Annotated in this window: 40 protein-coding genes, 2 tRNA genes and 1 other RNA gene (1 of these 43 running past the window's edge); 34 read left to right on the top strand and 9 right to left on the bottom strand. The window is 72.3% G+C overall.

The genetic code is table 11. The annotated features are described in order from the left end of the window. The 3 genes in view from ASL10_RS08995 to ASL10_RS08985 are tightly spaced (at most 59 nt apart) and all read left to right on the top strand, a layout consistent with a single transcriptional unit that may run on beyond the window. A protein-coding gene (locus ASL10_RS08995) for a PP2C family protein-serine/threonine phosphatase (protein ID WP_056046488.1) crosses the window boundary here: on the top strand, positions 1-1261 show its 3' portion. It extends 53 nt beyond the left edge of the window; 1261 of the gene's 1314 nt are visible here — the last part of the coding sequence; its start codon lies off the left edge, out of view; the stop codon is at positions 1259-1261. Between the two features lie 59 nt (positions 1262-1320). Further along, a complete protein-coding gene (gene nhaA / locus ASL10_RS08990) occupies positions 1321-2616 on the top strand; it encodes a Na+/H+ antiporter NhaA (protein ID WP_056046486.1) in 1296 nt (431 codons plus the stop codon). A 54-nt stretch (positions 2617-2670) separates the two neighbouring features. After that, the gene (locus tag ASL10_RS08985; protein WP_082460307.1) at positions 2671-4530 is read left to right on the top strand and encodes a BCCT family transporter; all 1860 of its coding nucleotides are present in this window, start codon (positions 2671-2673) and stop codon (positions 4528-4530) included. Between the two features lie 89 nt (positions 4531-4619). Here ASL10_RS08985 and ASL10_RS08980 read toward each other — a convergent pair whose 3' ends face one another. Beyond that, entirely contained in the window at positions 4620-5111 is a 492-nt protein-coding gene (locus ASL10_RS08980) for a GNAT family N-acetyltransferase (RefSeq protein WP_056046484.1), read from the bottom strand. Between the two features lie 85 nt (positions 5112-5196). Here ASL10_RS08980 and pta point away from each other — a divergent pair, with 85 nt between their 5' ends. Together pta and ASL10_RS08970 are read left to right on the top strand one after the other, a co-directional pair. Further along, a complete protein-coding gene (gene pta / locus ASL10_RS08975; RefSeq protein ID WP_056046482.1) occupies positions 5197-7344 on the top strand; it encodes a phosphate acetyltransferase in 2148 nt (715 codons plus the stop codon). After that, a complete protein-coding gene (locus ASL10_RS08970; RefSeq protein ID WP_056046480.1) occupies positions 7341-8534 on the top strand; it encodes an acetate/propionate family kinase in 1194 nt (397 codons plus the stop codon). The genes pta and ASL10_RS08970 overlap by 4 nt, the downstream gene beginning before the upstream one ends. Before the next feature lie 120 nt (positions 8535-8654). Here the strand turns inward: ASL10_RS08970 and ASL10_RS08965 are convergent, their stop codons facing one another. Further along, complete coding sequence (locus ASL10_RS08965; RefSeq protein ID WP_056046478.1) at positions 8655-9335, bottom strand: SDR family oxidoreductase; 681 nt, start codon at positions 9333-9335, stop codon at positions 8655-8657. Between the two features lie 54 nt (positions 9336-9389). On the opposite strand from ASL10_RS08965, the gene ffs reads away from it, so the two are divergent. The 4 genes from ffs to recR all read left to right on the top strand — a co-directional run bounded on the left by ffs (position 9390) and on the right by recR (position 22155). After that, an RNA gene (ffs, locus tag ASL10_RS15570) (signal recognition particle sRNA small type) lies at positions 9390-9486 on the top strand. A gap of 401 nt (positions 9487-9887) precedes the next feature. After that, positions 9888-18848, top strand: a complete 8961-nt coding sequence (locus ASL10_RS08960) for a choice-of-anchor G family protein (protein ID WP_056046476.1) — start codon at positions 9888-9890, stop codon at positions 18846-18848. Positions 18849-18984: 136 nt separating this feature from the next. Next, the gene (locus ASL10_RS08955) at positions 18985-21552 is read left to right on the top strand and encodes a DNA polymerase III subunit gamma and tau (RefSeq protein WP_056046474.1); all 2568 of its coding nucleotides are present in this window, start codon (positions 18985-18987) and stop codon (positions 21550-21552) included. 3 nt (positions 21553-21555) lie between these two features. Next, positions 21556-22155, top strand: coding sequence for a recombination mediator RecR (recR, locus tag ASL10_RS08950; RefSeq protein ID WP_043595550.1), 600 nt, complete (start codon positions 21556-21558; stop codon positions 22153-22155). A 41-nt stretch (positions 22156-22196) separates the two neighbouring features. Here recR and ASL10_RS08945 read toward each other — a convergent pair whose 3' ends face one another. Continuing rightward, positions 22197-23006 carry a DUF1206 domain-containing protein gene (locus tag ASL10_RS08945; protein ID WP_056046472.1) on the bottom strand — a complete coding sequence of 270 codons (810 nt, stop codon included), beginning with the start codon at positions 23004-23006 and terminating at the stop codon, positions 22197-22199. 137 nt (positions 23007-23143) lie between these two features. On the opposite strand from ASL10_RS08945, the gene ASL10_RS08940 reads away from it, so the two are divergent. The 8 genes from ASL10_RS08940 (at position 23144) to ASL10_RS08905 (ending at position 32386) form a co-directional block, all read left to right on the top strand. Further along, positions 23144-24409 (top strand): aspartate kinase, encoded by a 1266-nt coding sequence (locus tag ASL10_RS08940; protein ID WP_056046470.1) that lies wholly within the window; start codon positions 23144-23146, stop codon positions 24407-24409. Between the two features lie 118 nt (positions 24410-24527). Further along, positions 24528-25580, top strand: coding sequence for an aspartate-semialdehyde dehydrogenase (locus tag ASL10_RS08935; protein ID WP_056046469.1), 1053 nt, complete (start codon positions 24528-24530; stop codon positions 25578-25580). A 180-nt stretch (positions 25581-25760) separates the two neighbouring features. After that, the gene (locus ASL10_RS08930; RefSeq protein WP_056047726.1) at positions 25761-27191 is read left to right on the top strand and encodes a malate:quinone oxidoreductase; all 1431 of its coding nucleotides are present in this window, start codon (positions 25761-25763) and stop codon (positions 27189-27191) included. A 78-nt stretch (positions 27192-27269) separates the two neighbouring features. Then, positions 27270-28457 (top strand): Rv2578c family radical SAM protein, encoded by a 1188-nt coding sequence (locus ASL10_RS08925; protein WP_082460305.1) that lies wholly within the window; start codon positions 27270-27272, stop codon positions 28455-28457. Positions 28458-28634: 177 nt separating this feature from the next. Further along, a complete protein-coding gene (locus tag ASL10_RS08920; protein ID WP_056046468.1) occupies positions 28635-29876 on the top strand; it encodes a sensor histidine kinase in 1242 nt (413 codons plus the stop codon). Then, positions 29873-31045, top strand: a complete 1173-nt coding sequence (locus ASL10_RS08915; RefSeq protein WP_056046467.1) for a hypothetical protein — start codon at positions 29873-29875, stop codon at positions 31043-31045. The genes ASL10_RS08920 and ASL10_RS08915 overlap by 4 nt, the downstream gene beginning before the upstream one ends. After that, positions 31032-31781 carry a response regulator gene (locus tag ASL10_RS08910; RefSeq protein ID WP_082460304.1) on the top strand — a complete coding sequence of 250 codons (750 nt, stop codon included), beginning with the start codon at positions 31032-31034 and terminating at the stop codon, positions 31779-31781. The genes ASL10_RS08915 and ASL10_RS08910 overlap by 14 nt, the downstream gene beginning before the upstream one ends. Further along, positions 31781-32386: a thymidine kinase gene (locus ASL10_RS08905; RefSeq protein WP_056046465.1), complete on the top strand. Its 606-nt coding sequence runs from the start codon at positions 31781-31783 to the stop codon at positions 32384-32386. Before ASL10_RS08910 ends, ASL10_RS08905 begins: the two co-directional genes overlap by 1 nt. A gap of 163 nt (positions 32387-32549) precedes the next feature. On the opposite strand, the gene ASL10_RS08900 is transcribed toward ASL10_RS08905, so the two are convergent. From ASL10_RS08900 to ASL10_RS08890, 3 genes are all read right to left on the bottom strand, one after another. Further along, positions 32550-32626 (bottom strand) — tRNA-Pro (locus ASL10_RS08900). Positions 32627-32704: 78 nt separating this feature from the next. Beyond that, positions 32705-33625 (bottom strand): metallophosphoesterase, encoded by a 921-nt coding sequence (locus ASL10_RS08895; RefSeq protein ID WP_157485350.1) that lies wholly within the window; start codon positions 33623-33625, stop codon positions 32705-32707. Between the two features lie 44 nt (positions 33626-33669). Then, a complete protein-coding gene (locus ASL10_RS08890) occupies positions 33670-36228 on the bottom strand; it encodes a transglycosylase domain-containing protein (protein ID WP_082460303.1) in 2559 nt (852 codons plus the stop codon). A 50-nt stretch (positions 36229-36278) separates the two neighbouring features. Between ASL10_RS08890 and ASL10_RS16345 the strand changes: the two genes are divergently transcribed. Both ASL10_RS16345 and ASL10_RS08885 read left to right on the top strand, forming a co-directional pair. Beyond that, positions 36279-36437 (top strand): hypothetical protein, encoded by a 159-nt coding sequence (locus ASL10_RS16345; RefSeq protein WP_167599048.1) that lies wholly within the window; start codon positions 36279-36281, stop codon positions 36435-36437. Further along, the gene (locus ASL10_RS08885; RefSeq protein WP_056046459.1) at positions 36437-36907 is read left to right on the top strand and encodes a RidA family protein; all 471 of its coding nucleotides are present in this window, start codon (positions 36437-36439) and stop codon (positions 36905-36907) included. Before ASL10_RS16345 ends, ASL10_RS08885 begins: the two co-directional genes overlap by 1 nt. A gap of 69 nt (positions 36908-36976) precedes the next feature. Here ASL10_RS08885 and acs read toward each other — a convergent pair whose 3' ends face one another. Beyond that, positions 36977-38929, bottom strand: a complete 1953-nt coding sequence (gene acs, locus ASL10_RS08880; protein ID WP_056046458.1) for an acetate--CoA ligase — start codon at positions 38927-38929, stop codon at positions 36977-36979. A 369-nt stretch (positions 38930-39298) separates the two neighbouring features. On the opposite strand from acs, the gene ASL10_RS08875 reads away from it, so the two are divergent. The 15 genes from ASL10_RS08875 to ASL10_RS08805 all read left to right on the top strand — a co-directional run bounded on the left by ASL10_RS08875 (position 39299) and on the right by ASL10_RS08805 (position 54478). Next, a complete protein-coding gene (locus ASL10_RS08875) occupies positions 39299-40381 on the top strand; it encodes a TadA family conjugal transfer-associated ATPase (protein ID WP_082460302.1) in 1083 nt (360 codons plus the stop codon). Then, the gene (locus tag ASL10_RS08870; RefSeq protein WP_056046455.1) at positions 40378-41430 is read left to right on the top strand and encodes a type II secretion system F family protein; all 1053 of its coding nucleotides are present in this window, start codon (positions 40378-40380) and stop codon (positions 41428-41430) included. The genes ASL10_RS08875 and ASL10_RS08870 overlap by 4 nt, the downstream gene beginning before the upstream one ends. Positions 41431-41532: 102 nt before the next feature. After that, the gene (locus ASL10_RS08865; RefSeq protein WP_056046454.1) at positions 41533-41811 is read left to right on the top strand and encodes a DUF4244 domain-containing protein; all 279 of its coding nucleotides are present in this window, start codon (positions 41533-41535) and stop codon (positions 41809-41811) included. A gap of 5 nt (positions 41812-41816) precedes the next feature. Then, positions 41817-42191: a TadE family type IV pilus minor pilin gene (locus tag ASL10_RS08860; RefSeq protein WP_200922581.1), complete on the top strand. Its 375-nt coding sequence runs from the start codon at positions 41817-41819 to the stop codon at positions 42189-42191. Beyond that, positions 42188-42568 (top strand): Rv3654c family TadE-like protein, encoded by a 381-nt coding sequence (locus ASL10_RS08855; RefSeq protein WP_082460301.1) that lies wholly within the window; start codon positions 42188-42190, stop codon positions 42566-42568. Before ASL10_RS08860 ends, ASL10_RS08855 begins: the two co-directional genes overlap by 4 nt. A 159-nt stretch (positions 42569-42727) precedes the next feature. Continuing rightward, positions 42728-45655 carry a type I DNA topoisomerase gene (gene topA, locus ASL10_RS08850; RefSeq protein ID WP_056046450.1) on the top strand — a complete coding sequence of 976 codons (2928 nt, stop codon included), beginning with the start codon at positions 42728-42730 and terminating at the stop codon, positions 45653-45655. Between the two features lie 40 nt (positions 45656-45695). After that, positions 45696-46844, top strand: a complete 1149-nt coding sequence (locus ASL10_RS08845) for a DNA polymerase III subunit delta' (protein ID WP_056046448.1) — start codon at positions 45696-45698, stop codon at positions 46842-46844. Between the two features lie 114 nt (positions 46845-46958). After that, complete coding sequence (locus tag ASL10_RS08840) at positions 46959-47621, top strand: TetR/AcrR family transcriptional regulator (RefSeq protein ID WP_055971509.1); 663 nt, start codon at positions 46959-46961, stop codon at positions 47619-47621. Positions 47622-47678: 57 nt separating this feature from the next. Next, a tRNA-Thr gene (locus tag ASL10_RS08835) sits at positions 47679-47754 on the top strand. Between the two features lie 196 nt (positions 47755-47950). Then, positions 47951-48679 (top strand): hypothetical protein, encoded by a 729-nt coding sequence (locus ASL10_RS08830; RefSeq protein WP_157485346.1) that lies wholly within the window; start codon positions 47951-47953, stop codon positions 48677-48679. 68 nt (positions 48680-48747) lie between these two features. Then, entirely contained in the window at positions 48748-49731 is a 984-nt protein-coding gene (locus ASL10_RS08825; protein ID WP_056046444.1) for a Gfo/Idh/MocA family protein, read from the top strand. Positions 49732-49762: 31 nt separating this feature from the next. Beyond that, positions 49763-51292, top strand: coding sequence for a D-alanyl-D-alanine carboxypeptidase/D-alanyl-D-alanine-endopeptidase (dacB, locus tag ASL10_RS08820; protein ID WP_082460420.1), 1530 nt, complete (start codon positions 49763-49765; stop codon positions 51290-51292). A gap of 38 nt (positions 51293-51330) precedes the next feature. Continuing rightward, positions 51331-51939: an isochorismatase family protein gene (locus tag ASL10_RS08815; protein WP_056046441.1), complete on the top strand. Its 609-nt coding sequence runs from the start codon at positions 51331-51333 to the stop codon at positions 51937-51939. Then, positions 51936-53429: an NAD-dependent succinate-semialdehyde dehydrogenase gene (locus tag ASL10_RS08810; protein ID WP_369794387.1), complete on the top strand. Its 1494-nt coding sequence runs from the start codon at positions 51936-51938 to the stop codon at positions 53427-53429. Before ASL10_RS08815 ends, ASL10_RS08810 begins: the two co-directional genes overlap by 4 nt. Further along, positions 53426-54478 (top strand): Gfo/Idh/MocA family oxidoreductase, encoded by a 1053-nt coding sequence (locus ASL10_RS08805; RefSeq protein WP_056046439.1) that lies wholly within the window; start codon positions 53426-53428, stop codon positions 54476-54478. Before ASL10_RS08810 ends, ASL10_RS08805 begins: the two co-directional genes overlap by 4 nt. A 69-nt stretch (positions 54479-54547) precedes the next feature. Here the strand turns inward: ASL10_RS08805 and ASL10_RS08800 are convergent, their stop codons facing one another. Further along, the gene (locus ASL10_RS08800) at positions 54548-55582 is read right to left on the bottom strand and encodes an enoyl-CoA hydratase/isomerase family protein (protein ID WP_056046437.1); all 1035 of its coding nucleotides are present in this window, start codon (positions 55580-55582) and stop codon (positions 54548-54550) included. Between the two features lie 55 nt (positions 55583-55637). Beyond that, the gene (locus ASL10_RS08795; RefSeq protein ID WP_056046435.1) at positions 55638-57587 is read right to left on the bottom strand and encodes an ABC transporter ATP-binding protein; all 1950 of its coding nucleotides are present in this window, start codon (positions 57585-57587) and stop codon (positions 55638-55640) included. Positions 57588-57671 lie beyond the last annotated feature (84 nt).

Here is a 57671-nt window from a genome sequence, read left to right as displayed (position 1 = left end):
CTCCGGCCTCCTCGCGCGGGTCATGTCGGCCGGCTCGCGACGTCACGTCGCCCTGCTCAAGCAGGGCTTCGTCTTCCTCTTCGTGTTGCTCGCCGCGGTCGTGAGCACGCTCATCCCGTGGTTGCCCGTCAGCGATGCACCGAGCATGTGGGCCGGCGTCTTCGCCGCGTTCTGCGGCGTCGTCTTCGCCTCGGTGGTCTCCCGGCGTCCCCGCCTGCTCACCTGGGAGATCGTCATCCCCGCCGCCGACTTCGTCGCGGTGGGCCTGCTCCGCTACGGAACGGGTGACAGCGGGTCCGTCTTCATCCCCATCATCCTGCTGCCGATCGTCTGGATCGCCGTGTGGCCGGGGCGGCTCAGCATCGTGTGGTTGCTGATCGGATCGGCGGTCACCTTCATGCTGCCGTTCGTGATCGAGCCGAGCGGACGCGCGCCCAGCGAGTTCATCCGCATCGCCTTCTCCCTGGCCATCTACGCCACCATCGGCCTCGCCATCAACGAGCTCGCCCGGCAGGCGAGCCGCAAGGTGGAGCTGTCCCGAGCGCAGCAGCACGCGGTCGAACGGGAGCTCGACCGGGCCGCGACCATCCAGCAGTCGCTCCTCCCACCGAAGACGAGCCTCCTTCCCGAGATGTTCGCCGTCCGGGGGAGGTGCATCCCCGCCCGCGCCGTCGGGGGCGACTTCTACGACTGGTATCCCACCCCGGACGGCATCGCCCTGACCGTGGGGGACGTCATGGGCAAAGGCGTCGGAGCGGGGATGATCGCCGCCGCCGTGCGTTCCGTCATCCGCAGTTCGTCGGACGATCTCGACCCCGCCGTGGCCCTGCGTCGTGCGACGACGGGCCTCGCGAGCGGTGACGGCGACGTCCAGTTCACCACGTGCTTCCACGCCCGCATCACGCCGTCGGGCGAGATCCGTTGGGCCGACGGCGGACACGGGCTGGCGCTCATCCGGCGCGCCACCGGTCTCGTGGAGCGGCTGCAGTCGTCCGACCTCCCCATCGGCCTCGGGGACCGCTGGACGTCCTACGCCGACCAATTGCACCCAGGCGACACGATCGTCTGCATCAGCGACGGGGTCCTCGACCTCTTCCCGGACGAACTGCACGCCTTCAGCCAGTTCCAACTGCTGCTCATCTCGTCCGGTGACCCGAGCGACATCGTGCAGAAGGTCGCCGAGCTGGTCGGCGAAGACGAGCAGGCCGACGACGTCACCGTCGTCGCGGCGACGTTCGCCCCGGCTCTGACACGGGCGTGACGGGCGCCGTCGCCTCGTCCCGTGCCCGCCCCGGCGTCGTCTGGTAAGACAGGACGACGATGCCACACGACGACCTGCCCTCTTCCCCGCCTCCCGCCGTCGCTCCCGGACTCTTCGCCGAAGAGACGACCTCGGAGTCCACCCGCCTCGGCGAGATCCTCCGGAAGGAGACCGTGGGTGGGGTCGTCCTCGTCGTCGCCGCCGTCCTGGCGGTCGTGTGGGCGAACTCACCGCTCTCGGGGGCGTACTTCGCACTCCGGGACTTCGAGTTCGGCCCGGAGGGTCTCGGGCTGCACCTGAGCGTGGGGGAGTGGGCCGCGGACGGGCTCCTGGCGATCTTCTTCTTCCTCGTCGGGCTGGAGCTCAAACGGGAGTTCGTCGCCGGAGAGCTGCGGAAGGTCAGCAAGGCGATCGTGCCGGTGGCCGCCGCGTTCGGCGGAGTCCTCGTCCCCGCCCTGATCTTCACCGCCGTCAACGCCTCCGACCCGGAGGCGGTGCGGGGGTGGGCCATCCCCACCGCGACCGACATCGCCTTCGCCGTCGCGGTCCTCGCCATCGTGGGCTCGAGGTTGCCCAGCGCGCTGCGCATCTTCCTGCTGACCCTCGCCGTCGTGGACGACCTCATCGCCATCGGCATCATCGCGTTCGTCTACACCAGCGCGATCGAGGTCGTCCCGTTGGCACTCGCCATCGTGCCGCTCGCGGCGTACGTGTTCCTCACCCAGAGGTTCCGACGGTTCTTCGGCCTGCACCCCGCCGCGAACTGGTTCATCCTCCTGCCGGTCGCCGTCCTGGTGTGGGGCCTCATCCACGCCTCCGGGGTCCACGCCACCGTCGCCGGCGTCCTCCTCGGTTTCGCCGTCCCCGTCATCCGGAGCCAGGCCAGTGGCGGCCCGGATGCGGGACCGGGGCTCTCCGAGGTCTTCGAGCACCGCTTCCGGCCCATCTCCACCGGTTTCGCCGTCCCCGTGTTCGCGTTCTTCTCCGCAGGCGTCGCCTTCGGTGGCCTCGACGGCCTCAGGACGGCTCTCTCCAGTCCGGTCACGATCGGCATCATCGCCGCCCTCGTCCTCGGAAAACCCGTCGGCATCCTCGCGACGACGTGGATCACGACCAGGATCACCCGGGCAGAACTCGACCGGAGCATCAAGTGGGTGGACCTCACCGGCGTCGCCCTCCTCGGGGGCATCGGCTTCACCGTGTCCCTGCTCGTCGCCGAACTGAGCTACGGGCTCGGCAGCGCTCACGACGACGACGCCAAGGTGGCCATCCTCGTCGCGTCGGTGCTCGCCGCCGTCCTCGCGACGGCCGTCCTGCGACCCCGCAACCGGTACTACCGTCACCAGGATCGGTGACCCGGACGGCGTCGTGATTGGGACGGCGGGCCCCTCAACCGTCACCATGGAGGCATGGCCACGACAACTCCGCCCCCTTCCGGGCCCCCCGCCGACCATCCCGCTTCCCTGACGGAGACCGTCTCGACCACCCCTCAACTGCGCCGCTGGGTCTTCTGGCCAGCCGCCGTCGTCGTCCTCGGCTTCGTCGCCTACACCCTGATCGCGCCCGCCTCGGCCGAGGCGCTGTTCCTTGGCCTGCAGAGCGGCATCGTCCGCAACTTCAGCTGGTACTACGTCCTGATCGCCGCCTTCTTCGTCGGCTTCAGCCTGTTCCTCGGGTTCAGCAGGTTCGGTGGCATCAAGCTGGGCAAGGACAAGGACGAGCCCGAGTTCTCGACCGGCTCGTGGTTCGCGCTCCTCTTCGCCGCGGGCATGGGCATCGGCCTCGTCTTCTACGGCGTCTCCGAGCCCCTCAGCCACTTCGCCTCGCCACGACCGGGCGTCACCGGCACCGAGGACCAGCTCGCGCAGCAGGCCCTGACCCAGACCTTCCTCCACTGGGGGCTGCACGCCTGGGCCATCTACGTCGTCCTCGGACTCGCCCTCGCCTACGCGATCCACCGGAGGGGTCGTCCCGTCTCCATCCGCTGGGCCCTCGAGCCCCTCCTCGGCAACCGCGTCCGCGGGGGCTGGGGCAACCTGATCGACGTCATCGCCCTCGTCGGCACGCTGTTCGGCGTCGCGACCTCGCTCGGGCTCGGCGTCATCCAGATCGGCGCCGGCCTCGAGGCCGCGGGCATCGCCGACAGCAGCATCGTGAGCCAGATCGCGATCATCGCCGTCATCACGGCGGTCACCATCGTGTCGCTCGTCACCGGTGTGACCAAGGGCATGAAGATCCTCTCGAACTTCAACCTCATCCTCGCGGCCGCCCTGCTGCTGTTCATCCTGATCGTCGGACCCACGCAGTTCCTGTTGCGCGACTTCGTGCAGTCCATCGGCGCCTACCTGCAGAACGTCGTCGGCCTGTCCTTCAACGTGACCGCCCAGCAGGGCGCGGCCGGCGAGGAGTGGCAGGGCGCCTGGACCACGTTCTACTGGGGGTGGTGGATGTCGTGGGCGCCCTTCGTCGGCATCTTCATCGCCCGCATCTCGAAGGGCCGCACGGTCCGCCAGTTCGTCTTCGGCGTGCTGCTCGTCCCGACCGCCCTCACCTTCCTGTGGTTCGCCGTCCTCGGTGGTGCGGCCATCCACCAGCAGACCGACGGCTCGGGCGGCCTCGTCGGAGCCGACGGCTCGGTCGACGTCGAGGGGTCGCTCTTCGCCCTGCTCGGCGGCCTGCCCGCCGGGACGGTCCTGACGTTCGGCGCGATCCTGCTCATCGGCGTGTTCTTCGTCACCTCGTCGGACTCCGGATCGCTCGTCATGGCGATGATCGCGTCGGGCGGCGACATCGAGCCGAAGAACTGGCTCCGGGTGTTCTTCGCCCTGGTGGCCGCCCTGCTCGCCGTCGCGCTCCTCCTGACCGGCGGTCTGGACGCCCTGAAGACCGCGGCGATCACGACGGCGCTGCCGTTCAGCATCGTGCTGCTGTTGACCTGTTGGTCGACGATCATCGCCTTCACCCGCGAACGTCGTGCGTACGACAAGGCCGAGCGCGACGTCCTCCTGGAGCACGTCGGCGCGTACTACGGTCTCGAGGTCGACGCCCCGACCCAGGCCGGTGGCACACGACTCGCCCGCCCCTGGGAGGCGGTCAGACGCCGGGTCCGGGGTGGCCGTGACGGTTCCCCGGCGAGCCGGGCGACGTCCGCCTCGGCCGTCGTCGCCGAGCCTCCGCTCCAGGTCGACGTCGTGTCGCCCGACCCGGCCATCGACGGTCGGCTCGACACGCCCGGCGACACCGGACAGGACGGCTCGACCGGACGCTGACCCCGCCGCTCCACCCACGACGGGCGTCGTCTCCTCGGAGGCGCCGCCCGTCGTCGTCCCGGCGCCTCGTCGGTCCCGTCGCGCCCGGGTCAGGCCAGTCGGCGGATCATGTACCGGAGGTCGAGCCACTCGCCGAACTTCGTGCCGACCTCGCGCAGCACGCCGGCGTCCTCGAAGCCGAGCGACGCGTGCAGCCGCACCGACGCCTCGTTGCCCGCCTCGATCAGCGCCACCATGACGTGCAGCTCGTCCCGCGAGGCCCGCTCGACGAGTTCGGCCATCAGCGCTCGTCCGAGTCCCTTGCCCTGTTGCCCCGGACGCACGTAGACCGAGTTCTCGCAGGTGTGCCGGTAGCCGTCCTTGGCATGGAACGGCCCGTAGCTGCCGTAGCCGAGCACCTCGTCGCCGTCCACCGCGACGATCGCGCTGCGCCGCGCCTCCTGATGGCTGGTCAGCCACTCGCGCCGACCCTCGAGGGTCGGCGTGACGTCGGTCCAGATGGCCCGGGAGTGCGCCACGGCGTCGGCGTGGATCTCGAGGACGCCGGGCAGGTCGGTCTCGGTCGCGGTGCGGATCTGCATGCCGACGAGCCTAGGAGGTGTCTCGCGGCCTCCGCCAGCACGCTTCCCCGGCGGCTCGAAGGCTGCCGCCCGTAGGCTGGCGACCGTGTCGACACGCATCTACATCACCTCTGCCGAAGGCCACACGGGCAAGTCCACGATCGCCCTGGGCGTGCTCGACACGCTCAGTCACGAGGTGGGCCGGGTGGGGGTGTTCCGACCCGTCGCCCGCTCGACCGACGAGCGCGACTACGTGCTCGAACTCCTGCTGTCGCACGACAGCGTCGACCTGGCCTACGACGAGTGCGTCGGCGTCAGCTACGACGCGGTGCACGCCGATCCCGATGCCGCCCTCGCCACCATCGTGAGCCGCTTCGCCGCCGTCGAGCGGCAGTGCGACGCGGTCGTGGTGATCGGTTCCGACTACACCGACGTCGGCAGCCCCACCGAGCTGTCGTACAACGCCCGCATCGCGGCCAACCTCGGCGCGCCCGTGCTGCTGGTGCTCGGCGGCCGCAGCGCCGACGGCCAGACGCGGCGCTCGGGCGCCGACATGCGCCAGGTCGCCGAACTGACCACCGCCGAGCTGCGTTCCGAGCACGCGAGCCTGCTGGCGGTCGTCGCCAACCGGGTCGACCCCGACCACCTCGACGAGGTCGTCGACGGCATCGGCCACGCCCTCGAGGCGTCACCCACCGGGCGGGTCCCGATCTGGACGCTGCCGGAAGATCGCGTCCTCGTCGCTCCGACGATGCGCGCCGTGCTGCAGGCCACCGGTGCGACCCTGCTGCGCGGCGACGACGCCCTGCTCGACCGCGAGGCGCTCGGCGTCGTCGTGGCAGCCATGTCGATGGAGAACGTGCTGCCGCGACTCACCGAGGGTGCCGTCGTCGTGGTGCCGGGCGACCGCTCGGACGTGCTCGTCGCGACGGTGCTCGCCCACGCCTCCGAGACCTTCCCGTCGCTCGCCGGCATCGTGCTCAACGGCGGGTTCGCCCTCGCCCCGCAGGTCGAGCGCCTGCTCGAAGGGCTCGACAGCCCGCTGCCGATCGCGACCACGAGCACCGGCACCTACGACACGGCCCTCGCCATCACCCAGACCCGCGGGCGCCTCGCCGCCGACTCGCCGCGCAAGTACGACCTCGCCCTGGCCCTCTTCGAGACGCACGTCGACGGGGCCGAGCTGTTGCGCCTCCTGCAGGTCAGCCCGTCCGGGGTGGTGACGCCCCTGATGTTCGAGTACCAGCTGCTCGAGCGGGCGCGGGGCGCGCAGAAGCACATCGTCATGCCCGAGGGCGACGACGACCGGGTGCTGCGGGCCGCGTCCACCCTGTTGCAGCGCGGCGTCGCCGCCATCACGTTGCTCGGCGACGAGACGGCCATCCGCGCCCGGGGCGCCGAGCTCGGTCTCGACCTCGCCACCGCCCGCGTGCTCGACCCGTTCGACCCCAGCCTGCAAGTGCTCTTCGCGACCGAGTACGCCAAGCTGCGGGCCCACAAGGGCATCGCGGTCTCCCAGGCGATGGACACCGTGACCGACGTCTCGTACTTCGGCACGATGATGGTGAAGCTCGGCCTCGCCGACGGCATGGTGTCGGGCGCCAAGCACACCACGGCGCACACCATCCGGCCCGCCTTCGAGGTCATCAAGACGCTGCCCGACGTCGGCGTCGTGTCGAGCGTGTTCCTCATGGCGCTCGCCGACCGGGTGCTGGTCTACGGCGACTGCGCCGTCATCCCCGACCCGACCGCCGAGCAACTCGCCGACATCGCGATCTCGTCGGCGCAGACCGCACAGCAGTTCGGCATCGAGCCCCGCGTCGCCATGTTGAGCTACAGCACGGGCGACAGCGGCTCGGGTGCGGACGTCGAGAAGGTCCGCGCCGCCACGGTACTCGTCCGCGAACGCCGACCCGACCTGCTCGTCGAGGGGCCGATCCAGTACGACGCCGCGGCCGACCCGACGGTGGCCGCCGCCAAGATGCCGGAGTCCGAGGTCGCCGGTCGGGCGACGGTGTTCATCTTCCCCGACCTCAACACGGGCAACAACACCTACAAGGCCGTGCAGCGCAGTGCGGGTGCGGTCGCGATCGGCCCCATCCTGCAGGGCCTCCGCAAGCCGATCAACGACCTGTCCCGCGGGGCTCTCGTCGGCGACATCGTCAACACCGTCGCCATCACGGCCATCCAGGCCGGCACGCAGGCCGCAGCCGCCGCCGGCACCGTCACCAGCACCGAAGGAGCCTCCTCGTGAGCACCGTCCTCGTCGTCAACTCCGGCTCGTCGTCGTTCAAGTACCAGCTGATCGAGCTCGAGGGCGAGCGCACGCTCGCGAGCGGTCTCGTCGAGCGCATCGGCGAGGACGTCGGGTCGACCCGTCACCGCAACGAGGTCACGGGCGACGAGACCCGCAACGACACCCAGCCGATCGCCGACCACGCCGCCGGCTTCGCCGCGATGCTGACCGCCTTCGAGGCGCACGGCCCGTCCTTCGCCGAGTACCCGCCGGTCGCGGTGGGCCACCGCGTCGTCCACGGCGGAGAGGAGTTCGACCGCGCGACGGTCGTCACGCCCGACGTCGAGAAGGCGATCGACCGCCTGTCGGCCCTCGCCCCGCTGCACAACCCGGCCAACCTGCAGGGCATCCGCGCGGCCCGGGAGGCCTTCCCCGACGTCCCCCACGTCGCGGTCTTCGACACGGCGTTCCACCAGACGCTCGCCCCCGCCGCCTACACCTACGCGATCGACGCCGAGCTGGCGAAGAAGCACCACGTTCGTCGCTTCGGCTTCCACGGCACGTCGCACAAGTACGTGAGCGAGAAGACCGCCGAGTTCCTCGGTCGCCCCCTGGCCGAGCTGAAGACCATCGTGCTGCACCTCGGCAACGGCGCGTCGGCCGCCGCGATCGACGGCGGACGGTCCATCGACACGAGCATGGGCATGACGCCCCTCGAGGGGCTCGTCATGGGCACGCGCTCGGGCGACATCGATCCCGCCGCCGTGTTCCACCTCCACCGTGAGGCGGGACTCGACTTCGCCGAGCTCGAGACGTTGCTCAACAAGGGCAGCGGGCTGCTCGGCCTCACCGGCAGCGGCGACATGCGCGACGTGCAGGACAGCGCGTCCCGGGGCGACGCCGTGTCCGAGGCGGCGCTGGCCGTCTACCGGCACCGCCTGCGGCACTACATCGGTGCCTACGTCGCCCAGCTCGGGGGACTCGACGCCGTCGTCTTCACGGCAGGGGTCGGCGAGAACAACGCCCTGCTGCGTCGTCGGACGCTCCTGGGCCTGGAGTTCTTCGGCATCCACGTCGACGACGACCGCAACGAACTCGCGTCCCGCGAGGCGCGGTACATCTCGCCCGAGGGGTCGAGGGTGTCCGTCCTCGTCGTCCCCACGAACGAAGAACTCGAGATCGCGCGACAGGCCGCCGCCCTCAGCTGAGGCGTCTGCGGGTGCACGACCCGACCGACCCTCAGACGTGGGAGAGCCCCGGTGCGCTGGTCGCGCCTCCGGGGCTCTCGTCCGTCACTCCGTGGTCGGGGGACGACCAGGAGGCGCGGGTCAGTACTTGATGGTCGCCAGCGCGTCCGAGACGGTGACGTCGCCCGAGACGGCCTCGAACTGCGTCTTGACGGCGGTGCCCTCGATCAGCGCGGTGGCGATGATCTCGGCCACGTCCGCGCGGGGGATGCTGCCGCGCTCGACGGTCGTGCCGACCGTGACCTGGCCGGTGCCGGCGTCGTCGGTCAGGCCACCGGGACGGACGATCGTCCAGTCCAGACCCTCGCGACGGCGGAGGTCGGCGTCGGCCTCGCTCTTCGCACGCATGTACACCTGGTACACGTCGTCGTCGTTCGCGGCGGGCAGCTCGGCCCGCGCCGGGTCGAAGTCGTCCGTGCCGATGGCCGAGACCATGACGTAGCGCGTGACGCCCGCCTTCTCGGCGGCGTCGGCCAGGAGGACGGCCCCGTCGCGGTCGATGGTCAGCTTGCGCTCGGCGCCGCTGCTGCCGCCGCCGCCCGCGGCGAACACGACGGCGTCGGCCCCGTCGAGGTGGCCGGCGAGCGTGTCGACGTCGGTCCGTTCGAGGTCGAGGACGAGGGCACGGGCCCCCGCGGCCTCGAGGTCGGCGGTGTGGTCGGGGTTGCGGACGATGCCGACGGGGTCGTGCCCGGCGTCGGCGAGTCGGCGTTCGAGGAGCTGGGCGATCTTGCCGTGTCCTCCGGCGATGACGATTCTCATGCCCCCAGGCAACACCCCGGGTCGCGGCGACCACTCAGTTGCCGCTAAACTCGTCGAGGCTCCTCACGTGGCGTCATCCAGGCCAATTCCCCCAGGGCAGAAATGCAGCAAGGGTAACCGGGCTCTGACGGGTGCGTGAGGGGTCATTTCTCTTTTGGGGGCCGAAGGCCCCGTGGCCCCCCTTCGTGGGGTGCGCGATCCGCGCGATGCCCCCTATGCTCGGCATCACGACGAGACCGAACCAGCTCGTCGGGAGCGATCAACCACCGCTCCGGCCGCACCCCTCACCACGGTGCGACCACGCGCGACGGCGCCGTCGCACCCGCACCACACGATCAGGATCAGGACCGATGAGCCCCTCACCACGGCACGTCAGCAGCACCCGCACCAGGCGAACGAGCCCGCGCACCGCGCGGTAGTCCCGTTCGCCTCGCCGTCGTCCCCGGGCGGCGACGCGGCGACGACACAACAGAACAGCAGCACCTCCCGCCTCACCAGCGGGAGTTCTTCGGATCAGGCGGCGGGCTCGTCCCGTCAGGAAGAGGCACACCCATGCGAAGCCAGACGATCGAGCGTCCCCGGCGCTCCCACGCGTCCCGCGCACTGAAGGCGACGGCGGCCGCCGTCGTCGCGGCGGTCGTCGGCGCGCTCGTCGTCGTCGTCCCCGCGCAGGCGGCCACGACCGACCGCAGCGAGGCCGAGGCGTCGCTCGTCGGCGGAACGGGCATCGTCGCGCTCGACCAGGTCGCCGCACTCGGCGGGGCCTACTCGGCCTTCGGCACCACGCAGAACCCGCCGACGTCGCGCAACCCGCTGAACCTCACCGCCGTCAACGCGCTCACGGTCGGTCTGGGCAACGGCATCCGCCTCCTCGGGGGCAACGGGCTGCTCACCCTCGGCGTCGACGGTCAGTACGCGAACGCCACCGCGACCGGCGCCACCGCCTCGGCCGGTCTCATCGCCCAGGACGGCTCGATCGCCGTCGGCGACGGCAGCCCGGCCCAGCAGACCACCCTCCGTCTCCAGCCGCTGCTCGCCCAGGTGCCCGCCACGCAGGGCGTCCTCAGCGACGTGACCCTGCAGCTCGGCGCGCTCTCGTCGCAGATCACCCAGCAGCGGGGCGCCACCGCCACCACGCCCACGACGGCCTACCAGGTCGCCGGTGCCCGCTACACCCTCACGAGCCCCGCGGTCGCGGGCGTCACCTCCTCGCTCCGCACCACGGTGACCGGTCTCGGGTCGACGGTCGACGCGGTCGGCGGTTCCGCCGCGCTGACGAACGCCGTGGCCCCCGTCACCGCACCGCTCGTCGGCCTCGTCAACGCACTCCCCCTCGCCAGTGCCGGCCAGCCCACCGTCGTCGTCCGCGGCGGGGTCGACCTGACGTCGACCCTCGACACCGAGTTGGCGCGTCCGCTCACCTCGGGCATCGTGACCCTCACCCCGTCGACCGGGGAGATCGTCATCGACCTGCAGGCACTGAACGGGCTGCCGGCGAACAGCGACCTGCTCAGCCCGGCCACGCTCACGGCCGTGACGGCCGGCCTGACCGACATCCTGCAGAACCAGCTCCCGACGAACCTCGTCGCCGCGGCGAACGCCGCCATCCGGTCGACCGCGCTGACCGTCGACCTGCAGGTCCCCGTGCGTCTCGCGGGGGCGAACCTGACGCTCGGGGCCACCACGACGACGACGGTCGGTCAGCTCATCGACGGCACGACCCCGGCCGCCGCCACGGTCGTCACCGCACCCCTCGGCCTGGGCGTGCTGACGGGAGCGGTCACGACCCTCGTCACCACGTCCCTCCTGCCGACCGTGGGCGGCCTCTACTCGCCCCTGGTGAACGGCACGGCGCTCGCCGCCACGACGACCAGCCTGCGCACCACGACCGCCGCGGTCGTCACGACCCTCGCGCCTCTCACGACGCTGCTCAACCAGCTCGTCCGCGTCACGATCAACGCCCAGGACGGCGCGGGCTTCCGCGACGGCCGAGGCACCGACGCCGGCTCGAGCTCCGTCCACGCGGTCAGCCTCTCGGTCCTCCCGCTGGTGAACGCGTCCCGGGTCGACCTCGCGACCTCCACCGTCCGCGCCGCGGCCCTCGCCCCCCTCAGCATCGCCACGCCCACCGCCGGGCAGGTGTTCGTCGTCCCGGCCTCCCCGGGCGCCACGCGCAGCGTCGTGCTGACCGGTGCCGGCGAGCCCGGCGCCACCGTCACGGTCGACCTCGGTGCCGGTCTCACGGGCACCGGCACGGTCGCCGCGGACGGCAGCTGGAGCGTGACCGTCGCGAACGTGCCCGCAGGGGCCTACAGCGCCTCCGTGACCCAGGCCCTCGGCACCGCGACCACCGGCCCGGTCACGCGGGACTTCACCGTCGTCGCGCAGCAGCCGCTCGTCGTCACCACGCCCACCGCCGGACGCGTCTTCACGGTCCTCGACGCCGACTCCACGACGCCCGTGATCGTCTCGGGCACCGCGACCCCCACGGCCACCGTCGCCGTCGACCTGGGCGGCGGCCGCACGGCCACGGCCCTCGTCGCCGCGGACGGCACCTGGTCGACGACCGTCCCGGGCGTGCCCGTCGGCGGCTACACCGCGTCGGTGACCCAAGCCCTCGGTGGAGACGTCTCCGCCGCCGTGACGCGCGCCTTCAGCGTCGTCGCCGGCACGGGCCTGACCATCACGAGCCCGACCTCCGGCACGCAGTACCGTCTGCCCGGAGCCGACTCCACGCGTGACGTCACCGTCTCGGGTGCCGGGCAGGCCGGGGCCCCGGTCGCCGTCACCCTCGGCGGCGGCCGCGACCTCACCACGACGGTCGCCCCCAACGGCACCTGGTCCGTGACCTTCCCGGCCCTGCCGGTCGCCACCTACACGGCCACCGCGACGCAGACGGTGGGAGGCGCGGTGTCCGCCCCGCAGACCACCGACTTCACCCTCCTGGCCGCGACCGGCGTGACGATCTCGACGCCGGCGCCCGGTGCGACCCTCACGGTCGCCGACGCCACCTCGACCACCCCGGTCACGGTGACGGGAGCCGCCGAGCCGAACGCCCCCGTCCGCGTGGACCTGGGCGACGGCTACGTGGCCACGACCACGGCCGACGCCACGGGCGCCTGGTCGGCCACCGTGTCGTCCGTGCCCGTCGGGCCCCGGACGATCAGCGTCACGCAGACGGTCGCGGGCGTGGTCTCGGTGCCGGTCACGCAGCCGCTGACGGTCGCCGCCGGTGCGCCGCTCGACATCCTCGCCCCGGCCGAGGGCACCACGGTGCGCGTCGCCGACAGCGCCTCCTTGTCCACGCTGACCGTCTCGGGCACCGCCCAGGTCGGCGCCGACGTCCGCGTCGACCTCGGTGACGGCCTCACCGGCCGGGTCACGGCGGACGCCACGACCGGCGCCTGGTCGGTGGACGTCGCCGGCGTGCCCGTCGGTCAGCGCACGATCTCGGCGACGCAGACCGTCGGCGGCACCGTGTCGCCTGCGCAGACGCGCGTCGTGACGATCGTCGCCGGGACCCCGGTCGCCATCTCGACGCCGGCCCCCGGGGCCACGATCCCGATCGTCGGCGGCACCACGGCCGACGTGACCGTCACCGGCACGGCCGACCCGGGGGCGACCGTCACGGTCGGCCTCGGTGCCGGCTTCGAGGTGCCTGCCACGGTCGACCCCGCCACGGGCGCCTGGACCGCCGTCATCCCCGACGTCCCCGCCGGTGTCCGCACGCTCGGTGCGACTCAGACCCTCGGCGGGACCACCTCGGCACCGGTGACCCAGCCGCTGACGATCGCGCAGGGCACGCCCCTGGCCGTCACGGCACCGCTCGACGGCGCCGAGTACTTCGTCCCGGGACCGCAGGACACGACGCCCGTCGTCGTCTCGGGCACGGGCCAGGTCGGGGCGACCGTCGAGGTCGACCTCGGCGACGGCCTCGTCGGCCAGGTGGTCGTCCCGGTCTCGGGCCAGTGGTCCGTCACGGTCGACGGCGTCCCGGTCGGTCCGCACACGGTCTCGGTGACCCAGAGCATCAACGGCTCCACCTCGGACGCCGACACGCGGGACGTCCTGGTCAGCGTCGGCGGCGACGTCGTCATCACGGCGCCCGTCCCCGGCACCCGTCTGGTCGTCGCCGACGACCAGGGGACCGCACCGGTCACCATCGCGGGCACCGGCGTGGCGGGTCTGCCCGTCACCGTCACGGTGGACGGCGTCGGCCGGGCCCCGGTCGCCACGAACGCGCAGGGTGCCTGGTCCCTCGTCCTGACCGGGGTCGCCGTCGGCGACCACGTCGTGGGCGCGAGCCAGCAGCAGGGCCCCGACCTCCTCGAGGCCGAGCCGACGGACTTCTCGGTGGTCTCGGCCGAGGCCGACCTCTCCATCACCGCACCCGGTGACGGCGACGTCGTCACGGTCGCCGGCGCCGACAGCACCACCGCCGTCGTCGTGACCGGGACGGCCTACCCCGGTGCGTCCGTCGAGGTCACCCTGGCCGGCGTGGTGGTCCCGACGACCGCCGGGCCCGACGGGCTCTGGTCCGTCACGGTCCCGGGCGTCCCCGTGGGTGACCAGGTCGCCTCCGCGACCCAGACGGTCGGTGGCACGACGACCACCGAGCCCGTCACCCGGGCCTTCGAGATCGTCTCCGGGGCCGACGTGGTCATCACGACGCCCGCCGCCGACATCCGCTACGTCGTCGCCTCGCCCGCGGCCACGCAGGACGTCCCGGTCGCCGGCACCGCCCAGCCGGGCGCACGGATCACCGTGACCCTCGACGGCGCCGAGGTCGGCAGCACCCTCGCCGACCCCGTCACCGGGGCCTGGGCGGTCACGCTCGTCGGCGTCGGCGTCGGAGAGCGCGTCCTCGGGGCCTCACAGGCGGTGCGGGACACCGTCCAGCAGGCCGACACGCGCGTCGTGACGATCGACCCGGCCGCCCCGCTGACCATCGTCGCCCCGGCCGACGGCGTCCCGATCGTCCTCGCCGACCCGTCCTCGACCACGACGCTCGTCGTGTCGGGCCAGGCCGAGCCGGGCGCGGTCGTCCGCGTCGACCTCGGCGACGGCTTCACCGACACGGTCACTTCCGGCACCACGACGGGTGCCTGGACGGTGTCCTTCGCCGGGGTGCCCGTGGGCACGCGGACCGTCACCGCCACCCAGACCGTGGGCACCTCGGTCTCGGCTCCCGAGACCCGAGTGGTCCGCATCCTCGCCGGCGACCCGCTCGTCGTCCTGACCCCCGCCGACGGTTCCGTCGTCGACGTGGCCGGGCCCGAGGTCGTGACCACGGTGACCGTCTCCGGCACCGCCGCGGCGGGAGCCACGGTCGACGTGGTCCTCGATCCCGCGACGGGCGCCGACCTCGCCGCCACGACGACGGCCGACGCGGCCACGGGCCGGTGGTCCGTGGACGTCCCGGGCGTGCCCGTGGGCGCGGCCGACCTGTCGGTGACGCAGAGCATCGGCGGCACCACCTCCCCGGCGCAGGAGAGCTCGTTCGAGATCCGCGCGGCCGCCCCGGTCGTCATCGTCGACCCGGACGACACCGTGTTCACGGTGCTCGACCCGGCCGGCACCGTGGACGTCCCCGTCTCGGGCACGGCGTCCCCGGGCGCCCCGGTCTCGGTCCGACTGAACGGGGGAGCGGCCGTCACCACGACCGCCGACCCGACGTCCGGCGACTGGTCCGTCCTCTTCGCCGACCTGCCGACCGCCGTCTACCAGGTGACGGCGTCGCAGACCGTGGCCGGCACGACCTCGACCCCCGTCGCGGCCGGGTTCCGGATCGTGGTCGGTCCCGGGTTGGAGGTCCTGCAGCCCGAGCCCGGTGACGTCGTGACCGTCGCCGACGCGACCGCCTCGACGGCCGTCACGGTCAGCGGCACGGCCGCACCCGGGGCGACCGTCCGCGTCGACCTCGGCGACGACCTCGTGGCCTCGACGATCGCCGACCCGACCACCGGCGCCTGGAGCGTCGTCGTGGCCGGCGTCACGGTCGGCGAGCGCACGCTCACCGCCACCCAGGCGCTCGGCACCTCGGTGTCGCCCGCCGTCACCCAACCCCTCTCGGTGGTCTCCGCCGCCGCGGTCGTCATCGAGGCCCCGGCCGTCGGGACCGTCGTGGCGGTGGCGACGCCGGACGCGACGACCGACCTGGTCGTGTCGGGCACGGCCGAGCCGGGCGCCTCGATCGCCGTCGACCTCGGCGACGACCTGACCGGCACGGTCACGGCCGACGGCACGACCGGCGCGTGGAGCGTCACCGTGCCGGGCGTCCCGGTCGGCGACCGCACCATCGCGGTCACGCAGACCGTCGACGGCTCGACCTCGACCCCGGTCACGCGGGACGTGTCGATCGTCGTGGCCCCCGCCGCGCCCGCGATCGTCACCCCCACCCCCGGTGCGACGGTCTCCCTGCTCGACCCGGCCGGCACCACGTCGGTCGTCGTCTCGGGCACCGGTGAGCCCGGCGCCACCATCGCCGTCTCGCTCGGCACGGGCCTCACGGCCGGCGCCACCGTCGGGCCCGAGGGTGACTGGCAGACGACCGTCGACGGAGTCCCCGTCGGCGACTACACCCTGACCGCCACGCAGACGATCCGAGGCGCGACCTCGGCCGCGGCGACGCAACCGTTCACGGTCGCGGCGGCAGCGGGTCTCGTCGTCGACCGGCCCACCGACGGCACGACGGTCGTCGTGCTCGCCGCGGGCGACACCGCCCCGGTGGTCGCGTCCGGCACGGCCCAGCCCGGAGCGACCGTCACGGTCGACCTCGGTGACGGCCTGGTCGGGACCGTCGTGGCCGACCCGACGACCGGCGCCTGGAGCGTCACGGTCGACGGCGTCCCGGTCGGCGGCCGCACCGCCTCGGTCACCCAGACCGTCGACGGCGTCGTGTCGACCCCGATCACGCGGGACGTGTCGGTCGTCGTGGCCGCCCCGGTGACGATCACCTCGCCGCCCGCCGGGTCGTCGATCGTCGTCCGTGACGCCGACGACGCCACCGACGTCACGGTCACCGGCACGGGTCAGCCCGGCGCCACGGTCGTGGTCGCGGTGGGCGACGACCTCTCCGAGACGACGACGGTGACCCCCGAGGGCACCTGGACCGTCACGGTGGGCGACGTGCCCGTCGGCTCGTACCCGGTCGTCGTGACGCAGACGGTGCCGGCCGGTTCGACGACTCCCGCCACCCAACAGCTCGACGTGGTGGTCGGCACCCCGGTCACCATCACCGAGCCCGCCCCGGGTGCCACGGTCGTCGTCCTCGACGGCCGGACGACGCCGGTCACGGTGTCGGGCACCGCCCAGCCCGGCGCGACCGTCACGGTCTCGCTCGGTGGCGACCTGACCCAGGCCGTCACGGCCGACCCGACGACGGGGGCGTGGACCACGACCTTCGACGCGGTGCCGGTGGGTGCCGGACCGATCTCGGTGGTGCAGCAGTACGGCACCGTCACGACGGTCCCCGTGACCCAGCCGTTCGCGGTGGTCGCGGCAGACCCGATCCGGATCACCGACCCGGCGACGGGCACGCGCCTCCTCGTGCCGTCCGCCGCCTCGACGGTGGACCTGCCGGTGTCCGGTTCGGCCCAGGCCGGCGCGACCGTCGCGGTGACGCTCGACGACGGCACGGCCGTCACGGTCGACGTGGACGACGACGGCGACTGGTCGACCACCTTCGCGGGGGTCGGCGTGGGCGAGCACGTGGTGTCCGCGACGCAGACCGTCGGCGGGGTCGAGTCGGCTCCGGTCACGACCACGGTCGTGGTCGAGGCCGCCGCGACGCTCACGATCACGGCACCGACCGACGGCCAGCAGTACCAGGCGGGCGACGCCGGCACCGCGCCGGTCGTCGTCCGTGGCCAGGGGCAGCCGGGCGCACCCGTCGCCGTCACGGTCGACGGGGGAGACCCCGTCACCACGACGGTCGACGCCTCGGGCTCGTGGCAGGTGCCGGTCGTGCTCGGCACCGGGACGCACACGGTCTCGGCCGTGCAGACCATCGGAGGCGCCACGAGCGCTCCCGTCGAGGTCTCGGTGGTCGTCGTGCCCGTCCCGGCCGACCCCGCCGCCGCGCCCACCATCACCTCGCCGGCCGACGGACAGCTCGTCGTCGACACCGACGGTGACGGCTTCGTCGACCTGCCGGTCACCGGAACGGGCGAGCCCGGAGCGACCGTCACCGTCTCCGTCGGCGGCATCACGCAGACGGCCACCGTCACCGACGGGGGCACCTGGTCGGTGACCCTGCCGGCGGTCCCGGTCGGCACCCGCACCGTGATCGTCGAACAGACGGTCGGCGGCGTCGTCACCGGCAGCGCGTCGGTCGACGTCACCCTCGCCCCCGCGGCCGAGGTCGCGCCGCTCGTGGTCACCTCGCCCGAACAGGGCTCGATCCTGCCGGCGGGCACGGCGGGGACGGCGGACGTCCTGGTCGGCGGTTCGGCCCAGCCGAACGCCTCGGTGGCCGTCAGCATCGACGGCGGCCTCCCGGTCGTGGTCGACGTGGACGCCGACGGCGCCTGGTCCACCACCCTGGTGGGGGTCGAACAGGGGCAGCACACCCTGTCCGTGACCCAGACCGTGGGAGGCGCGGTGTCGGCCCCCGAGACCGTCGTGTTCACGGTCTCGCCGGCCGCGAGCACCGACGCCGTCGTCATCACCTCGCCGGCACCCGGCGCGTTGATCGCCGACGTCGACGGGAACGGCCTCGAGGACGTCACGGTGACGGGCACCGGCACACCCGGTGCGCTCGTCACGGTGGATCTCGGCGGCGGGCCGACGCAGTCGGCGACGGTCGGGGCCGACGGCACCTGGGCGGTCGACTTCACGGACGTCCCGGTCGGCGCCTACGTCGTCACGGCGACGCAGACCGCGGACGCGGGCACGACCACGGTGAGCCAGGACCTCCTGATCGCCTCGGTCGACCCCGTGGTGATCACCAGCCCGGTGGCCGGCTCGGTCCTGCAGGCCGGAACCGGCGGCACGACGCCCGTGACGGTCGTCGGGACGGCGGAACCCGGTGCCACGGTGACGGTGCAGCTCGACGACGGCACCGCGCAGGTCGTCCAGGCCGACCCCGGGACGGGGAGCTGGACGGTCGTCCTCGCGGGCGTCGCCGTCGGACCCCACGTGGTCGCCGCGACCGAGACGATCGCGGGCGCCACGTCGGCCCCGGTCACCACCGGGTTCACCGTCGCGGCGGCCAGCGGGACCCCGGGCACGCCGGGCGACCCGGGAACTCCCGGGACGCCCGGGACCCCGGGGACCCCTGGCACCCCCGGCTTCCCGGGTCTGCCCGGATCGGGTGGCGGCACCGGCACCGGCACCGGTAACGGCACCGGCACCGGTGGGGGAGCGGTCCCGACCGGCTCCGTCTCGGGCCTGGCGTACACGGGGTCGGACGCCCTCGGCTGGTTCTCGCTCGCGGCCTTCGCCTTGCTGATCGGCCTCGGCCTCGTGTCGGCGACCAGGGTCCGCCGTCGCGCGAGGGGGTCCGCCGAGTAGTCCACCCCGGCCGGGAGCCGCACCCGAGGGCCCGTCGACACGACGGGCCCTCTCGTGCGCCCGGGGCGCCGCGAGGGGCCCTCGACGGCGACTCCCGCCGTCGACCGTTGTCGGTAGCCCCGACTACTCTTGCTCTGTGGTCACCGCCCTGTATCGCCGTTACCGGCCAGAGAACTTCGCCGAGCTCATCGGGCAGACGCAGGTGACCGATCCGCTCCGCACGGCACTCCGCACCAACCGCGTCAACCACGCCTACCTCTTCAGCGGGCCGCGCGGTTGCGGCAAGACGACGTCCGCGCGCATCCTGGCCCGCTGCCTCAACTGTGCCCAGGGCCCGACCGACACCCCGTGCGGCGTCTGTGCGTCGTGCGTCGAGCTCTCACGCGACGGCGGCGGCTCGCTCGACGTCATCGAGATCGACGCGGCCAGCCACAACGGCGTCGACGACGCCCGCGACATCCGTGACCGGGCCGTGTTCGCCCCGGCTCGCGACCGCTTCAAGATCTTCATCCTCGACGAGGCCCACATGGTCACCCCGCAGGGCTTCAACGCCCTGCTGAAGGTCGTCGAAGAACCGCCCGAGCACGTCAAGTTCATCTTCGCGACCACCGAGCCCGACAAGGTGATCGGCACCATCCGGTCGCGCACCCACCACTATCCGTTCCGCCTCGTGCCCCCGGCCCAGATGCTCGAGTACGTCCACGAACTCTGCGAGAGCGAGTCGGTCGAGGCCGCCCCGGGCGTGCTCCCGCTCGTGGTCCGTGCCGGCGGCGGGTCGGTGCGCGACACCCTTTCGCTCCTCGACCAGCTGATGGCCGGCAGTGAGGACGGCGCCATCCAGTACGAGCGCGCCGTCGCGCTGCTCGGGTACACCCATGCATCGCTGCTCGACGACGTCGTCGAGGCGCTGGGCGCCCGTGACGGCGCCGCGGCGTTCGCTGCGGTCGACCGCGTCGTCCAGACCGGGCAAGACCCTCGGCGGTTCGTCGAAGACCTGCTCGAACGCCTGCGCGACCTCATCGTCGTCGGAGCGACCGTCGAGGGTGCCTCGGCCGTGTTGCGGGGCGTCACGGCTGACGAGCTCGACCGTCTCGTGCACCAGTCGCACGCCTTCGGCGCCGCGGAGCTGTCGCGCTCGGCCGACGTCGTGAACCGCGCTCTCACCGACATGACCGGGGCCACCTCGCCGCGGCTGCACCTCGAACTGATGATCGCGCGCGTCCTCGTCCCCGAGAGCGACCAGACCGGCCGGGGCGCCCTCGCCCGGGTCGAGCGCCTCGAACGACGCGTCGGGGTCGAGGGCTCAGGCTCCGGTCCGTCCGCCGTGCCCGGTCCGTCCGCTGCCCCGTCGACGCAGGCGGCTGCCCGGCCGGCCGAGGTCCGGACGGCGGGTCGATCGACGCCTCCCGTCGCCGCGTCGGCCCCGTCCGCGTCGGCCCCGTCCGCGTCGGCCCCGTCCGCGTCGGCCCCGCCCGCCTCGCCCGTCGAGGCCACGCCGTCGACCGAGGCGGCCGGTGGCCCGTCGGCCGTCGAGAGTGCGACGGCGTCCTGGGCGACGGCCGCTCCGTCGACCTCTGCCACCCGGGCCGACCAGGCCGACTCCGCGACGCCGACCGAACCCGCGCCTCCGTCCGCACCGCACTCGGCCGCGTGGGCACAGACCCCCGACACCGGCCAGGCGTCCGGGAGCGGCGCGGCTCCCGTCACGCTCCAGCAGTTGCGTGACAGCTGGCCCGAGATCGTCGAGGTCGTCCAGAAGGCGCGGCGCACGGCCTGGATGGTCGTCGTCACGGCCACCGTCGTCGACTTCGTCGACGACGTGCTGACGCTGGCCTTCCCCAGCGCCAACGACGTCGAGAGCTTCAAGCGGCCGCAGGGCGCGGCCGAGGGCGTCAGCGAGTACCTGCGACGCGCGATCGTCGACGTCCTCGGCGTCAAGGTGAAGTACATCGCCCGCGTCGAGGGCGACGGGCCCGCGGGCCCGACCCCCACGGGTGCACCCGTCGACGCCGTCGCCCCTCCCGCCACGTCGGGTGCGCCGCGAGAGACCGGCCGGTCGACCACACCGGCGCCCGAGGCCGGACGCCAGCCGTCCGGGCCCGCGTCTCCGGGGTCGGCGCCGTCCGAGACGGGCCGGGCCACGGCCCCCGCCGCGACGTCGTCGACGCCCGAGGCCTCCGCGTCGCCGGCGCCGAGCCCGTCCCTGGCTCCCGCGCCGGCTGCGGCGCCCGAGGCCGCCGCGCGGTCCGGCGCCCCGGCGCCCGCGTCGGCGGGGCGGTCCGGCGCTCCGGCGTCCGCGTCCGCCGGGCGGTCCGGCGGCTCGACCCCCGTCACCGGGTGGGACGTCGCCCCCATCCCGCAGACCCCGCCCCCCGAGCCCGACGAACCCGAGCACATCACCGAAGAACCGCCCGGCGGCGTCCCGACGGTCGACGCCGCGCCTCCTCCGCCCGAGGTCGACGTGCCCCCGGCTCGCCCCGCCGCCGCCGCCCCGTCGCCCTCCACAGCGGCCACCAGCACACCGACCGCCTCCGCCGGTGCGGGTCCGTCGGTGGCCGAGCGTCGCGCGGCGACCGGTGACCCGCGCCGGGGCATCCCCACCGGGTCGCGCTACGGCGAGGCCGTCGTGCGCGAGATCCTCGGGGCCCAGTTCATCGAAGAAGAGACGATCGCCCCCCGGGTCACGCCTCAGAGAAGCGAGTAGCGCGTGTACGAAGGCATCGTCCAAGAGCTGATCGACGAATTCGGTCGCCTCCCCGGCATCGGGCCCAAGTCGGCGCAGCGCATCGCGTTCCACATCGTGCAGAACGAGTCCTTCGACACGTCACGCCTCGCCGAGCTGCTCGTCGACGTCAAGACCAAGGTGCGTTTCTGCGAGATCTGCGGCAACGTCAGCGAACAAGAGACGTGCAACATCTGCCGTGACCCGCGTCGCTCGCCCGCCACGATCTGCGTCGTCGAAGAGGCCAAGGACGTCCAGGCCATCGAGCGCACCCGCGAGTTCCGCGGTCTGTACCACGTGCTCGGCGGGGCGATCAGTCCCATCGACGGCATCGGTCCCGACGATCTGCGCATCCGCCAGTTGGTGCAGCGTCTCGCCGACGACACCGTGCAAGAGGTCATCATCGCCACCGATCCCAACCTCGAGGGCGAGGCGACCGCGACGTACCTCTCCCGGATGCTCGCGCCCTTCGGTCTCCGGGTGACGCGACTGGCCTCGGGGTTGCCCGTGGGCGGCGACCTCGAGTACGCCGACGAGGTCACGCTCGGCCGCGCCTTCGAGGGCCGCCGGCTCGTCTCCGAATGACGACCCGCGCCTCCTGAACCCGTCCGGCGCGCGCCTGCCCGTCAGAGGCGGGCGCGCCGTGCCCGCACGGCGCAGTACGCACCGTAGGCCATGAGCCCCAGGGCGACGGCCGTGAGCACCACCACGCCGAACGGGAGGGCCGCGAGGGCCTTCAGCGCGCCGTCGAGCCCCGTGGCCTCGCTCGGGTCGGAGGTGACGGCCGCGACCGCGAACAGCACCCCCACCACGCCCAGGGCGATCCCCTTGGCCACGTAACCCGTGACGCCGAGGGCGACCGTGCCCCGTCCCGCCGCACCGCCCGGCAGCGTGAGGTCCTCGCGGAACTTCTGCTTCACGCCCTTCACGACGAAGTAGCCCCCGATCGCCACGATGGCGAGCGCGACGACGACGAGCAGCACGACGCCCCCGGGTGCGGAGAGCAGCCGGGCGCTGAGCGTCTGGGTCTGCCCCGAGCTGTCCGACGACGAGCCCCGGGCGAAGGTGAAGGCCGTGAACCCGACGGCGAGGTAGGCGATGCCCTTGCCGCCCTCCTTCGCGCGCTCGGCCCAGGCGTCCTTGTCCGTCCCGCGGACGAGAGCGGCCTCGAGCAGCTGGAAGAGGCCGAGGCCCCAGAGCCCGACGACGATCAGCCAGAGGAGGAAGACCCCGCCCGGGCGGGACGCGAATTGCCCGAGGGCACCGCCCTGGTCGGCCTCGCCTCCACCTCCGAACGCGACGCCGAGGGCGATCACGCCGATCACGACGTGGAGCAGGCCGTTCATGGCGAAGCCGACGCGGGCGGCGGTCCGGAGGGCGCGGCTGTCCTGGAGGCGGCTGGCGGCGCCGCGGGCCTGGTCGGTGGTGTCGGGCATCGGTCCACCGTAGGGGAGAGGCGCCGATGACGCCCCGCGACCGACGTACGTCACACGCTCTCGACACCGAATAGAATCGCCGGACGCAGGCGTGAGCCGTCCTCCGGCGCGCCCAGTCCCCCTTCTCAGGAGTCACCGTGAGCTTGATCGTGCAGAAATTCGGCGGGTCGTCCGTCGCCGATGCCGAGAGCATCAAGCGCGTCGCCAAGCGCATCGTCGAGACGCGGAAGGCCGGCAACGACGTCGTCGTGGCCGTCAGCGCGATGGGCGACACCACCGACGAACTGCTCGACCTGGCCAACGAGGTCAGCCCGCTGCCCGGCGGTCGCGAGCTCGACATGCTGCTCACCGCGGGCGAGCGCATCAGCATGGCCCTGCTCGCCATGGCGATCCGCAGCCTGGGCGTCGAGGCCCGCTCGTACACCGGCAGCCAGGCCGGCATGATCACCGACGCCCAGCACGGCAAGGCCCGCATCGTCGACGTCACGCCCGGACGGGTGCGCGACGCGCTCGACGCCGGGTACGTGGCGATCGTCGCCGGCTTCCAGGGGTTCAACCGGTCGACGGGCGACATCACGACCCTCGGTCGCGGCGGCTCCGACACGACCGCCGTCGCCCTCGCCGCGGCGCTCGACGCCGACGTGTGCGAGATCTACACCGACGTCGACGGCGTCTTCACGGCCGACCCCCGCGTCGTGCCCAAGGCCCGCAAGCTCGACCGCGTCACGAGCGAAGAGATGCTCGAGCTCGCCGCCGCCGGGTCGAAGGTGCTCTACATCCGTGCCGTCGAGTACGCCCGGCGTCACGGGGTCACCCTGCACGTCCGCTCGTCGTTCAACAACAACGAGGGCACGCTCGTCGTCAACCCGAAAGAGGGAGAGAACGTGGAAGAACCCATCATCAGCGGGGTCGCGGGCGACCTCAGCGAGGGCAAGATCACCGTCGTCGGCGTCCCCGACGTGCCCGGCAAGGCCGCCCAGATCTTCCGCACGGTCGCCAAGACCGGCGCCAACATCGACATGATCGTGCAGAACGTGTCGGCGGCGTCGACCAGCCGCACCGACATCTCGTTCACCCTGCCGAAGTCCGAGGGGGCCGTCGTGCTCCAGGCCCTCGAGTCCGACCGGGCCGAGATCGGCTTCGAGTCCCTGCAGTACGACGACCAGATCGGCAAGCTGGCCCTCGTCGGCGCGGGCATGCGCACCAACGCGGGCGTCTCGGCGCGGCTGTTCACGGCCCTCTTCGAGGCCGGCATCAACATCGAGATGATCTCGACCAGCGAGATCCGCATCTCGGTGGTCACGCGGGCCGACACCCTGAACGACGCCCTACGCGTCGTCCACTCGGCCTTCGGCCTCGACGCCGAGGTCGACGCCGTCGTCCACGGCGGCACCGGCCGCTGACGCGACCCACCACCCGAGGAGGCGCGCGCGGCCACCGCACCGCGCCTCCCGACCCGGCTCCCACCGGGCCAGGACCCGCACCACCGAACCCCGCACCACCGAAACCCAGGAGGCACCCATGGCCGAAGGACTGCGCGTCGGCGTGATCGGCGCGACCGGACAGGTCGGCAAGGTCATGCGCACGCTGCTCGACGAGCGCGACTTCCCGATCGCCGAGATCCGCTTCTTCGCCACCGCCCGGTCGGCGGGCACGACCCTGCCGTTCCGCGGTGTCGACATCGTGGTCGAGGACGTCGAGACGGCCGACCCCGCGGGTCTCGACATCGCGCTCTTCTCGGCGGGCGCGACGGGCTCGCGGGCCCACGCGCCACGGTTCGCCGCGGCCGGCGCGTTGGTCATCGACAACTCGAGCGCCTGGCGCATGGACCCCGAGGTGCCCCTGGTGGTCAGCGAGGTCAACCCCCACGCCCTCCGCGAGGCGGTCAAGGGCATCGTCGCCAACCCCAACTGCACGACCATGGCGGCCATGCCCGTGCTGAAGGTGCTCGACACCGAGGCCACCCTGCAGCGCCTGGTCGTCAGCACCTACCAGGCGGTGTCGGGCAGCGGACTCGCCGGGGCCGACGAGCTGCTGCAGCAGACGCGTGCCGCGATCGAGGGCGACACCATCGGCCTCGTGCACGACGGTCGCGCGGTCGACCTGCCCGAGCCGGTCACGTACGTCCGTCCCATCGCCTTCGACGTCATCCCGCTCGCGGGCAGCATCGTGGACGACGGCACGAACGAGACCGACGAAGAGAAGAAGCTGCGCAACGAGAGCCGCAAGATCCTCGAGCGCCCCGACCTGCTGGTCAGCGGCACGTGCGTCCGGGTGCCGGTCTTCACGGGGCACTCGCTCTCGATCAACGCCGAGTTCGCCTCGGACATCACGGCGGAGCGCGCGGAAGAACTCCTTCGCGACGCCCCCGGGGTGGTCCTCACCGACGTGCCGACCCCGCTCGAGGCGGCGGGAGCCGACCCCAGCTTCGTCGGCCGCATCCGGCACGACGAGGGCGTCCCCGGTCACCGCGGGCTCGCGTTCTTCATCAGCAACGACAACCTCCGCAAGGGTGCGGCGCTCAACGCCGTGCAGATCGCCGAACTCGTCGCCGCCGAACGCGCCGTCGCCTGATCCGTCGACGCCGGTCGCCCGAGGGGCCGGCGACGCGTCGCACCCCGGTCTCTCGACATCGAGACACCGGGGTGTCGTGCTCCGGCGGCCACCCGGGGTCGCCGAGGGGGCCGGGCCTAGACTGACGTCGTGACCGATGCGAAGAAGCCCGTCGACGTAGCCCTCATCGGGGCAGGCATCATGAGTGCCACCCTCGGTGCCATGATCAAGCAGCTCGAGCCGAGTTGGACGATCCAGATCTACGAGGCGCTGGGCGACGTCGCCCTCGAGTCGAGCAACCCCTGGAACAACGCGGGCACGGGCCACTCCGCCCTCTGCGAGCTCAACTACACGCCCGAGCGCTCCGACGGCACCATCGACACGTCGAGCGCCGTCAAGGTCAACGAGCAATTCCAGGTGTCACGGCAGTTCTGGTCGTTCCTCGTGGCCGAGGGGGCTCTTCCGCAGCCGGACGCCTTCATCAACTCGACCCCGCACATGAGCTTCGTCTGGGGCGAGAAGAACGTCGAGTACCTCCGCAAGCGCCACGAGGCCCTGCGTGAGCACCCGCTGTTCCAGGGGCTCGAGTTCAGCACCGACGCGTCCGTCATCCGGTCGTGGGCACCGGTCCTCATCCCGGGACGGGCGAAGGGGCAGCCGATCGCGGCGACGCGCATCGCCGCCGGCACGGACGTCGATTTCGGGTCCCTCACGCGCCTCCTCCTCACCTACCTGCAGGGCGAGGGAGCGATCCTCGAGGTCGACCACCGCGTCACGAACCTCACGAAGCTCGCCGACGGCACGTGGCGGGTGGCCCTCCGCAAGCAGGTCGGTGGCACGCCGACGACCGTCGACGCGCGCTTCGTCTTCGTCGGTGCCGGTGGGGGAGCGCTGCACCTGCTGCAGAAGTCGGGCATCGACGAGATCAAGGGCTTCGGCGGGTTCCCGGTCAGCGGCGAGTTCCTCCGTTGCGACGATCCCGCGATCGTCGGCAAACACCAGGCCAAGGTCTACGGCAAGGCCGCCGTCGGCTCGCCCCCGATGTCGGTGCCGCACCTCGACACGCGCGTCGTCGACGGGCAGGCCAGCCTGATGTTCGGGCCCTACGCCGGTTTCAGCCCGAAGTTCCTCAAACACGGCTCGATGTTCGACCTCTTCGCGTCGATCCGTGCCCACAACCTCTACCCGATGATCCGGGCCGGGCTCGCCAACCTCTCGCTCGTCAAGTACCTCGTGGGGCAACTGGCGGCGAGCAAGCAGACCAAGTTCGAGGCTCTCCGCGAGTTCATGCCCGACGCCGACCCGAAGGACTGGTATCGCATCACGGCCGGTCAGCGCGTGCAGGTCATCAAGAAGGACCGCAAGAAGGGCGGGGTGCTGCAGTTCGGCACCGAGGTCATCACGGCGGGCGACGGCACCATCGCGGGCCTGCTCGGTGCGTCCCCCGGGGCATCCACGGCCGTGCCGATCATGCTCAGCGTGCTCGAGCGGTGCTTCCCCGACCGCATCGCGGCGTGGAAGCCCCGGCTCAACGCCATGATCCCCACGTACGGCGACGACCTCTCGTCCGACGAATGCCGGGCCGCGTCGACCATCGGGGCGACCGCCGAGGTGTTGCACATCCACGCCTGACGCCTCGCCCCGGGCCTCGCGTCCCCGTGCTGCGGGCCTCGGGTTGACCCTGGTTCGAACATGTGTTCGAATGGGGGAATGCGATGGTCCGAGCAAGCGGTCGACACCGAGAACGCCTCGGCGCTGCCCGGTCTGGCGCGATTGAACAACCTGATCACCTCCGTCACGACGCCCGAGTTCGCGGGGGTGACGTTCCACGAGGTGGTCGCGAAGAGTGCCCTCAACCGTGTGCCGGGTGGCGATTCGGCCCTCCCGTTCGGGTGGACGATCAATCCCTACCGGGGCTGCAGCCACGCGTGCGTGTACTGCTTCGCCCGCCCCACCCACGAGTACCTCGACCTCGACGGCGGCGACGACTTCGACCGGCAGATCGTCGTCAAGGTCAACGTCGCCGAGGTGCTCGCGCGTGAGCTGCACCGCCCCACCTGGCAGCACCACCCGGTCGCGCTCGGCACGAACACCGATCCCTACCAGCGCGCCGAGGGGCGGTACCGGCTCATGCCGGGCATCATCGCCGCCCTCGCCGACTCGGGCACGCCCTTCAGCATCCTGACCAAGGGCACGTTGTTGCGGCGCGACCTGCCCCTGCTCGCCGAGGCGGCGCAGCACGTGCCCGTCGACCTGGCCATGTCGATCGCCGTCTACGACGACGACCTGCAGCAGTCGGTCGAGCCGGGCACGCCGACGACGGCGGCCCGCCTGGCCACCGTCTCCGCGGCCCGCGAGCTGGGGCTGTCCTGCTCGGTGTTCATGATGCCCGTGCTGCCCTACCTCACCGACGGCCTCGACCACCTGCACGCCGCGCTCGCCGCCGTCCGCGACTCGGGCGCGTCGAGCGTCATGTACAGCGCCTTGCACCTCAAGCCCGGGGTCAAGGAGTGGTGGTTCGCCTGGCTCGAGCGTGAGCACCCCGAACTCGTGGGCAAGTACCGTGCGCTCTACGCCCAGGGCACCTACGCCCCGACGGGGTACCGCTCCTGGCTGGCCGCACGGCTTCGGCCCCTGCTGCGCGAGTACGGCCTAGAGAAGGGGCGGGCCGACCCGGCCACGGGGTCGATGCGTTCCGCCGCACTCGACGACAGCGCGCGTTCCCTGCGACTGATGGGCCTCAACGGCACCGGCGCGGCCCCTGCCGCTGGGACGGGCGGCCTGGCGGACATCCCCGACCTGGCCGTCGGTGCCGGTGCCGGTGACTCCGCGGTCCCGCGCGCCCTCATCGCCCACGAACTGCCGGGCGGGGCCCGATCACAGCCGCGACTGTTCTGAGCCTCCGAGGACCAGAGGTCATCGGCACGGGGTGTCGTGCCCCGCTCGACCAGAACGGGGCACAAGAAGAAGCGCTCTGCCTGCGCGACACCCGCACTGGCCCCACATGTCGGGGTACAGCCCAGGTCCGGCTTCTGTCATGATCTGTCCTGACCACGAACGAGCCGAGGAGGCCCCATGCTGCTCGGCCTCCCTGCCCACCTGGCGCCGACGGCGCTCGGCGACTCGGTGTCGAGGGCCTGCCACGCGATCGCGGCCACCGTCCTCGCGGCGGCGGCTGCCCTCCTGCTCACGAAACAGGCCGCCACGCCCGATCTGTTGCTCTGGCCCGCTCTGGTCTCGCTCCTCCCGATGGTCGTCCTGCTCGTCGTGGTCGAGCGCACGCGGTCCACGACGGCCCACCTCGCCTACCTGATCGTCGGGACCGCCGCCCTCTACTGGTACGCCGTCACCCTCTTCTCGCAGGTCGCGGCGGTGCAGGCGTCGGACGCGTTCTCGCTCTCGTTGCCCAAGATCGCCCTCATCATGGTCGGCAGCACCGCCGTCGGGCCCCGCCGGGGTCTCCTCTGGGCTGCGGCGGGTTACGCGGCGGGCGAGCTCGCCACGCAGCTGGCGACCTGGCACACGGGGGCCTCCCTGCGGCTCGACGTGACCGCCCTGCTGGCCTTCGTCCTGGTCGCGGTGGTGACCGGTCACGCCGAGGCGTCGCGGGGACGCGCGCGGTCGGCTCAGCCGCGGCTGCACCGGTCCGCACTCGAGCAGCAGGTGCAGGGCATCCGTGTCGACATCGAGCAGCAGGCCGCGGCCCTCGTCCACGACACGATCCTCGGGCATCTCGCGGCCGTGGCCACCGCCCGCCCCGGTCCTCTGTCGCCCGACACCGCGCGGTCGATCGCGGCCGATCTCGAGCTCCTCGTGGGGCGCGACTGGCTCTCACCGGGGTCGGTGCCCTCCGAGGCCGCCGTGACGGCCGCCGACGGCTGGGAGGCCAGCCGACTGCACGCGGCCGTCGAGCAGTCGCGATCGGGCGGCCTCGAGGTGGCCGTGACCGGCGACGTCTCGGCCGTCGGTCGCCTCGACCCCGTCACCGGGGACGCCCTCGGCCTGGCGGTCGCACAGTGCCTCGTGAACGTGAGCCGCCACAGCGGGGTCGACCGGGCCGAGCTCGTCGTCTTCGGCGACGGCACCGACCTCACCGTGATGGTGATCGACGACGGAGTCGGCTTCGACACGGCGGCGGTGGCCCCCGACCGTCTCGGACTGACGGCCTCGGTCGAGGGCCGTCTCGCACGCGTCCACGGTCACGTGCAGGTCTGGTCGTCCCCCGGCAGCGGGACGTCGATCGTCCTGCGGGTCCCGTTCGCCGCCGGGGCGCCGGTGGTCGGCGACGTCGCCACCGAGGACGGGGTGCCCGCGTGACCTTCCCCGCCCCTCCTCGTGCCCTCGGGCGCGCCTCCGATCGATCACCCCAGCAGGTCGACCCCCTCGGCGCCCTGGCGGCCCGACCGATCACCTTCGGGGCGGCCCTCGCCGCCCTGCTCGTCGCCGTGGTCGGCACGCTGATGCGGGCCTCCGACGTGTCCTCGCCGGGGGCCGCGGTCGGTGCACTCGTCGCCGTGGCCGCGGGTGGCGTCGCACTCGTCGTGTCGGCCGGCCCCTTGCGGGCACCGTTCGGGCCGCGGGCGCTCTGGTGCGTCGCCGCGACGTGTGCGGTGGCGGGTGTCCTATCCGCCCTGGCCACCTCCGGCAGCAATCCCTTCGTCCGGGACGACTGGGCGGGGATCGTCTCCGGGGTGCTCCTGCTCGGGGTGGCCCCGTACCGCTCGGCACGCGAGATCCTCGCCGCCGGAGGCGCCGTGGCCGTGGTCCTCGCCCTCGTGGTCCTGGTCGAGGCGCCGGGTTTCGTCACACCGGTGCCCACCGCGTCGTACGTCGTCGTCGCCCTCACCCCGTTGCTCGCCCTGACCGCCGCGTCGGCGACCTTCTCCGGGGTCTTCGTGGCCCATGTCGAGGGGTGGGTCTCGCGGGCAACGGGATTCCGGAGGGCCAGCACCGACGACCTCAGGGTGACCCTCGCCCGGTCGGTCCAGCAGGACCGTGTCACGGTCCTCAACCGCGAGGTGGTGCCGTTCTTCGCACGGCTCGTCGAATCCGGCCGGATCGTCGAGGGGGACGCCGACGAGGCCCGGCGCGTGGCCGACGCGTTGCGCGCCTCCCTGGTGGCCGACGCCGACGCGACGTGGCTGGCCCGGCGTCTCGCCGCACCCGGCCGCCGGGTGCCCGCCGAGGTCGTCGACCCCGATCGGCTCGCCGATCTCCTGGGCCCCGAGCACCGCACCGCCCTCTGGGCCCTCGTCGCGACGGTGGACGACGTCGAGGCCGCCGACGTCCGCTCGCTCCGGGTCGTGCTCGAGGCCGAGGAGGCGCGGGTCGGCATCACAATCGAGCTCGAGTCAGGGGGCTCGGCCGTCGCCGCACGACGGTCGCTCGCCCCCTGTCTGACCGTGCTGCGCCTCGTCTCGGGCGACCTGCGGGTCGACCGGGCGCCGTCGCTTCTGACACTAAGGTTTTCTTATGACCAGCACTGAGCCGAGCGGCCGCTCGTCCCACCGTCCGGGCTTCGGGAGGCCCGTCGCATCACCTTCCTGGGCCACCGTCGGCCCGGGTTCCGAGGCACCGCCCGCTCGCCGCGTCCGGCTCGCGATCCTCGACGACCACGAGGTGCTCCTCGACAGCCTCAGCAGCTGGATCAACGTCAACGCCTACGACTTCGACCTCGTCCTGACGGCGCACACCTGGCTGCAGCTGGTGCACAGCGACAACTTCCCGACCGACCTCGTCTTCCTCGACTTCCAGTTGAAAGAGCCCGTCTCGATCGAGGCCCGCGTGCGCACCTGCCGGGCCGCCGGGGCCAAGGTCGTCGTGCTGTCCAGTCTCGACACCCGCGAGTCGCGCGAGCGTGCCCTCGAGGCGGGAGCGTCGGCGTTCCTGTCGAAGACCCTGCCCATGCGCGAGGTGATGGACGCGGCCCGCCAGGTCATGGGCGTCGCCCGCGACAACTCCCCGCAGCGCGACTGGCGTCCCCTGCCGGCCGGCGCCGCGAACCAGACCCGGCCCAAGCTCAGCGCCGGCGAGGCCGAGGCGTTCCGGTTGTACGTCTCGGGCTTCAGCACCAACGAGGTCGCCGCGCAGATGAACGTGCAGTACGAGACGGCGAAGACCTTCCTCCGGCGCGTCCGCGAGAAGTACGCCAAGGCCAACCGTCCGGCCAGCAAGAAGTCCGAGCTCATCCGTCGGGCCGCCGAAGACGGTTACCTGCAGTAGTGGCCAAGCTCTACTTCCGCTACGGCGCGATGAACAGCGGCAAGAGCACGGCTCTGCTGCAGGCGGCCTACAACTACGAAGAACGCGGTCAGCGGGTCCTGCTCGCCAAGCCGGGCGTCGACACCAAGGGTGACGACGCCATCGTCTCGCGGTTGGGCGTGACCCGGGCCGCGGACGTCACCTTCGCCCCCGACGACGAGGTCCGCCAGGTCTTCTCGGCCCGCCGTGACGCGGTCCGGGCCGAGACGGGGTCGAGCCTGGCCTGTCTGCTCGTCGACGAGGCGCAGTTCCTGGCGCCCCACCAGATCGACGACCTCTTGCGCATCGCGATCCTCGACGACGTCCCCGTGCTGGCCTACGGCATCCGGACGGACTTCCGCACGGTGGCCTTCCCCGGTAGCCGGCGGCTGCTCGAGGTGGCCCATTCTCTCGAAGAACTCAAGACGATCTGCCGCTGCGGTCGCAAGGCGGTCTTCACGGCGCGCACGGTCGGTGACCGCTTCGTGTTCGACGGCGACCAGGTCGCCATCGACGGTCAGCAGGTGACGTACGAGTCGCTCTGCGGCGCCTGCTATCTCGCCGAGTCCGGCGGCCGCCTCGCCTGACCGGTGTCGCCCGAGGGCGAACCGGCGAAGCGGCGAACACGAGAAGAAACCGGCCCTACCCGAAGGTGGCGCCGATTCGTGTCGCCGATTCGTGTCGCCCGCAGGGCGAACCAACGAGCACAGAAAAACAAATGGCTCCACCCGAAGGTGGAGCCATTTGTTGTGGTCGGGGTAGCGGGATTCGAACCCACGACCTCCTCGTCCCGAACGAGGCGCGCTACCAAGCTGCGCCACACCCCGATGTCTTCGCGTTCTCACGTGAAGCAACCTGACAAGAATAGCCCATGTTCGGGCCTGCTCGTGTCACTCCGGTCGTGCTCAGGCCGTCAGGGTCACGATCACGGCTTCGGGGCGGCACGAGAACCGCACGGGGGCGTAGATCGAGGTGCCCAGACCGGCCGAGATCTCGAGGTGTGCGGTCTTGCGGGCGTGGCTCCAGGTCGTCAGACCGCTGACCTTGCTGCGCGGCAGGTCGCAGTTGGTGACGAGGGCACCGTAGCCGGGCACCTGGACCTGTCCGCCGTGGGTGTGCCCGCCGAAGATGACGTCGGCACCGTTGTTGACGAACGAGTTGAGCACGCGTTGGTACGGCGCATGGGTGACGCCGATGCTGATGGGGTCGGGCCCACCGTGGTCGTCCTGCCAGCCCACGTTCTCGCGGAGGTCGTCGAGGGCACCGGGGATGCGGTCGAGGCGGTCCCAGCCGCGGTGGGCGTCGTTGACCCCGAAGAGTTCGAGTCGCGAGCCTCGCATCTCTAGCGCACGGGCCCTGTTGTTCAGATCGAGCCAGCCGAGCTGGTCGGTGAAGAACGACTGCATCCGGTCGACGTCGAGGTCGACGGGCGTGCGGTGGGCCTTGCTCGGGCCGCCGAAGTACGCCAGGGGGTTCTTGGGAGAGGGTCCGTAGTAGTCGTTGGAGCCGTTGACGAAGACCCCGGGGACGCCTCGGAAGGGCTCGAGGGCGTACTCGAGCGCGGTGTGGGCGTCCTCGTGGCCGATGTTGTCGCCCGTGTTGACGATGAGATCGGGTTCGAGCACGGCGAGGCCGCGGATCCATTCCTGCTTCTCGGCCTGCCAGGGTGCGAGGTGCAGGTCGGACAGGTGCAGGATCGTCAGCGTCCGGGAGCCGGGCTCGAGGACGGGCAACACCTCGTGCCGCACGGTGAACCGGTTGCGTTCGACGAACACGCCCCAGGCCAGCGCCCCGAGGCCGACGGCCGCGCCCGCTGCTGCGGTCACGGCCGTCGTCTGGAGGGCGCTCGGCCCGCCGGTGCTCCGTGGGCTCACGCGCAGTTGCCCGGGTCGTTGCCGTCCCTGTCGCCGTAGACGGTCAGCCCGATGGCCGAGTCCTTCGCGACGGACGTGTTGGCGGCAGGATTCGTCGAGGCGACCTGGCAGGCGTTCTTCCCGTCTCCGGGCGTGAAGCCCGCGATGGACACCTTGGACGCGTCGAACCCGGCTCCGCCGATCGACTTGACCGCGTCGCCCACCTTCTGCCGGGTCACGTCCGGGACCGCGGCTGCGCCGCTGCCGTCGCTGGTGAAGACCTTCACGGTCGTGCCCTTGGACACGACGCTGCCCACGGCGGGGTCCGAGCCGATGACCTGACCCGCGGGCAGGGCCGACGGCTGGGTGCCACCGTCCGCGTAGACCAGGGAGACGCCCCTCAGCAGCGCCTGGGCGGCCGAGGGCGTCGTGCCGGCCATGTCGGGCACGGCGACGCCCGAACCGCGGAGCACCGCGCCCGAGGCCTCGCCGAACGCGCCTCCCGGGTACACGGTGTTGTTGACGCTCTGGACGGCCTTGAAGTACTGCACGCGGGCCGTCGCGTAGCTGGTCGAGCCGGCCAGGTTGGGGGAGTTGTAGCTGCGGAGGCTCTTCTTGGGGCCGTCCGCGACGCCCTGCCACACGGCCGTGGCGATCTTCGACGTCGCGCCGATGATCCAGATCTGGTCCTTGAGGTCGGTGGTGCCGGTCTTGCCGATCTCGGGGTAGCCGTCCGCCGGGAGGCCGCCGACGCCGGTGCCGTTCCGCCAGAGGCCCTGCATGGCCACCGCGGCGGCCGCGGCGACCTGGGGGTCGACGACCTGGCTGCACGACTGCGGCTGGCCGCCGAGGTCGACACCCTTGTCGTCCTTGATGTTGTCCACGATGATCGGCGAGCAGTAGACGCCGCCCGCGGCGATCCCGGCGTATGCGGTCGCCATGGTCAGCGGCGCGATCTCGTCGGCGGTGCCGAGGATCGACGACGCGAAGTCGTGCATCTCGCCCCCGTCGGCACGGTGAACGCCGAGCTTCTTCGCGACGCCGTTGATGTCGGCGATGTCGAGCTTCTCGGCCATGGCCGCGTAGGCCGTGTTCATCGACTTGGCCGTCGCGTCCGCGACGCTCATCTGGCCGGGCTGCTCGCCCGCGTCGTTCTTGGGGGCGTATTTGTTGCCCCGGCTGCCGTCGATGGTCATGTTGAACGTCCGCGGCTTGGCGTTGACGCTCTCGTAGATGCCGTGCCCCTGCTCGAGCCAGTCGATGAGGGTGAAGGGCTTGTAGGTCGAACCGGGCTGGAAGCCGATCGATCCGCCGTAGTCCCGGTCGGTGCTGTAGTTCACCGAGGTGAGGGTGCGGTCGGGGCTCGACGTCTCGGAGAACGTGGTGTTCTGTGCCATCACGACGACGCGGCCGGTACCGGCCTCGACGCTGTCGACCACGCTGCCCAGCTGGAAGTTGGCCTCGCTGGCCGGAGCGTACTTGTCGACCTGCGCCTTGGCGTTCTCGTTGAGGTCGAGGTTCAGCGTCGTGTAGACGTCGTAACCACCGGTGTTCCAGTTGGCCTGGCGTTCCTCAGGAGACGAGCCCAGGACGGCGAGGTCCTTGATGCTCTTCTTCACGTAGTCGCAGAAGTAGGCGGCCGAGGGGACCGTGACCGCGCCGCAGCCCTGCGTGGGCGCCGTGAGGACGACGTAGCTCTCGACGGGCGTGGCCAGAGAGGCGTCGGCCGTCGCCTGGTCGATGTCCTTCTCGGCGAGCATCGACTTGATGATGACGTCGCGCCGGGCCTTGTTGGCCGGGTACTTCTCGGGCGTCGACATGTTGCGCGAGTCCGGGTACTGGACGATCGCGATGAGGCTCGCGGCCTCGGGGACCGTCAGGTCGGCCGCGCTCTTGTTGTAGTAGTGCTGGGCGGCGGCCTGCACGCCGTAGGTCTGGTCGCCGAAGTACGCGATGTTGAGGTACGCCAGGAGGATGTCGTCCTTGCTGTACTTCTTCTCGAGCCCGATCGCGAACTTCATCTCTTCCAGCTTGCGGTCGAGGGTCGTGGTGGTCGCCTCCTTGTAGGCGGCGTCGCGCTCGTCCGCCGTCGGCAGCTGCTGCGACTGCGCGATGCGGATGTTGCGGACGAGCTGCATCGTCAGGGTCGAGCCGCCACCGCTCGCGCCCAACTCGCCGGCGCCTGCGGAGCCCACGGCCGCGCGCACGAGCGAGGTGACGTCGACGCCGCCGTGCTCGTAGAAGCGACGGTCCTCGCCGGCGACGACGGCGGTCTTGAGGTTCGGGCTGACCTCGTCCCACGAGAGCTCGACGCGGTTCTCGCTGTAGAGGGTCGCGAAGGGGACCTGCTGCCCGCCCTGGGTCGCGTACAGCGTGTTGCGCTGCTGCAGCTTGCCGATCTCGATGTACTCGGGGATCGACTCGAAGACGCCGATCGAACTCGAGGCCGTCATGCCGGCGACCGCGATGGCCGGTGTCACGCCGATGGTCACCAGGAGGCCGGCCAGGACGCTGAAGCCGACGAATCCGAAGAGTGCCCCGATGGCTGACGTGGGCTTCGATTTTTGGGCAGACATAGGATCAGGGTAAGCGACATCGCCGATTTTCAAGCTGAACGGAAGCCGAAATGGTCCTTTGGGAGTACACGACGACGCCCCTGCTGGTGCACAACAGCACGGCGATCCTCAACAACTGGGGCTCCGACGGATGGGAACTCGTCCAGGTGACCCAGGGGCCCGAGGGTGGTCCCGTCGCGTGGCTGAAGCGCCCTCGGCAGGACGCCTGATGACGACGGTCGACGAGCGCCTGGCCGAGCTCGGTCTCGTCCTCCCTCCCGTCGCGGCACCCGCGGGCTCGTACGTCCCTGCCCTCCGCACGGGGTCGCTCGTCTACACGGCGGGGCAGCTGCCGTTCGTCGACGGTCGGCTGCCGACCACGGGCAAGGTGGGTGACGGTCACGGGCTGGTCGAGCCCGCCGACGCGCAGGCGCTGGCCGCGACCTGCGTGCTGAACGCCCTGGCCGCCGCGGCGACGGTGCTCGACTCGCTCGACGACGTCCTCCGCGTCGTCAAGCTGACCGGTTTCGTCGCCTCCGATCCCGGCTTCTCCGGCCAGCCCGGGGTGATCAACGGCGCGTCCGACCTCCTGGGCCAGATCTTCGGCGAGGCCGGGCGTCACGCCCGGAGCGCCGTCGGGGTCGCGGTGCTGCCGCTCGACTCGCCGGTCGAGGTCGAACTCGTCCTCGAGGTCCGCTGACGCGCCTCCTCGTCCGGTCGTGACGACGGCCCCTCCTCTCGACGAGGAGGGGCCGTCGTCGCGCCGGGGTCAGCGCATCTCGGCGGTGATCACCGACATGACCGACGTGTCCGCCAGCGTGGTCGTGTCGCCGACCTCGCGGCCCTCCGCCACGTCCCTCAGCAGGCGGCGCATGATCTTGCCCGAGCGCGTCTTCGGCAGCTCGTCGACGAGCACCACGGTGCGCGGTCGCGCGATCGCGCCGATCTGGTGGGCGACGTGCGCGCGCAGGGTGGCCACCGCCTCCTCGGGGGTCTGCGTCGTCCTCGCCTTGTTCCGCAGGATGACGAAGGCGACCACCGCCTGACCGGTGGTCTCGTCGGCGGCACCGACGACCGCCGACTCGGCGACGATCGGGTGCGACACGAGGGCCGACTCGATCTCGGCGGTCGACAGACGGTGACCCGAGACGTTCATCACGTCGTCGACCCGGCCGAGCAGCCAGATGTCGCCGTCCTCGTCGCGGCGGGCACCGTCGCCGGCGAAGTAGCGGTCGCCGAAGCGGCTCCAGTACGTCTCGACGTAGCGGTCGGGGTCACCCCAGATGCCTCGCAGCATCGACGGCCACGGCTCGGACACGACCAGGAGGCCGCTCTCGCCGTTCGCCACCGGGGTGCCGTGGTCGTCGACCACGTCGACCGAGATGCCCGGCAGGGGGGTCTGGGCCGATCCGGGCTTGGTGGTGGTGACACCCGGCAGCGCCGAGATCATCTGCGCACCCGTCTCGGTCTGCCACCACGTGTCGACGATGGGCGTCCGGCCGGCGCCGATCACCTCGCGGAACCACAGCCAGGCCTCCGGGTTGATGGGCTCGCCGACCGACCCCAGGAGGCGCAGGGACGTCAGGTCGCGGGCCGCCGGGATCTCCCTCCCGGACTTCATGAAGCCCCGGATGGCCGTCGGCGCGGTGTAGAAGATCGTCACCCCGTACTTCTCGACGAGGTCCCACCAGCGGCCCGGTGCGGGGAAGTCGGGGGTGCCCTCGTAGAGCACCTGCGTCGCACCGTTGGCGAGCGGGCCGTAGACGACGTAGCTGTGCCCGGTGATCCAGCCGACGTCCGCCGTGCACCAGTAGACGTCGGTCTCGGGGTGCAGGTCGAAGACGACGGAGTGGCTGTAGGCGACCTGCGTGAGGTAGCCCCCGGAGGTGTGCAGGATGCCCTTGGGCTTCCCGGTCGTGCCGCTCGTGTACAGGATGAAGAGCGGGTGCTCGGCCTCGAACGGTTCGGCGACGTGTTCGGCGTCCACGGTCTCGATCGCGTCGTGCCACCAGACGTCGCGGCCGTCGGTCCAGTCGACGTCGTTGCCGCCTCGTCGGACGACGAGGACGTGCTCGACCGTCGAGTCGCCGTCCACCGCCAGGGCCTCGTCCACGGCGGCCTTGAGCGGGGAGACCGCTCCCTTGCGCCAGCCTCCGTCCGCCGTGACGACCAGGCGGGCACCGGCGTCGTCGATGCGCGCGCGCAGGCTCTCGGCGCTGAAGCCGCCGAAGACGACCGAGTGGACCGCCCCGATCCGGGCCACGGCGAGCATGGTCACCACGGCCTCCGGGATCTGCGGGAGGTAGACGACGACGCGGTCGCCCGCCTGTACGCCGAGTGACAGCAGCAGGTTCGCCGCGCGCTTGACCTCGTCGGTGAGCTCGGCGTAGGTCACCGAGCGGGCGTCGCCGGGCTCGCCCTCCCAGTGCAGCGCGACGCGATCCCCGTGCCCTGCCTCGACGTGACGATCGAGGCAGTTGTAGGCGACGTTCAGCGTTCCGTCGGCGAACCACCGGGCGAAGGGCGCGTCCGACCAGTCGAGCGTCTCGGTCGGGACCCGGTCCCACGTGAGCCGCTCGCGGGCCTGCTCGCCCCAGAAGGCGAGGCGGTCGGCGGCGGCTCGTCCGGCGAGGTCCGAGCCGGCGACGGCCGTCCGGGCGAAGTCGGCAGGCGGGGCGAAGGTGCGTCCTTCGGTGGGTCGGTCGTCGGTGCCGTCGAGCATCGGAAGTCCTCTCGCGTCGTTGCGTGAACCGCGGCTCGGAGCCGCGCCGACGACCTTACTCCGGAGGTCCCACCGGGCAAGGGCGGGCCGCGCGCGCGTGGCGGCCGGACGACGTGGTGTTCCGGAGCCGACCTGGGGTACACTTGGCGAGTCGGATTCAATTCCGACGTGCGTCGTGCTGATTCCCCCCAATCGCCCGGCGCACGTGGCGGCACCGGTTCCCCCCAACCGGTGCCGCCCCTCTCTTTTAACCCGGCGGTCGCCCGGGTGGATGGACGGCTCGTCCCCAAGGGCGTTCATCGACGATCCGTCCCCACGGTGCTCTACCGATCTGTCTGTGCCGCCCGGGCGCTCCCTACGGTCGGGACCATGTTCTCCGCGCCTCAGCTCGACACCGCCGGTCACCCGTCCCTCACCCTCCGTCACCCTCCGTCCCGCTTCACCCTGCCTCCCGTTCCGGCGCTCGGCATGGACCGGGGTACAGACGCTCGATTCGGGGTACAAGGACGCCTTGCGCGACCCGAGCGTTCCGCATTCGGGCCCCTGGGGCGCCTCCTCGACGATCCGGCCGTCACCGACGTCTTCGTGACCGGCGGCGTGGGCGTCTGGGTCGATCGCGGCGACGGGGCCGAGCCCGAGACGAGCGTCCATCTCTCCGAGGCCTCGGCTCGGCAGGTCGCGGTGCGCCTGGTCTCGCTCGGGGGACGCCACGTCGACGAATCGAGTCCGTGCGTCGACGTGCGCCTGGGTGACGGTCTCCGGGTCCACGTCGTCCTGCCTCCGCTGGCGGTCGCGGGGACGGCGATCTCGATCCGGGTGCCCCGGGTCGAGTCGATGTCGCTCCTCGACCTCGATCGTCGGGGGTTCTTCCCCGCGGGGGCCCTCGAGGCGGTGACCGGCTGCGTGGAGCGCCGTGCCAACGTCCTGGTCAGCGGGTCGGGCGGGGCCGGGAAGACCACGTTCCTCGCCGCACTGTTGTCCGAGGCTCCCGTCTCCGACCGCATCGTGACCATCGAGGACGTCGCCGAGTTGCGGCCACGCCATCCACACGTCGTGGCGCTCGAGACGCGGCAGCCCAATCTCGAGGGAGCGGGTGGAGTCGACCTGTCCCGTCTCGTCCGCGAGGCGCTGCGGATGCGACCCGACCGTCTCGTCGTGGGTGAGGTCCGCGGGCCGGAGATCCGCGACCTCCTCTCGGCCCTGAACACCGGGCACGACGGAGGCGCGGGCACGGTCCACGCCAACGGTCTGGACGACGTCCCCGCACGACTCGAGGCGCTCGGAGCACTCGCCGGGCTCGGGGTGGACGCACTCGCCCGGCAGGCCGTCAGCGCGATCGACGCCGTGTTCCACCTCGAGCGACGCGGCGGTCGTCGGAGGCTCGCCGAGATCGGCCATCTCGCGGTGACGCCCGAGGGGCGCCTGGTCGCGCGGACGGGGTCACGGGGGTGACCGGTGGTCCGGGCCGTCGTCCCGGGGGCCGGGGCCCCGGGCGCCGGAGGACGCGGCGGTCACGACTCACGCCGGCCGCCGTCCTGGTCGAACGCCTCGCCGTCCTCATCGGTGCAGGGGTCGCGCCCGCGAGGGCCTGGGGCCACGTCGGCGCGGTCGAACCCCCGGGCGCGATCCGACGGCTCGCCGAGGCGGTCGCGCTCGACGGCGGCGACGGCGTCGCGGTGTCGACGAGCCTCGTGTCCTGGCTCGACACCCGCCCCTTCGAGGGCGCCCAGGACCCCGACGGGCACGACCGCACCTGGAGGCAGGTCGCCTGCGCCTGGCGCGTGGCCGAGACGAGCGGGGCCCCGATGGCCGATTGCCTCCACTCCCTCGTGTCGGCCCTCCGGGCGGCCGACGAGGCGCGCCGTGACGTCCAGGTCGCCCTGAGCGGGCCACGGGCGACCGCGAACGTGGTCCTCGCCCTCCCGCCGGTGGGCCTCCTCTTCTCCCTGGGGCTGGGCTTCGACACCGGTGCGGTGCTCGTCGGCACCCCGATCGGTTGGGCGTGCGTCGGCGTCGCCGGAGGACTCGTGATGGTCGCCCGTCGGTGGAACGCCCGACTCGTGCGCGGCGCCCTCCCGTCGTCGAGGGTGCCGGGCCTGCGCCCCGAACTCCTCGCCGTGGCGTTGTCCGGGGGAGCCTCGTGGTCGGCGGGCCTCGCCACCGTCGACGAGGCGATCGTCTCGTGCGGGATCGAGGCCGCTGTCACCGAGCCACCAGGAGGCGCGGGCCCGGTCGGCGAGTCCGCCGACCGGGTCGAGCGGCGTCGGTGCGAGGCGGTCCTCGACCTGTCCCGTCGTGCGGGGGCACCGGCGGGGCTGCTCCTGCGGTCCGAGGCCCGCGAGCTGCGGCTGGAGGCCCGGACGGCCGCCCAGGCCGCCGCGGGCCGCCTCGGCGTCACCCTGATGCTGCCGCTCGGCGTGTGCATCCTGCCGGCGTTCCTGGTCATCGGGGTCGTGCCGCTGGTCGTCTCGCTCGTGTCGTCCACAGCGGGTTCCTGGTGATCGGTCGTCCCCAGCACGGTGCGACGTCTGCGAGCCGTCCGCGGAATGCCGCCAGGCTCGGAACGTCACCGATGAGGTGCCGACACCCACGAGAGGAACATCATGACCGTTGCCGAGACCCCGTCGCCCGCCGTCCCCACGTCAGGCCCTCCGTCCCCAGCTCGCCGTGCCTCCCCGGCCGGCCGCCTCGCCCCGTTCGGCCGCCTCGCCTCGGTCGCGCGTCGCGTCGCCCGGGCCGACGACGGTGCCGCCACGGCCGAGTACGCCATCGTGATCATGGCCGCGGTGGGCTTCGCCGGCCTGCTCGTCACGATCATGAGGTCGGACGAGGTCCGGAGCATCCTCTCCGACCTGGTCCGGTCCGCCCTGTCGGTCGGGTGATCGCCGTGACGACCGGGGTCCGTGCGCGCCTCGTCCGTCTCCTCCGTCGAGTGGACGACGAGAGGGGAAGCGCGACGGTCGAGTTCGCGATGACGATGCCCGCCCTGATCCTGGTCGTCTCGTTCGTCGCGGCGAGCCTGGGCGTGACCTCGCAGTCGGTCCGCCTCGCCGACGCCGCCGCCGTGGTCGCCCGGCAGACCGCCCGGGGCGACCGTGGTTCGGTGGGCTCGACCGTCGCCCGGCTCGCGCCGGGCGCGGCGGTGTCCGAGTTCGTCACCGCCGACCTCGTCTGCGTCGACCTCCGCCGGCAGGTACGGCTCGGTCTCGTCGGCGAGGTCGCGTTGGCCTCCCGCAGCTGCGCACCGCGGGCCGGGGGATGACCCTCCGCCAGCTCCTCGGGAGCGACCGCGGCAGCTCGAGCGTGCTGGCGGCCGGCGGGCTCGTGACGATCACCGTCCTCGCCGTCGCTCTCGTCGGATCGCACTCGGCCCTCGCGGTCCGGTCGCGCACGGCCGGGGCGGCCGACGCGTCGGCGCTCGCCGCAGCCGACGCCCTGTCGGGGGCCGTCGTCGGTGCCGCCTGCGACCGCGCCGCCGCGACCGCCGAGGCGAACGGCGTCTCTCTCTCGGCCTGCGTCGTCGCGGGTGCGGAGGTCACGGTGGAGGTCTCGACGACCTTCGGTCCCCTCGACGTCGGGGCCCGGGCGACCGCCGGTCCGCCGCCCGCGACGGCCCCGTCCCGGGGCGGCGGCCCGTGAAGGGGGCCCGGGCGTCGGGTGTGTATGGTGTGGCTGTCGGCTGCACGGCTCCCGACGTTCCTCGGGGTCGGTGGGAGCGATCGAGCACCCCGTCCTCGCCCTGCAGCCCCTCGCCCGGTCCGTCGGACCGGGTCGCCGCACCACCACCCAAGGAGTCCCGTGCCAGGCACGAAGAAACTGGTCATCGTCGAGTCGCCCGCCAAGGCCAAGACGATCGGGCAGTACCTCGGCGACGGATACGAGGTGCTGGCCTCCGTCGGTCACATCCGCGACCTCGTCGAGCCCAAGAACCTCCCGGCCGAGCTGAAGAAGGGGTCGATGGGCAAGTTCTCCGTCGACGTCGAGAACGGCTTCGAGCCCTACTACGTCGTCTCGGACGCCAAGAAGAAGACGGTCTCCGACCTCAAGCGCGCGCTGAAGAACGCCGACGAGCTCTACCTCGCGACAGACGAGGACCGCGAGGGCGAGGCCATCGCGTGGCACCTCCTGCAAGAGCTCAAGCCCAAGGTGCCGGTCAAGCGCATGGTCTTCCACGAGATCACGAAGGACGCCATCCAGAAGGCGCAGGAGAACACCCGCGACCTCGACACCGCCCTGGTCGATGCGCAAGAGACCCGTCGCATCCTCGACCGCCTCTACGGCTACGAGGTCTCGCCCGTGCTGTGGCGCAAGGTCGGCCCCGGTCTCTCGGCCGGGCGCGTACAGTCGGCGGCGACCCGTCTCGTCGTCGACCGCGAGCGTGAACGCCTCGCCTTCGTCTCCGCCTCCTACTGGGACCTCACCGCGACCTTCGAGCCCGTCGCGGCCGAGGGGGAGTCGAAGGTCGCCTTCGGGTCACGCCTCGTCCGCGTCAACGGAGGACGCGTGGCCGCGGGGCGCGACTTCGACGACCGGGGCCGCTTGAAGAACGATGCCGTCGCGCTCGACGAGGCGGCCTCGCGGGCGCTCGCCGAGGCGCTGGGTTCGTCGGACGTCGAGATCGTCGTCGGCTCGGTGGACTCGAAGCCCTACACCCGCCGACCGGCGGCTCCCTTCACGACGTCGACCCTCCAACAGGAGGCAGCGCGCAAACTGCGCTTCTCGGCCCGACAGACCATGAGCGTCGCGCAGTCGCTCTACGAGAACGGCCACATCACCTACATGCGCACCGACTCGCCGGCGCTGTCGCAGCAGGCGATCGGTGCGGCGCGCAGCCAGGCGGCCAAGCTCTACGGGTCCGACACCGTCCCCGACAAGCCCCGGCTGTACACGGGCAAGAGCAAGAACGCCCAGGAGGCGCACGAGGCCATCCGTCCGTCGGGCGACACCTTCAAGACGCCGTCCGAGATGCAGAACGTCCTGCGGGGCAACGACTGGAAGCTCTACGACCTCATCTGGAAGCGCACGGTCGCCTCGCAGATGGCGGACGCCAAGGGCTCGACCGCCTCGGTCGTCGTCTCGGCGACGACCTCGGGGCTCGTCGAGGGCATCGCGCCCCGCGCCGCCGCCGGGACGCTCGCCGAGTTCGCCGCGTCCGGCACGGTGATCACCTTCCGCGGGTTCCTCAACGCCTACGAAGAGGGGCGTGACGAGGACCGCCACGGAGCAGCCGAGCCGGCCGAGGCCAAGCTGCCCCCGCTGACCGCCGGTCAGGCGCTCGGCCTCGACGAGGTCGAGGCGAAGGGCCACGACACGTCGGCACCGCCGCGCTACACCGAGGCGAGCCTCGTCAAGACCCTGGAAGAGCTCGGCATCGGACGCCCCTCGACCTACGCCGCCATCATGTCGACCATCGTCGACCGTGGCTACGTCACCCCTCGCGGAACGGCCCTCGTCCCGAACTGGATCGCCTTCTCGGTGGTCCGTCTGCTCGAGGACTACTTCGCCGACCTGGTCGAGTACGACTTCACGGCCAGCATGGAGGACGACCTCGACCTCATCGCCGGTGGTGACGCCGACCGCGTGGACTGGTTGAACGGCTTCTACTTCGGCAACGAGTCGCACCGTGGTCTCCGCAAGGTCATCGACAACCTGGGCGAGATCGACGCGCGCGACATCAACTCCATCGTGCTCGCCGACGGCGTGACCCTGCGCATCGGTCGCTACGGCCCCTACCTCGAGGCGCCGGGCGACGACCCCGAGACGCCCCGTCGGGTCAACGTGCCCGAGGACCTCGCTCCCGACGAGTTGACGGCCGAGAAGGCACGCGAGCTCATCGACGCCCCCGTCGTCGGCGACCGCGTACTGGGTCTGAACCCCGAGACGGGCAAGGAGGTCATCGCGAAGGACGGCCGCTTCGGCCCGTACGTGACCGAACGGACCCCCGAGTCGGCGACCGACGAGATCACGGCCGACCCGGCGACGGGAGAGGTGACCGAGCCGTCGTCCGCCGCCGCCGCCGCGACCACGACCGGGGCCAAGAAGGCTCCGGCGAAGAAGGCCCCCGCCAAGAAGACCGCCGCTCCGAAAGAACGCACGGCGTCGCTCTTCAAGAGCATGGGCGTCGACACGGTCGACCTCGACACGGCGCTGCGGCTGCTCGACCTGCCCCGGACCGTCGGCACCGACCCCGAGAGCGGCGTCGAGATCCAGGCGCAGAACGGGCGCTACGGCCCCTACCTCAAGAAGGGCACCGACACCCGGTCGTTGACGAGCGAGGACCAGATCTTCGAGATCGACCTGCCCGGGGCGCTCGAGCTCTACGCCCAGCCGAAGTACGGTGCCCGCAAGGCCAGCAGCGCCCTGAAGGAGTTCGAGGCCGATCCCGTGAGCGGCAAGCCCATCAAGGTGAAGGACGGCCGGTTCGGCCCGTACGTCACCGACGGCGAGACGAACGCGACCATCCCGCGGGGCGAGACGGTGGAAGAGGTCGACTTCGACCGCGCCGTCCAGCTGCTCGCCGACAAGCGGGCCAAGGGTCCGGCCAAACCCAAGGCGGCCGCCAAGAAGGCTCCGGCCAAGAAGGCACCCGCCAAGAAGGCCACCACGGCCAAGGCACCGGCCAAGAAGGCCACCACCGCGAAGACGGCCACCGCCAAGACGACCACCGCGGCGAAGAAGGCGCCGGCTGCGAAGACGCCGGCCCCGAAGGCCCCGGCGGCCGAGTGACCGGCGGGGTAGGCCCTCGAGTCGAGGGCGCACGCTGACCATGCCCCTCTGGGAACACCTCACGGGTCAGCCCGACGCCATCGAGGCGTTGACAGCGGCGGCTTCCACCCAGCCCGGCAACGCCTCGATGACCCATTCGTGGCTCATCACCGGCCCGCCCGGCTCGGGTCGCTCCAACCTCGCCTACGCCTTCGCGGCCGCGTTGCTCTCACGAGAGCCGGCCGACGAGGAGGCGACCCTCCGGCAGGTCGCCGCGAGGTCGCATCCCGACCTCGCGGTCCTCAGCACGGAACGCATCATCATCACGATGGACGAGGTCCGGTCCCTGGTCGCGGCGAGCCAGTTCTCGCCGTCGGTGGGTCGCTACCGGGTGGTCGTCATCGAGGACGCCGACCGCATGACCGAGCGGACCTCGAACCTCCTGCTCAAGGCGCTCGAGGAGCCGCCACCCCGGACGGTCTGGCTGCTGTGCGCCCCGAGCGAGGCCGACCTCATCCCGACGATCCGCTCCCGCGTCCGCAGCGTGCGCCTCCGCATGCCCGCCGTGGCCGACGTCGCCGCGCTCCTCGAGGACCGCGACGGGGTGGAGTCGGAGATCGCCCTCGTGGCGGCCCGGGAGGCCCAGAGCCACATCGGCATGGCGCGGCGCCTGGCGCTCGACTCCTCGGCGAGGTCGCGACGTCGTCAGACCCTCGAGACCGCCCTGGGCATCCGCAGCGTCTCGGACGCCGTCATCGCGGCGGCGACCCTGCTCGCGGTGGCGGGCGACGACGCCAAGGCGATCACGGAAGAGCGTGACGCCGAAGAACGGGCGAGCGCCCTGCGCTCCCTGGGCGTCGAGCCGGGTGGCACCGTGCCTCCGGCGTTGCGGAGCCAACTGCGCGCCCTCGAGGACGACCAGAAACGCCGAGCGACCCGGAGCCTCCGCGACGGGATCGATCGCATCATGGTCGACCTCCTCTCGCTGTACCGCGACGTCCTGCTGCTGCAGCTGGGCGTCGACGAGCAGCCCATCAACGAGGCCATCCGGGCACAGCTCGACGCCGCGGCGACCGCTTCCACCCCGGCCGCGACCCTGGCCGTCCTCGACGCGATCGCCCTGGCCCGCCGCCGCATCGAGGCCAACGTGTCGCCGGCCATGGCGCTCGAAGCCATGCTGGTGGTCGTCAGCCGTCACGCCACCCGCTGACCCGCGCCGGCGACACCGGCGCCGGCGGCACCGGCCCGGCGGCACCGGCGCGAGCGCCGGATCGGCGGGGGGGCGTCCACCCCTTTCCCCGGCGGCATGAGCGATGATGGCCTGATGAGCGACCCGAACGCCGCCCCCGGTCTGCGCGAGCGCAAACGTCTGGCCACCCGACGAGCGATCCAGGTCGCCGTCCTCGACCTCATCGTCGAACACGGGCTCGACGCGGTGACGGTCGACATGGTCAGCCGCCGGGCCGACGTCTCGCCGCGCACCTTCTTCAACTACTTCCCCTCCAAGGAAGAAGCCGTCGTCGGTGATCCGCCCGCGCTGCCGGACGGTCGAGACCTCGAGCGGTTCGTGGCCCAACGCGACGAGCCCGTGCTGTCGAGCCTGATCCAGCTGCTGACGCACGCCGTCGAGTCGGCCACGGTGGATCGCGAACTGGTCGTCCTGCGCCGACGGGTGCTGCGGGCCCACCCCGACCTGCTGGCCCGTCGCATCGCGTCGACGCGCGTCTTCGAGGAGCGACTGACGACCGTCGTCGCGCAACGAATGGCGGCCGACGAGGGGGTGGCGGACGACGCCGTCGACGCCTCGTTGCTCAGCCGCGCGCACCTGGTGTCGCTCGTCAGCATCGCCACCCTCCGCCATGCCTGGGCCGAGTGGATCGACGACGACGACGTGGACCACCTCAGCGACATGCGGTACAGCCTGCGCGCCCGCATGGAGGCCAGCTTCGTCGAGCTCGGTCGCCTCGTGACGCGTGAGGTCCGCTGATCCTGTACAGTATCTAATCGTGCCGCGAGGCACGGGCAACCGGCCGAGGCCGGCCCCGCCGCTTTAGCTCAGTCGGTAGAGCGTCTCACTCGTAATGAGAAGGTCATCAGTTCGATTCTGATAAGCGGCTCCACCACAGCCCCGGGTCACCACGACCCGGGGCTGTTCTCGTCCGAGGGCGTGCCTCTCGAGGCCCCGGTCCCGGTCCCTCCGCCCCCAATAGTGGTGAGGGCGTCGTCGACTTGTACCCCGAACGGCCCCCGGGCGTCGTTCCGTCGCCCTACGGTCGATCTGCGACGACCACCTGATGCCGGAAGGAGATGGCCCGCATGCCTCTCCGAGTGATCTGCACCGCGCTGCTCGCCGCCGTCCTGGCGGGCATCCTCCTCGTCGTCTGGGCCGGAGGCGACTCCTCGGCCCTCGCGACGGCCGGCGTGGCCGACGGACCGACGACGGTGGTCCTCGCGAGCGGCGACCCCGCATCCGAGGCGGGCCCCACGACCGAGGACGCAGGAGGCGCGGGGTGCGTCGACGACGCCACCGGCGCCTCCGTCCCCTCGCCCGCGCAGCCCGGCGCCGATGCCGGGAGCGGCGCGACGGGTGCCCCCGACGCGGCGAGCGGCGCCACGGGCACGACCGCCGCCGACCTCGACGCGTTCCGGACGGCGTACGACGAGCGGCGACAGGCGGCGTGCCTCGGGCTGCTGCCGGCCGCGAACGTGCGGTACGACGCGTGCCTCGAGCAGTACCTCTTCTGGGTCGCCGGCGACCCGAGCCCCGATCCGTTGAGCGCTTGGGGGCACAAGGGCGAGGTGGTCCGCAGCGACGGGGTGCCCCCGGTCGGCTGCGACGGCAACCTCGCGGGCGGCACGTCGACCACGGGCGACGTCGCCGCCGCCAAGTGGTGGGCCTCGGCCCCGCACCGCGACGCCGTCTACCGACCGGACTTCCGCGGAGACCTCGCGCACGCCTGTGTCGGGTTCGCCGCCGTGCACGGGGGAGCACCGGACGACAGCCCGGACTTCGTCCGTTCGGCCAGTCGTTGGTACGCCTGCTGAACGAACCGCGGGACGGCGCCTCGACCCTCGCGGGCCTCCCCGTCGGCGGTGACTGGTAGACAGTCCGCATGACACTTCGATGGGGAATCCTCGGCGCCGGCGGCATCGCCGCCACCTTCACGTCCGACCTGCAGGGGGCGGGGTCGACCGTCTCCGCCGTCGGATCGCGAGACCTGGCCAAGGCACGCGAGTTCGCCGACCGTGCCGGGGTCCCGGGGGCTCACGGCAGCTACGACGACCTGGTCGCCGACCCCGAGGTCGACGTGGTCTACGTCGCCACCCCGCACCCGTTCCACGCCGAGAACGCCCTGCTGGCCATCGCTGCCGGCAAGCACGTCCTCGTCGAGAAGGCCTTCACCGTGAACGCCATCGAGGCCGAGCGGGTCCACGCGGCCGCTCGCGAGGCCGGCGTGGTCGTCCTCGAGGCGATGTGGACGCGGTACACGCCGCAGAGCGCGCGACTGCGCGAGGTCGTGCGCTCCGGGGTCATCGGCGAGGTGCGCCTCCTGACGGCCGTGCACGTCCAGTCGCTGCCCACCGATCCCCACCACCGCATCAACGACCCGGCCCTCGGCGGCGGGGCCCTGCTCGACCTCGGGGTGTACCCGGTGTCGTTCGCGGACGACCTGCTCGGGGCGCCCTCGACGGTCTCGGCCGCCGCCACGCTGAGCGACCAGGGCGTGGACGCCCGCGTCGCGATCCAGCTCGGTCACGAGTCGGGTGCGACGGCCCAGCTGTACGCCGCCCTCGACATCTCGGGGCGCAACACGGCGACGCTGCTCGGCACCGCCGGCCGCATCGACGTCGACGACACGTTCTACGCGCCCGGGGGCTTCACGGTGCGTGATCAGGACGACGCCGTGGTCGAACGCTACGAGGCCGACGAGAACGGGCTGAGGGGCATGCACCACCAGGCGCTCGAACTCGAACGGGTCGTGGCGGCGGGCGAGCGAGAGAGTCCGCTGCTGACAGCCGCCGACGTCGTGGGCGTCATGCGCACCATGGACGAGGTCCGCCGACAGATCGGCGTGCGGTACCCCTCCGAGGGATGACGTGGGCGCGAGGCTCCGTATGATGTCCTCGATGAGCGATCAGGGTGAGCCACGTCACGACCGTCCCGAGTCGACCACGGGGGGCGACGGCGTCGGCTCCGGCGACGCGGCCCGGTCCACGGGGGCGGGCGCCTCGGTGCGGCGTTGGGTCTCCTCGCGTCCGCGGGGGGTCGTCGTGACGGCGGGCGTCCTCGCCTTCGCGCTGCTCGGCGGCGGCGCCGTGGCCGCCGGGGCCGCCACCGCGCCCGACGCCGGGACGGCACGGGCCGCCGCGTCGAGCCCCGAGCCGGCGGTCACGGTGACCCCGACCCCGACCCCCTCGGTCGACCCTGCCCGTTCGGTTCCCGCCGAGATCCCGGGTGCCACGCGCCTCCGGACCTGCTCGGTCACCGGGGCCGCGTCCGACGCCCGTCTCGCCCAGTTCGAGGGCAGCGTGGTCAACGCCGCCACGGGCGAGGTCCTCTTCGACCGCAACGGTTCGACCCCGGCTCGCACGGGCAGCGTGTTGAAGACCCTGACGAGCGCGGTCGCCCTGTCGGTCCTCGGGCCCGACGCGCGTCTCACGACCCGGGTGACCGGCGACGCCGGGACGGGTGCCGTGTCCCTGGTCGGCGGCGGTGACGCCACGCTCAGCGCCACCGGCTCGAGCGTGTACGCCGGGGCCCCCACGGTGGCCGACCTCGCGACCCAGGTGAAGGCGTCGCTCGGCGAGCAGCCCCTCACGCAGATCACGCTCGACGCCACCTTCTGGAACCCCTCCGACAAGTGGGACCCGTCCTGGAAGCGCACCGAGCAGACCATCGGGTACCACTCCGAGGTCACCGCGCTCATGGTCGACGGCGACCGGGCGAACCCTGCGGCCCAGACGAGTCCGCGCAGCACCGACCCCGTCGCCCGTGCCGGCGACGCCTTCCGCTCCGCGCTCGTCGCCGCGGGCGTCGTCGGCGCCGACTCCGCCACCATGACCCAGGGCGCCGCCACGAGCGGCACCGTGATCGCCCAGGTGTCGTCCCAGCCGGTCGGCCGCCTGATCTCGCAGCTGCTGCCGACCTCTGACAACACCCTCGCCGAGATGCTCGCTCGCGTCTCGTCGAAGGCGTCCGGTGCCGACGGGTCGGCCGCGTCGCTCACCGCCCTCTACAAGTCCGTGCTCTCGTCGACCTATGGTCTCGACACGTCCTCGCTCACGATCATCGACGGGTCCGGCCTGAGCGAGAACGACGCCGTGCCCTCGACCTTCGTCGCGCGCCTGATGATCCAGGTCCTGAACCGCGAGCACGGCCTCGGCGTCGTCTACGACGCGCTGCCGGTGTCGGGCAAGACGGGCACGCTCGCCTCCCGGTTCACGGGCGCGAACGCCGTGGCCCGGGGTGCCGTGCACGCCAAGACCGGCTGGATCGACACGGCCTACACCCTGGCCGGCACGGTGGACGCGGCGGACGGCACGAAGCTCACCTTCGCCTTCTACGCGATCGGCTCCGTGCAGGACGACGCGCGGGCCGCCCTCGACACCCTGACGACGGCCGTCTACAACTGCGGCGACAACCTGGCCAACGGCTGAGGCGTGCCGCTGTCGGTGCGGCGCGCGAGAATGGTGGCATGACCAGAGCACTCTTCGTCATCGACGTCCAGAACGACTTCACCGAAGGAGGCGCGCTCGGGGTCACCGGCGGCGCCCACGTCGCGCAGGCGGTCACCGACCACCTCCGCGCCCATCGCGACCGGTACGACCTCGTCGTCGCCAGCCGCGACTGGCACGCGGCCGACGGCGACAACGGCGGCCACTTCAGCCTCGAGCCCGACTTCGTCGACTCGTGGCCGGTCCACTGCGTGAAGGGTTCGACCGGTGCCGACTACCACCCCGACCTCGACACCGCCCTCGTCGACGTCCACGTGCTCAAGGGCGACGGTCGGCCGGCCTATTCGTTGTTCGACGGGCTCGTCGACGACGGGCGACCGTTCGGTGACGTCCTCGCCGCGACGGGCGTCGACGAGGTCGACGTCGTCGGTCTGGCGACCGACCACTGCGTCCGGGCCTCGGCCCTCGACGCCGTCACCGCCGGGCTCGGGGTCACGGTGCTGACCGACCTCGTGGCGGGTGTGGCCCCGGCTCCGAGCGAGGCCGCCCTGGCCGAGCTGCGCGCGGCCGGCGTGCGCACGGTCCCGTCGTCCGACGTCGTCGACGGCTCGACCGGGGTCCCGGCGTGAGCCGCCCGGTCGTGACGGCCGCCGAGCGTCGTCGCGTGGTCGAGGCCGTGCCCACCGGCCTCTTCGTGGGGGGCTCGTGGGGCCCGTCGTCCTCCGGCGAGACGATCGACGTCGTCGACCCGGCCACGGGCGAGGTCCTGGTCGCGGTGGCCGACGCCACTCCCGCCGACGGCCTGCGGGCCCTCGACGCCGCGGTCGCCGCGCAAGAGGACTGGGCGGCCACGTCCCCCCGCCACCGCAGCGAGGTGTTGCGTAGCGCCTTCGACCTGCTGATGCAGCGGCGCGACGACTTCGCCCTCCTGATGACGCTCGAGATGGGCAAGCCGCTGGACGAGTCGCTCGGCGAGGTCACCTACGGCGGCGAGTTCCTCCGCTGGTTCTCCGAAGAGGCCGTGCGCGTCTCGGGTCGCTACGGCACCAACCCCGAGGGCACCGGCCGGACGACGGTGCTGCACCGCCCGGTGGGCCCCTGCCTGCTGATCACCCCCTGGAACTTCCCCCTCGCCATGGCGACCCGCAAGATCGCGCCCGCCCTCGCCGCCGGCTGCACGGTGGTCGTCAAGCCCGCCGAGCTGACCCCGCTCACCACGCTCGCCTTCGCCGCCCTGCTCGCCGAGGCGGGTGTTCCCGACGGGGTGGTGAACGTCGTGACGACCCTGTCGGCGAACGACGTGTGCGAGCCCCTGATCCGTGACCCGCGCCTCCGGAAGCTCAGCTTCACGGGGTCGACGCCGGTCGGTTCGACGCTGCTGACGCAGGCCTCCCAGCAGGTGTTGCGCACCTCGATGGAACTCGGGGGCAACGCGCCCTTCGTCGTCTTCGACGACGCCGACCTCGACGCCGCGGTCGAGGGCGCGATGCAGGCGAAGTTCCGCAACGTGGGCCAGGCCTGCACTGCCGCCAACCGGTTCATCGTGCACGAGTCGGTCGCCGACGAGTTCACCGCCCGGGTGGTCGAGCGCGTGCGAGGACTCCGGGTGGGCGCGGGGACCGACGACGGGGTCTCCGTGGGCCCGTTGATCGACGACCGGGCCGTCGACAAGGCCGACCGCCTGGTCCGCGACGCCGTCGCCCACGGCGCGGTGGTCGAGACCGGCGGCCACCCCGTCGACGGTCCGGGCACGTTCTTCGAGCCGACCGTCGTGTCGGGCGTCGCCCCCGGCAGCGAGATCCTGACGACCGAGATCTTCGGCCCCGTCCTGGCCGTCTCGACGTTCCGGGACGAGGCCGAGGGGGTCCGCCTCGCGAACGACACCGAGTTCGGGCTCGTCGCCTACGCCTTCACGCGGGACCTCGCCAGAGGGCAGCGGCTGGCCGAGCGGCTGCAGACCGGCATGCTCGGGCTGAACGTCGGCGTGGTGTCGAACGCCTCGGCCCCGTTCGGCGGCGTCAAGTCGTCGGGCCTCGGCCGCGAGGGCGGTGCCGAGGGCATCCACGAGTACCTCGAGACGGTCTACGTGCTCACCCCCGACCCGTTCGCCGCCGCATGAGCGCCCTCGAGCCGCTGCGCGTCGGCATCGTGGGCTACGGGCTCGCAGGACGGGTGTTCCACGGCGCGCTCCTGGCGGCGGACCCGGCCTGGCAGGTCGATGCCGTCGTCACGCGCGACCCCGACCGTGCGGGGCAGGCCGTCGCGGCGCATCCCGGTACCGAGGTCGTCGCAGACGTCGACGAGCTCTGGCGTCGTGAACTCGACCTGGTCGTCGTGGCCACCCCGAACGACACCCACGTCGAGACCGCGGTGCGTGCCCTGCGAGCCGGGGCCGCCGTGGTGGTCGACAAGCCGCTGGCGACCTCGGCCGACGACGCCCGCGGGCTCGTCGGGCTCGCCGAGTCGCTGGGGCGGCCGCTGACGGTCTACCAGAACCGGCGGTGGGACGGCGACTTCCTGACGGCGACGCGTCTCGCGGGGTCGGGTGAGCTGGGCGACGTGCACACGGTCGAGTCGCGTTTCGAGCCGTGGAAGCTCGAGAACCGCGTCGGCTGGAAACGTCGGGCCACACCCGCCGACGGTGGCGGCATCCTGTTCGACCTGGGCCCGCACCTCGTCGACCAGGTCATGCGCTTCCTGGGGCCGGTCCGGTCCGTCCATGCCGAGATCGCGACCCGCCGCCCCACCGGCTCGGCCGACGACGACGTGCATCTGTCGCTCGAGCACGACGGGGGTCGACGGTCGCGGCTCACGATGAGCCACGTCGCAGCCCTCCCCGGGCCGAGGTTCCGGGTGCTGGGGTCGGCCGGCGCGTACGAGGTGCACGGCCTCGACCCGCAAGAGGCCCAGCTGTCGTCCGGACTGCCGCCGGTCGATCCCACCTACGGGGTCGACGCGGGCGATCGTCGTGGTGTCGTCGTCACGGGCGGCACGCGTCGCGACGAGTCGACCGATCCGGGGCGCTATCCCGAGTTCTACTCCCGACTGGCCCGGGCGCTCCGAGGCGACGGCGACCTCCCGGTCGACCCCTGGGACGCGGTCCGGGCACTCGAGGTCATCGAGGCCGCCCGCCGTTCCGCGGGGGAGGGACGCGTGGTCCGCCTCTGAGCCGGTGGCTCGCGGCGAACGGCGAGCAGCCCGTCGGCGGCGAGCGGGGCGGCAGTCGACTCGACCCGGTCAGAGCCGCGTGGACCAGTCGACCGTCGCGAGCGTCGCCTCGACGTCGACCTCGGCGAGGGTCGACGGTGACCACCGGGGCCGGCGGTCCTTGTCGATCACGCGAGCCCGGATGCCCTCGACGAGATCCGGCGACGCGGCGAGCGAGGTGACGATGCCGAGTTCCTGCCCCAGCACGGCCTCGAGGTCGGGCAGTCGGGCCGCCCGCCTCTGGGCTTCGAGGGTCAGGACCACCGACGTGGGCGACGCCGCCACGAGGTCGTCGACCACGGCTCCGGCGTCGGCGAGACCTTCCTCGGCGAGCTCGTGCAGGCGGGACACGATCGTCCCGGCGTCGTCGCCGCGATAGGCGCGATCGATCCACCCGGCGGCATCCGCGAGCTCGGACGGCCCCGCCGTCGTGCCCAGCGCCCGCACGGCGTCGGGGCCGCCCTCGGCCAGTGCCGGCAGGACTCGAGTCAGCTCGGAGGACGGGACGAACAGGTCGGCGAAGCCCGTGTGCAGGGCATCGGCAGCCGTCATCGCGCGGCCCGTCAGGGCGAGGTGGGTACCGAGCTCGCCCGGGGCTCGCGACAGCAAGAAGCTCCCGCCCGCGTCGGGTGTCAGCCCGATGCGGGTCTCCGGCATGCCCACCGAGCTGCGTTCGGTGACGATGCGGAGCGTGACGTGACCGCCGAGTCCGATGCCGGCACCCATCGCGATGCCGTCGAGCAGCGACACGATCGGCTTCGACCAGCGCGACAGACGCAGCGTGCCACGGTACTCGCGCCGCCACATGTCCACGCTGCGCCGAGGGTCCGTCGTGGCGGCGGCGTGGATCCACGCGATGTCGCCCCCGGCACAGAACCCCCGTGGCCCGGCGCCCCGCAACAGCACCGCCGAGACCCGCGAATCGTCCTCCCAGGCGTCGAGCGCCTGCTCGACGAGCCCGAGCATCTCGAGCGTCACCGCGTTGATCTTCTCCGGGCGGTTGAGGGTGACGACACCGACCCCGCGCTCGACGTGGGTCAGGACCGCGGGGGCGACATCGCTCATCGGGCCATCGTCGCACGGTGTCGTGGCCGCGCCCCGTCGCGCGCGGAGCCCGGCCTCAGACGAGGAGTTGGTGCTTCGCCAGGTCCTTGTACAGCGGCGTCGTCCCCACCAGTTCGGAGTGGGTGCCCACACCGACCACCCGCCCGGCCTCGACGACGACGATCTGGTCGGAGTCGACCACGGTCGACAGCCGGTGGGCGATGACGATGAGCGTACGGTTCTCGGCCACCGCGTCGATCGCTTCGCGGAGGCGCTGCTCGTTGAGGCCGTCGAGGCTCGAGGTCGACTCGTCGAGCAGAAGGATCGGCGGCGCGTTGAGCAGCGTGCGGGCGATGGCCAGGCGCTGGCGCTCGCCTCCGGAGAGCATCACCCCGTCCTCGCCGACCTGGGCGTCGAGGCCCTGGTCGCCGCGTTCGAGGACGGCGGTGAGGTTCACGGCCTCTAGGACCCGACGGCAGTCGTCGTCCGTCGCCTCGGGCGAACCCAGGGTGAGGTTGTCGCGGATGGTGCCGGCGAGGACCGGGGCGTCCTGTTCGACGTAGCCGATGCGGGACCGCAGGTCGCGCCGGTCGAGGGTGCGCACGTCGGCGCCCCCCACGCGCACGGCACCCGAGGTCGGGTCGTAGAAACGCTCGATGAGCGACAGGATCGTGCTCTTCCCTGCTCCCGAGGGGCCGACGAGTGCCGTGCGCTTGCCGACGGGCACCGAGAAGCTCACGCCTCGCAACACCGTGAGGTCGTCGTCGGCGGGGCCTTCGCCCGAGACGTGGACCGGGTCGCCGGAGACCCGCGGGCCCCCCGTGGCCGGCCCGGCGGGGACCGGTGAGTCGGGGTAGCGGAAGTGCACGTCGTCGAACCGGACGGCGATGCCGTCGTCCGCCTCCAGACCACCGGCGCCCGCCTCACGGGTCGCGACCTCGGCCGCGAGGCGCTCGTCGCCGTCGGTCTCGCTCGGCAGGTCGAGGATCTCCTGGATCCGTCCGAGCGCCCCCAGGGCCTGGTTGACGCTGAGCACGGCGCCGAGAGCCTGGCCGAGCGGCATGATCATGAGGAAGAGGAAGAGCACGAACGAGATGAGCGAGGCGATCTCGATGGCACCGCTGGCCACCCGGTAACCTCCGACGCCGAGCACGACGAGGAAGGAGGCCTGGAGGGCGACGGACGAGATCGGCACGACCAGGGCCGAGATGCGCGCGACCTGCAGCCCCCGTCGGTAGGCGCCCTCGGCGTCTCGCTCGACGGCGACGATCTCGCGTTCGGTGGCGCCCGAGGCACGGATCGTGCGGACCGAGCTGATGGCGCGTTCGACGGCGGCCGTGAGGTCACCCACCTTCTCCTGCGCCTGGCGGCTCGCCACGCGGATGCGTCCGGACAACAGCACGACGACGACGACCGAGACGGCGACGACGAGCACGGTCAGTCCGAGCAGGACGGGGTCGATCAGGAACATGCCGACCAGGGCGCCGACGAAGGTGAGGCTGCCACCGATCGCCTCGACGAGCCCCTGGGTGAGCACGGCCCGCAGCAGGGTGGTGTCCGAGCCGACCCGCGACACGAGGTCGCCCGTCCGGCGCGTGTCGAACTGGCTGACGGGCAACCGGAGCATGCGTCCGACGAGGCGACGGCGGCTCGACAGGACGACGCCCTCGCCGGTGCGCTGCAGCAGGTAGTGCTGGAACCCGCTGATCAGCCCGGCCACGACGACCAGCGCGACCAGGGCCCAGACGAGGGGACCGAGCGTCACGCCCTCCTGCACGGCCGAGATGACCTGCTGGACGAGCAACGGCTGACCGAGCGACGCCGCGGCACCCAGGACGCTGAGCACGATGATGACGGCCATGACCTTCTTGTGCTCGAACAGGTAGGGCAACAGCTGACGGAACGTGGCACGCGGACCCTCGGGCTGCGGACGGCGACCCCACCGCGACCGGGGCGCGGCCGGTGGGTCGACCCGCGCCTCCTTCCCGTCGGACGTCGTCGTGCGCGCGCGCGTGTCGGAGCTCATGATGCCTCTCGTGCCAGGTGACCGGCGTCGCGGGTGCGGCGGTCGGTGTCGCGGGCGGTGCCTCCGCCGACTACGACCGTACTT

It is taken from the genome of Frigoribacterium sp. Leaf8, from assembly GCF_001421165.1.
Lineage (GTDB): Bacteria > Actinomycetota > Actinomycetes > Actinomycetales > Microbacteriaceae > Frigoribacterium.
Note: the sequence above shows the minus strand (reverse complement) of the source record. Positions and strands in the feature narration are given on the sequence as shown.

Excerpts from the sequence above, each read along its gene's own strand:
- nhaA (WP_056046486.1), top strand. The coding sequence starts at position 1,321 with ATGCCACACGACGACCTGCCCTCTTCCCCGCCTCCCGCCGTCGCTCCC.
- ASL10_RS08985 (WP_082460307.1), top strand. The coding sequence starts at position 2,671 with ATGGCCACGACAACTCCGCCCCCTTCCGGGCCCCCCGCCGACCATCCC.
- ASL10_RS08980 (WP_056046484.1), bottom strand. The coding sequence starts at position 5,111 with ATGCAGATCCGCACCGCGACCGAGACCGACCTGCCCGGCGTCCTCGAG.
- ASL10_RS08965 (WP_056046478.1), bottom strand. The coding sequence starts at position 9,335 with ATGAGAATCGTCATCGCCGGAGGACACGGCAAGATCGCCCAGCTCCTC.
- ASL10_RS08960 (WP_056046476.1), top strand. The coding sequence starts at position 9,888 with ATGCGAAGCCAGACGATCGAGCGTCCCCGGCGCTCCCACGCGTCCCGC.
- ASL10_RS08945 (WP_056046472.1), bottom strand. The coding sequence starts at position 23,006 with ATGCCCGACACCACCGACCAGGCCCGCGGCGCCGCCAGCCGCCTCCAG.
- ASL10_RS08935 (WP_056046469.1), top strand. The coding sequence starts at position 24,528 with ATGGCCGAAGGACTGCGCGTCGGCGTGATCGGCGCGACCGGACAGGTC.
- ASL10_RS08930 (WP_056047726.1), top strand. The coding sequence starts at position 25,761 with ATGAGTGCCACCCTCGGTGCCATGATCAAGCAGCTCGAGCCGAGTTGG.
- ASL10_RS08925 (WP_082460305.1), top strand. The coding sequence starts at position 27,270 with ATGCGATGGTCCGAGCAAGCGGTCGACACCGAGAACGCCTCGGCGCTG.
- ASL10_RS08920 (WP_056046468.1), top strand. The coding sequence starts at position 28,635 with ATGCTGCTCGGCCTCCCTGCCCACCTGGCGCCGACGGCGCTCGGCGAC.
- ASL10_RS08910 (WP_082460304.1), top strand. The coding sequence starts at position 31,032 with ATGACCAGCACTGAGCCGAGCGGCCGCTCGTCCCACCGTCCGGGCTTC.
- ASL10_RS08890 (WP_082460303.1), bottom strand. The coding sequence starts at position 36,228 with ATGTCTGCCCAAAAATCGAAGCCCACGTCAGCCATCGGGGCACTCTTC.
- ASL10_RS16345 (WP_167599048.1), top strand. The coding sequence starts at position 36,279 with ATGGTCCTTTGGGAGTACACGACGACGCCCCTGCTGGTGCACAACAGC.
- ASL10_RS08885 (WP_056046459.1), top strand. The coding sequence starts at position 36,437 with ATGACGACGGTCGACGAGCGCCTGGCCGAGCTCGGTCTCGTCCTCCCT.
- acs (WP_056046458.1), bottom strand. The coding sequence starts at position 38,929 with ATGCTCGACGGCACCGACGACCGACCCACCGAAGGACGCACCTTCGCC.
- ASL10_RS08875 (WP_082460302.1), top strand. The coding sequence starts at position 39,299 with ATGTTCTCCGCGCCTCAGCTCGACACCGCCGGTCACCCGTCCCTCACC.
- ASL10_RS08865 (WP_056046454.1), top strand. The coding sequence starts at position 41,533 with ATGACCGTTGCCGAGACCCCGTCGCCCGCCGTCCCCACGTCAGGCCCT.
- ASL10_RS08855 (WP_082460301.1), top strand. The coding sequence starts at position 42,188 with ATGACCCTCCGCCAGCTCCTCGGGAGCGACCGCGGCAGCTCGAGCGTG.
- ASL10_RS08845 (WP_056046448.1), top strand. The coding sequence starts at position 45,696 with ATGCCCCTCTGGGAACACCTCACGGGTCAGCCCGACGCCATCGAGGCG.
- ASL10_RS08840 (WP_055971509.1), top strand. The coding sequence starts at position 46,959 with ATGAGCGACCCGAACGCCGCCCCCGGTCTGCGCGAGCGCAAACGTCTG.
- ASL10_RS08830 (WP_157485346.1), top strand. The coding sequence starts at position 47,951 with ATGCCTCTCCGAGTGATCTGCACCGCGCTGCTCGCCGCCGTCCTGGCG.
- ASL10_RS08825 (WP_056046444.1), top strand. The coding sequence starts at position 48,748 with ATGACACTTCGATGGGGAATCCTCGGCGCCGGCGGCATCGCCGCCACC.
- dacB (WP_082460420.1), top strand. The coding sequence starts at position 49,763 with ATGAGCGATCAGGGTGAGCCACGTCACGACCGTCCCGAGTCGACCACG.
- ASL10_RS08815 (WP_056046441.1), top strand. The coding sequence starts at position 51,331 with ATGACCAGAGCACTCTTCGTCATCGACGTCCAGAACGACTTCACCGAA.
- ASL10_RS08805 (WP_056046439.1), top strand. The coding sequence starts at position 53,426 with ATGAGCGCCCTCGAGCCGCTGCGCGTCGGCATCGTGGGCTACGGGCTC.
- ASL10_RS08800 (WP_056046437.1), bottom strand. The coding sequence starts at position 55,582 with ATGAGCGATGTCGCCCCCGCGGTCCTGACCCACGTCGAGCGCGGGGTC.
- ASL10_RS08795 (WP_056046435.1), bottom strand. The coding sequence starts at position 57,587 with ATGAGCTCCGACACGCGCGCGCGCACGACGACGTCCGACGGGAAGGAG.